The 42,585-nt window shown below is 58.9% G+C and carries 33 protein-coding genes and 4 tRNA genes; 24 read left to right on the plus strand and 13 right to left on the minus strand.

What is annotated here, in order from left to right; all coding sequences use genetic code 11:
- The first annotated feature begins 157 nt into the window (after nt 1-157).
- The 3 genes from F8N43_RS27385 to csrA all read left to right on the plus strand — a co-directional run bounded on the left by F8N43_RS27385 (nt 158) and on the right by csrA (nt 1,698).
- The gene (locus F8N43_RS27385; RefSeq protein ID WP_150631690.1) at nt 158-973 is read left to right on the plus strand and encodes an SDR family oxidoreductase; all 816 of its coding nucleotides are present in this window, start codon (nt 158-160) and stop codon (nt 971-973) included.
- Between the two features lie 64 nt (nt 974-1,037).
- Nucleotides 1,038-1,370: a YnfA family protein gene (locus tag F8N43_RS27390; protein ID WP_150631689.1), complete on the plus strand. Its 333-nt coding sequence runs from the start codon at nt 1,038-1,040 to the stop codon at nt 1,368-1,370.
- A gap of 142 nt (nt 1,371-1,512) precedes the next feature.
- Nucleotides 1,513-1,698, plus strand: a complete 186-nt coding sequence (gene csrA / locus F8N43_RS27395; RefSeq protein WP_150631688.1) for a carbon storage regulator CsrA — start codon at nt 1,513-1,515, stop codon at nt 1,696-1,698.
- 5 nt (nt 1,699-1,703) lie between these two features.
- On the opposite strand, the gene F8N43_RS27400 is transcribed toward csrA, so the two are convergent.
- The 4 genes from F8N43_RS27400 to F8N43_RS27415 form a co-directional block, all read right to left on the minus strand.
- Entirely contained in the window at nt 1,704-1,931 is a 228-nt protein-coding gene (locus F8N43_RS27400) for a YheU family protein (protein WP_003199186.1), read from the minus strand.
- 204 nt (nt 1,932-2,135) lie between these two features.
- Nucleotides 2,136-3,326: an osmoprotectant NAGGN system M42 family peptidase gene (locus tag F8N43_RS27405; RefSeq protein WP_150636010.1), complete on the minus strand. Its 1,191-nt coding sequence runs from the start codon at nt 3,324-3,326 to the stop codon at nt 2,136-2,138.
- A gap of 117 nt (nt 3,327-3,443) precedes the next feature.
- A complete protein-coding gene (ngg, locus tag F8N43_RS27410) occupies nt 3,444-5,192 on the minus strand; it encodes an N-acetylglutaminylglutamine synthetase (RefSeq protein WP_150654620.1) in 1,749 nt (582 codons plus the stop codon).
- Nucleotides 5,193-5,195: 3 nt separating this feature from the next.
- Nucleotides 5,196-6,968: an N-acetylglutaminylglutamine amidotransferase gene (locus tag F8N43_RS27415; RefSeq protein ID WP_150631685.1), complete on the minus strand. Its 1,773-nt coding sequence runs from the start codon at nt 6,966-6,968 to the stop codon at nt 5,196-5,198.
- A gap of 296 nt (nt 6,969-7,264) precedes the next feature.
- On the opposite strand from F8N43_RS27415, the gene F8N43_RS27420 reads away from it, so the two are divergent.
- Nucleotides 7,265-12,070: an NEL-type E3 ubiquitin ligase domain-containing protein gene (locus F8N43_RS27420; protein ID WP_150654621.1), complete on the plus strand. Its 4,806-nt coding sequence runs from the start codon at nt 7,265-7,267 to the stop codon at nt 12,068-12,070.
- Nucleotides 12,071-12,075: 5 nt separating this feature from the next.
- On the opposite strand, the gene mnmC is transcribed toward F8N43_RS27420, so the two are convergent.
- On the minus strand, nt 12,076-14,058 hold the full coding sequence (gene mnmC, locus F8N43_RS27425) for a bifunctional tRNA (5-methylaminomethyl-2-thiouridine)(34)-methyltransferase MnmD/FAD-dependent 5-carboxymethylaminomethyl-2-thiouridine(34) oxidoreductase MnmC (RefSeq protein ID WP_150654622.1): 1,983 nt from the start codon (nt 14,056-14,058) through the stop codon (nt 12,076-12,078).
- A 160-nt stretch (nt 14,059-14,218) separates the two neighbouring features.
- On the opposite strand from mnmC, the gene pap reads away from it, so the two are divergent.
- The gene (gene pap, locus F8N43_RS27430) at nt 14,219-15,742 is read left to right on the plus strand and encodes a polyphosphate:AMP phosphotransferase (RefSeq protein ID WP_150631682.1); all 1,524 of its coding nucleotides are present in this window, start codon (nt 14,219-14,221) and stop codon (nt 15,740-15,742) included.
- Nucleotides 15,743-15,843: 101 nt separating this feature from the next.
- Nucleotides 15,844-17,028, plus strand: a complete 1,185-nt coding sequence (locus tag F8N43_RS27435) for a thiolase family protein (protein ID WP_150654623.1) — start codon at nt 15,844-15,846, stop codon at nt 17,026-17,028.
- A gap of 138 nt (nt 17,029-17,166) precedes the next feature.
- Here the strand turns inward: F8N43_RS27435 and F8N43_RS27440 are convergent, their stop codons facing one another.
- Nucleotides 17,167-17,361: a DUF6316 family protein gene (locus F8N43_RS27440; RefSeq protein ID WP_150631680.1), complete on the minus strand. Its 195-nt coding sequence runs from the start codon at nt 17,359-17,361 to the stop codon at nt 17,167-17,169.
- A gap of 210 nt (nt 17,362-17,571) precedes the next feature.
- Here F8N43_RS27440 and F8N43_RS27445 point away from each other — a divergent pair, with 210 nt between their 5' ends.
- Complete coding sequence (locus F8N43_RS27445) at nt 17,572-18,531, plus strand: DMT family transporter (RefSeq protein ID WP_150631679.1); 960 nt, start codon at nt 17,572-17,574, stop codon at nt 18,529-18,531.
- 104 nt (nt 18,532-18,635) lie between these two features.
- On the opposite strand, the gene F8N43_RS27450 is transcribed toward F8N43_RS27445, so the two are convergent.
- Nucleotides 18,636-20,030, minus strand: a complete 1,395-nt coding sequence (locus F8N43_RS27450; RefSeq protein WP_150636000.1) for a class II fumarate hydratase — start codon at nt 20,028-20,030, stop codon at nt 18,636-18,638.
- A gap of 192 nt (nt 20,031-20,222) precedes the next feature.
- Between F8N43_RS27450 and F8N43_RS27455 the strand changes: the two genes are divergently transcribed.
- From F8N43_RS27455 to F8N43_RS27475, 5 genes are all read left to right on the plus strand, one after another.
- Nucleotides 20,223-20,744: a DUF2059 domain-containing protein gene (locus F8N43_RS27455; RefSeq protein WP_150631677.1), complete on the plus strand. Its 522-nt coding sequence runs from the start codon at nt 20,223-20,225 to the stop codon at nt 20,742-20,744.
- 12 nt (nt 20,745-20,756) lie between these two features.
- Complete coding sequence (locus tag F8N43_RS27460; RefSeq protein ID WP_150631676.1) at nt 20,757-21,056, plus strand: BolA family protein; 300 nt, start codon at nt 20,757-20,759, stop codon at nt 21,054-21,056.
- A 102-nt stretch (nt 21,057-21,158) separates the two neighbouring features.
- Nucleotides 21,159-22,100, plus strand: coding sequence for a rhodanese-related sulfurtransferase (locus tag F8N43_RS27465; RefSeq protein ID WP_008035679.1), 942 nt, complete (start codon nt 21,159-21,161; stop codon nt 22,098-22,100).
- A 3-nt stretch (nt 22,101-22,103) separates the two neighbouring features.
- Nucleotides 22,104-22,742, plus strand: coding sequence for a DsbA family protein (locus F8N43_RS27470; RefSeq protein ID WP_150654624.1), 639 nt, complete (start codon nt 22,104-22,106; stop codon nt 22,740-22,742).
- Nucleotides 22,735-24,552, plus strand: coding sequence for an ABC transporter ATP-binding protein (locus F8N43_RS27475; RefSeq protein ID WP_150654625.1), 1,818 nt, complete (start codon nt 22,735-22,737; stop codon nt 24,550-24,552). Before F8N43_RS27470 ends, F8N43_RS27475 begins: the two co-directional genes overlap by 8 nt.
- 1 nt (nt 24,553) lies before the next feature.
- Here F8N43_RS27475 and F8N43_RS27480 read toward each other — a convergent pair whose 3' ends face one another.
- Complete coding sequence (locus F8N43_RS27480; RefSeq protein ID WP_150654631.1) at nt 24,554-29,140, minus strand: deaminase domain-containing protein; 4,587 nt, start codon at nt 29,138-29,140, stop codon at nt 24,554-24,556.
- 344 nt (nt 29,141-29,484) lie between these two features.
- On the opposite strand from F8N43_RS27480, the gene F8N43_RS27485 reads away from it, so the two are divergent.
- Together F8N43_RS27485 and F8N43_RS27490 are read left to right on the plus strand one after the other, a co-directional pair.
- Nucleotides 29,485-31,944, plus strand: a complete 2,460-nt coding sequence (locus F8N43_RS27485; RefSeq protein ID WP_150654626.1) for an EAL domain-containing protein — start codon at nt 29,485-29,487, stop codon at nt 31,942-31,944.
- Between the two features lie 78 nt (nt 31,945-32,022).
- Nucleotides 32,023-32,784, plus strand: coding sequence for a TenA family transcriptional regulator (locus F8N43_RS27490; RefSeq protein WP_412071759.1), 762 nt, complete (start codon nt 32,023-32,025; stop codon nt 32,782-32,784).
- Nucleotides 32,785-32,857: 73 nt separating this feature from the next.
- On the opposite strand, the gene sugE is transcribed toward F8N43_RS27490, so the two are convergent.
- From sugE to rdgC, 3 genes are all read right to left on the minus strand, one after another.
- Complete coding sequence (gene sugE, locus F8N43_RS27495) at nt 32,858-33,172, minus strand: quaternary ammonium compound efflux SMR transporter SugE (RefSeq protein WP_010456757.1); 315 nt, start codon at nt 33,170-33,172, stop codon at nt 32,858-32,860.
- Nucleotides 33,173-33,291: 119 nt separating this feature from the next.
- Nucleotides 33,292-34,257: a bile acid:sodium symporter family protein gene (locus F8N43_RS27500; protein ID WP_150654627.1), complete on the minus strand. Its 966-nt coding sequence runs from the start codon at nt 34,255-34,257 to the stop codon at nt 33,292-33,294.
- 146 nt (nt 34,258-34,403) lie between these two features.
- Nucleotides 34,404-35,324, minus strand: coding sequence for a recombination-associated protein RdgC (rdgC, locus tag F8N43_RS27510; RefSeq protein ID WP_008035659.1), 921 nt, complete (start codon nt 35,322-35,324; stop codon nt 34,404-34,406).
- Between the two features lie 160 nt (nt 35,325-35,484).
- Between rdgC and F8N43_RS27515 the strand changes: the two genes are divergently transcribed.
- From F8N43_RS27515 to F8N43_RS27530, 4 genes are all read left to right on the plus strand, one after another.
- A tRNA-Val gene (locus F8N43_RS27515) sits at nt 35,485-35,560 on the plus strand.
- Between the two features lie 19 nt (nt 35,561-35,579).
- A tRNA-Asp gene (locus tag F8N43_RS27520) sits at nt 35,580-35,656 on the plus strand.
- 188 nt (nt 35,657-35,844) lie between these two features.
- Nucleotides 35,845-35,920, plus strand: a tRNA-Val gene (locus F8N43_RS27525).
- A gap of 19 nt (nt 35,921-35,939) precedes the next feature.
- Nucleotides 35,940-36,016 (plus strand) — tRNA-Asp (locus tag F8N43_RS27530).
- 144 nt (nt 36,017-36,160) lie between these two features.
- On the opposite strand, the gene F8N43_RS27535 is transcribed toward F8N43_RS27530, so the two are convergent.
- Together F8N43_RS27535 and F8N43_RS27540 are read right to left on the minus strand one after the other, a co-directional pair.
- On the minus strand, nt 36,161-37,330 hold the full coding sequence (locus tag F8N43_RS27535; RefSeq protein WP_150654629.1) for a catalase family protein: 1,170 nt from the start codon (nt 37,328-37,330) through the stop codon (nt 36,161-36,163).
- Entirely contained in the window at nt 37,327-39,144 is a 1,818-nt protein-coding gene (locus F8N43_RS27540; protein ID WP_412071007.1) for a di-heme-cytochrome C peroxidase, read from the minus strand. Before F8N43_RS27540 ends, F8N43_RS27535 begins: the two co-directional genes overlap by 4 nt.
- A 260-nt stretch (nt 39,145-39,404) precedes the next feature.
- Between F8N43_RS27540 and F8N43_RS27545 the strand changes: the two genes are divergently transcribed.
- The 6 genes from F8N43_RS27545 to F8N43_RS27570 all read left to right on the plus strand — a co-directional run.
- Nucleotides 39,405-40,121, plus strand: a complete 717-nt coding sequence (locus F8N43_RS27545) for an FKBP-type peptidyl-prolyl cis-trans isomerase (protein ID WP_150631668.1) — start codon at nt 39,405-39,407, stop codon at nt 40,119-40,121.
- A gap of 293 nt (nt 40,122-40,414) precedes the next feature.
- Nucleotides 40,415-40,870, plus strand: a complete 456-nt coding sequence (locus tag F8N43_RS27550; protein WP_150631667.1) for a YkvA family protein — start codon at nt 40,415-40,417, stop codon at nt 40,868-40,870.
- A gap of 113 nt (nt 40,871-40,983) precedes the next feature.
- Nucleotides 40,984-41,325 (plus strand): helix-turn-helix domain-containing protein, encoded by a 342-nt coding sequence (locus F8N43_RS27555; protein WP_150631666.1) that lies wholly within the window; start codon nt 40,984-40,986, stop codon nt 41,323-41,325.
- Complete coding sequence (locus tag F8N43_RS27560; protein WP_003223109.1) at nt 41,322-41,693, plus strand: hypothetical protein; 372 nt, start codon at nt 41,322-41,324, stop codon at nt 41,691-41,693. The genes F8N43_RS27555 and F8N43_RS27560 overlap by 4 nt, the downstream gene beginning before the upstream one ends.
- A complete protein-coding gene (locus F8N43_RS27565; RefSeq protein ID WP_150631665.1) occupies nt 41,694-42,098 on the plus strand; it encodes a sel1 repeat family protein in 405 nt (134 codons plus the stop codon). It begins immediately after the preceding gene.
- A gap of 241 nt (nt 42,099-42,339) precedes the next feature.
- Nucleotides 42,340-42,585, plus strand: a 246-nt coding sequence (locus F8N43_RS27570) for a hypothetical protein (protein ID WP_150654630.1), incomplete at its 3' end; no start/stop codon positions are given.

A 42,585-nucleotide genomic window follows, 5' to 3' on the forward strand; every position in this document is an offset into this window, starting at 1 on the left:
TTTTTCGAAGAAAGGCTTATTTCGTTTTCAGGGGGCTAGTGGGTTCGGGCGCGCTCGCGGTTTGCTCGCGCCATTCAGCAATCTGATGGAGCGTGGGTCGGGCAAGGTCCTTCGCTACACTCGACGCATCTTCCCCGGAACAACAAGGCTGTTTGCTATGCAAAATCGCATGATGATCACTGGCGCGGGCTCGGGCCTGGGTCGCGAAATCGCGCTGCGCTGGGCGCGTGAAGGCTGGCAACTGGCTTTGTCGGATGTCAGCGAACCCGGTCTGCAGGAAACCCTGAAACGGGTTCGCGAAGCCGGCGGCGATGGCTTTGTCCAGCGTTGCGATGTGCGCGATTACAGTCAGCTGACCGCGTTCGCCCAGGCCTGTGAAGTCAAACTCGGCGGCATCGATGTCATCGTCAACAACGCCGGTGTCGCCTCGGGCGGGTTCTTCAGCGAACTGTCCCTGGAAGACTGGGACTGGCAGATTGCGATCAACCTGATGGGCGTGGTCAAGGGGTGCAAGGCGTTCTTGCCGCTGCTGGAAAAAAGCAAAGGCAAGATCATCAACATCGCGTCGATGGCGGCCCTGATGCAAGGCCCGGCCATGAGCAACTACAACGTGGCCAAGGCGGGTGTGGTGGCGTTGTCCGAAAGCCTGCTGATCGAACTGGCGCACCAGGAAGTCGGTGTACATGTGGTGTGCCCGTCGTTCTTTCAGACCAACTTGCTGGATTCTTTCCGTGGGCCGACGCCCGCCATGAAAGCACAGGTCGGCAAGTTGCTGGAAAGTTCGCCGATTAGTGCAGCGGACATTGCCGACTACATCTATCAGCACGTCGCCGCCGGCGAATTCATGATCCTGCCCCACGAACAGGGCCGTATGGCCTGGGCGCTCAAGCAGAAGAACCCGCAACTGCTCTATAACGAAATGACGGTCATGGCCGATAAAATGCGCGCCAAGGCCAAACAAACCGCAGGCTGAACTTGCCCGCGCACAACGTCGTCGTTAGGGTGGCCGCAACCGGTCAGCCTAACGAGACGCTCGCATGCTCAATTACCTGTGGTTTTTTCTTGCCGCGCTGTTTGAAATCGCCGGCTGCTTCGCCTTCTGGATGTGGCTGCGCCAAGGCAAAAGCGTCTGGTGGGTGATGCCGGCGCTGCTCAGCCTGACCTTGTTCGCGCTGCTGCTGACGCGTGTCGAGGCGAGCTACGCAGGGCGTGCCTACGCCGCCTACGGTGGCATCTACATCATTGCGTCGATTGGCTGGCTGGCGGTGGTCGAACGGATTCGTCCGCTCGGCTCGGACTGGATCGGCGTGGCGTTGTGTGTAATCGGCGCGAGCATCATCCTGTTCGGTCCGCGTTTCTCTGCTGCCTGACGCAAAGTCACATTTTGTAAGACGTTTCCTTAAGAGGTGTTCGTCTTGCGCTGTAGGGCGGGACTGTTTTGCGTTCGTTGCATTGAAGGCCCGCCGCACGCCGGGCATCTTCTGGGTTCGATAACCCTGAAGGACGAATGCCATGCTTGTACTCAGCCGCGTTGTGGGCGAAATGATTTCCATCGGTGACGACATTTCGGTGCGTATTGTCGGCGTCAACGGCAACACGGTGCGCTTTGGCATCGAAGCGCCGCAGAGCGTCAATGTGCACCGTGCCGAAGTCTACAAGCGCATCCAGGTCAAACTGGCAAAAACCAAAGGGCGATGAAAACGTCAGTCGAACAGATGCTTGGGCACGTCGTGCTTGAGCATCAACTGGCATTGCTCGCTTTCCGGGTCGAAGACAATCAGCGCCTGACCTTTGGTCAAGGCCTGCCGAACACGCAATACGCGGGTTTCCAGCGGCGTGTCATCGCCGTTGTCGGTGCCGTCACGGGTCACGAAATCCTCGATCAGGCGGGTCAGGGTGTCGACTTCAAGTTGGTCGTGGGGAATCAGCATAGGCACCTCGGCTAAACAATGGCGCGATGCTACGGCGAATGATGGGTGGCGGCTAGTCTGGACTCGATGCGATGCCTGGGAGATCGCCATCGCTGGCAAGCCAGCTCCCACAAGGGTTGTGTCGTACATAATTTTGCATACGACACAAACCCTGTAGAGCTGGCTTGCCAGCGATAGCGATCACTCAGTCAACCCAAAACCTGATCAGCTATCAGACCGCTGCCCCACCAGGCTGTCCACCGACGGCACTCGCGTATCGCTTTCCATCTGCGTGTCATGTTCGATCTGATGACTGAACCGGTCCAATGAGCCCTTGGCCGGCTGCGCATCGCTGGCGAACACTGGCGGGCTGAGGATGTAGGCGCCGAGCAGGCGACTGAGTGCCGCGAGGCTGTCGATGTGGGTGCGTTCATAGCCGTGAGTCGCGTCGCAGCCGAAGGCGAGCAGGGCGGTGCGAATATCATGGCCGGCGGTGACCGCCGAATGCGCATCGCTGAAGTAATAGCGAAACAGGTCGCGGCGCACCGGCAACTCGTTGTCGCTGGCCAGCCGCAGAAGGTGTCGCGACAAGTGATAGTCGTAAGGCCCGCCGGAATCCTGCATCGCCACGCTGACCGCGTGTTCGCTGGAATGCTGGCCGGGCGCGACCGGCGCAATGTCGATGCCGACGAATTCGCTGACGTCCCACGGTAACGCCGCCGCGGCGCCGCTGCCGGTTTCCTCGGTGATGGTGAACAGCGGATGGCAGTCGATCATCAGCTCTTCGCCACTGTCGATGATCGCTTTAAGTGCCGCCAGCAACGCGGCAACACCGGCCTTGTCGTCGAGGTGCCGGGCGCTGATATGGCCGCTTTCGGTGAACTCCGGCAACGGGTCGAACGCGACGAAATCGCCAACGCTGATCCCCAGGGAGTCGCAATCGGCGCGAGTCGCGCAGTACGCGTCGAGGCGCAGTTCGATGTGATCCCAACTGATCGGCATCTCGTCCACGGCCGTGTTGAAGGCATGCCCGGACGCCATCAACGGCAACACGCTGCCACGGATCACGCCGTTGTCGGTAAACAGACTGACGCGGCTGCCCTCGGCAAAACGGCTGGACCAGCAGCCAACCGGCGCCAAGGTCAGGCGACCGTTGTCTTTCACCGCGCGAACGGCGGCGCCGATGGTGTCGAGGTGGGCGGAGACGGCGCGGTCGGGGCTGTTTTTCTTGCCTTTGAGCGTGGCGCGGATGGTGCCACGGCGGGTCATTTCGAAAGGAATGCCCAGCTCCTCAAGCCGCTCGGCGACGTAGCGCACGATGGTGTCGGTGAAGCCGGTGGGGCTGGGAATGGCGAGCATTTCCAGCAGGACTTTTTGCAGGTAGTTGAGGTCCGGTTCCGGGATTTTACGGGTCATGGAAACTCCTGATGAGTCACGAACATCGATGGTTTCGATGAGAGAAAGAAGGTGTGTTGCCTGTCAGGCCGCTATCGCTGGCTTGCCAGCGATGGCGGCCCGACAGGCACTGCATCACTAAGAAACCGCCGGCTGACTGTGCGGAAACAACAGATCCACAAACCGCTCGGCCGTTGGCTGCGGTTCATGGTTGGCCAGCCCGGCGCGTTCATTGGCTTCGATAAACACGTATTGCGCTTGATCCGCCGCGAGCACCATCAGGTCGAGCCCGACCATCGGAATGTCCAGCGCTCGCGCCGCGCGTACGGCTGCGTCCACCAGTGTCGGATGCAGGATCGCCGTGACATCTTCAAGCACACCGCCGGTATGAAGATTCGCCGTACGCCGTACGAACAAGTGTTCGCCCGCCGGCAGAATGCTGTTGTAGTCGTAACCGGCTGTCTGCACAGTGCGTTCGGTCTCGTGGTCCAGCGGGATTTTGCTTTCACCGCTGGTGGTCGCCTGACGTCGACGACTCTGGGCTTCGATCAGCGCGCCGATGGAATGCTGACCGTCGCCGACCACTTCGGCCGGCCGACGAATCGCCGCCGCCACCACCTCAAACCCGATCACCAGAATCCGCAGATCAAGGCCTTCATGAAAGCTTTCCAGCAGCACACGGCTGTCGAATTGGCGGGCTGATTCAATGGCTTGCTGGACGTCTTCGATGGTCCGCAAATCCACCGCCACCCCTTGTCCCTGTTCGCCATCCAGCGGTTTGACCACGACCCGCTCGTGCTCGTCGAGAAACGCCAGATTGTCATCGGCGTTGCCGGCCAGTTGCTGGGTCGGCAGATTCAGCCCGGCTGCCTTCAACACCTTGTGCGTCAGGCTTTTGTCCTGGCACAGGCTCATGCTGATGGCGCTGGTCAGGTCACTCAGTGACTCCCGGCAACGTACCCGCCGCCCGCCGTGGCTGAGGGTAAACATCCCGGCCTCGGCATCATCGACCTGCACATCGATGCCGCGACGATGGGCTTCCTCGACGATGATCCGCGCGTAGGGGTTGAACTCGGCTTCAGGGCCGGGGCCGAGAAACAACGGTTGATTGATGCCGTTCTTGCGTTTGATCGCAAAGGTCGACAGGTTGCGAAAGCCAAGCTTGGCGTAAAGACCTTTCGCCTGGCGATTGTCGTGCAGCACGGACAGGTCCAGGTAACTCAGCCCACGGCTCATGAAGTGTTCGATCAGATGCCGCACCAACACTTCGCCGACGCCGGGCCGCGAACAGTGCGGATCGACCGCCAGGCACCAGAGGCTGCTGCCGTTCTCCGGATCGTTGAACGCCTTGTGATGATTGAGGCCCATAACACTGCCGATGACCGCGCCGCTGTCCTCGTCCTCGGCCAGCCAATACACCGGGCCGCCCAGATGACGCGGGGTCAGCAGGCTGGCGTCGATCGGCAACATGCCGCGTGCCTGATACAACTGATTGATCGCCTGCCAGTCCGCATCGCTTTGCGCACGACGAATGCGAAAGCCGCGAAACACGCGGGTTGCCTGCCGGTAATCGCTGAACCACAACCGCAAGGTGTCCGACGGATCAAGAAACAACTGTGCCGGCTCCAGCCCCAGCACTTGCTGGGGCGCGGCGACATACAGGGCGATGTCGCGCTCGCCCGGCTGCTCATTGAGCAATTCCTGGGCGAGGCTCGCCGGATCGGGGAATGTATGGCCGATCAGCAACCGGCCCCAGCCGCAATGCACGGCAATCGGTGCGGCGCCCAGTTCACTGCCGTCTTCGGCCAGGCGCGCCTGCAAGCGTTCGTAAGAGGGCGCCTGACCGCGCAACAAGCGTTGGCTATACGCCGTGGCGTGAGGTTTCATCGATCAGATTCCTTGTTCACTGAGCCACAGGTTCAGTGCCGCCAATTGCCACAGCTTGGAGCCGCGCAACGGGGTCAATTGGCCTTGTGGATCGGTCAGCAAACGGTCGAGCATCGCCGGGTTGAACAGGCCGCGATCCTGGCTCGGGTCCAGCAGCAGTTCGCGCACCCAGTTCAGCGTGTTGCCCTGCAAATGCTTGAGGCCCGGCACCGGGAAGTAGCCTTTCTTGCGGTCGATGACTTCGCTCGGAATCACCAATCGCGCGGCTTCTTTCAGCACTTGCTTGCCGCCGTCCGGCAGTTTGAATTTGCCCGGCACCCGCGCTGACAATTCCACCAGGCGATAGTCGAGAAACGGCGTGCGCGCCTCCAGGCCCCAGGCCATGGTCATGTTGTCGACGCGTTTGACCGGGTCGTCCACCAGCATCACCGTGCTGTCCAGACGCAAGGCTTTATCCACCGCTGCATCGGCGCCGGGCTGTGCGAAATGTTCCTTCACGAAGTCGCCGGCGGCGTCATTCGCGGTCAGCCATTTCGGCTGTACGGTGGCGGCGTAATCCTCGTAGCTGCGGTCGAAAAACGCCTCGCGGTACGCCGCGTACGGATCGGCCGCGCCATCGACCTGTGGATACCAGTGATAACCGGCAAACAGTTCGTCGGCACCCTGGCCGCTTTGTACCACTTTGCAGTGCTTGGCCACTTCGCGGGACAACAGATAGAAAGCGATGCAGTCATGGCTGACCATCGGCTCGCTCATCGCGCGGAAAGCTGCGGGCAGTTGCTCGATGATCTCCTTTTCGTCGATGCGCAGTTGATGGTGTTGCGTGTTGTAGTGTTTGGCGATCAGGTCCGAGTACTGGAACTCGTCACCGCGTTCGCCGCCGGCGTCCTGGAAACCGATGGAGAAGGTCGACAGGTTTTCCACGCCAACCTCACGCAACAGACCGACGAGCAGGCTCGAATCGACACCGCCCGAGAGCAGCACGCCGACGTCCACGGCCGCCCGTTGACGGATCGCCACGGCATCGCGGGTGCTGTCGAGTACGCGGTCGCGCCAGTCTTCGAGGGTCAGATTGAGCTCGTCGGCGCGTGGACCGTAGGGCAGGGTCCACCAGGTTTTCTGCTCGGTGGTGCCATCCGCTTCGATGCGCATCCAGGTGGCGGGTGGCAGCTTTTCAATGCCGGCCAGCAAGGTGCGCGGCGCCGGGACCACCGCGTGGAAGTTCAGGTAATGATTGAGCGCCACCGGGTCGAGGATCGGGTTGATGTCGCCGCCCTTGAGCAACGCCGGCAGCGCCGAAGCAAAGCGCAGGCGCTGGCCGGTGCGCGACAGGTACAGCGGCTTCACGCCGAGACGGTCACGGGCGATGAACAGGCGCTTGGCGTCGCGCTCCCAGATGGCGAAGGCGAACATGCCATTGAGCTTGGGCAACAGCGCTTCGCCCCAGGCGTGATAGCCCTTGAGCAGCACTTCGGTGTCGCCGCCGGAATAGAAGGCGTAACCGAGGCTTTCGAGCTCGGTGCGCAGTTCCGGAAAGTTGTAGATCGCGCCGTTGAAGGCGAGGGACAGGCCCAGTTGATTGTCGACCATCGGCTGCGCCGAGCCGTCTGACAGGTCCATGATTTTCAGGCGACGATGGCCCAGGGCAATCGGCCCCTGGCTGTGAAAGCCCCACGCATCAGGGCCGCGAGGCGCCAGGTGATGGGTGATTCGTTCAACGGCTGCAAGGTCCGCAGGTTGATGATCAAAGCGTAACTCGCCAGCTAATCCGCACATAAAGTCCTTACCGGTTTTTCCGTTGGGGAGGGTCAATCGATACCCGGCTAAAACGACGGGTACTCAGAAACTGACCCGCTGGGATCGTGGGAGTTTTAGATCGATAAGTAATAAGCAGGCGTCGCGGGGGGAACGGCAGCCGAGGCAGAAATGCGTACTGCTGTGGTGGTAATTATTGATGTGATGCATAGGAGTAGCTGTTGGGATGCACGCTCATTCGACCCGGTATTCGAGTTATTAAATGCCTGTCGAGCTTCATAAACTGAGGTTCTCTCAACGCAATAAGGATATTGCTCATGCTGGCTACGACTTCCAAAACTGCTCCCGTGGTGGTGCCAATGACATTGGCCCAACTTCTCGAAGCGTTGTTGGAGCACACAGGTGACCTGGACAAGGCGCTCGTATTGCAAGCGTCTGTTCCGCAATGGTTGGCGACGGCGGACCTGAATGGGGTGCAGGCGCTGAAGGCTGGGTTCGAGCAGTCTTTTGCTGCCCAAGGCAAAGTCACGGAGGCGCTCAAAAAGCTCAAGCCGCTGGATGAGTTCTGCAAAGAGCAACTGACCGGGTTCCTCAAGGGCAAATGGACGATCGATTTCGACGTCGAGCGGGACACGCTGGACATCACCAAAAAAATCTACACCTCAACAGGTGTGCTTCCGGTCTTTGGAGCCAAGGAGAGAGAAACGACCACCTCACGCAGCCTGCTCCAGGCGGCCATGGAAAACTTCACCTCCGGGGAAGCGCGGAGCGGCGGTATTCCGGACTCGGTAGTTCGAATCAATAAACAGGCGCAATCAGGCGCTGAAACAACCCCTGAAAAATTCGCCGCACTCTGTCGTGAACTCGACCTCGGTGCCCGCTATCAGCGCCATATCGAGGAGGCCTTGGCATTGCCGGCCAGACCCGCAAGGGGTGCGCCTGCCGATGATCGGGCCAGCGTCGCGGACATCCGGCGGTTGAAGGTGCTGGACTTGCGAGTCGCCCTCCACATGGCCTCCCCGAAAAAGAACATCACGCCCGCGGTCTACACGATGCTGCTGAGTGTGATCGATCAGGATCTCCCGGCAGCTCAAACCCGGGGCGCGCTGTTTGATGGCGGGCCGGTGCATTGGCAGGGCTTGATGATTCAGGACTCCTGCATTTGTGGAGCGCTGGTATTTACCAAAGTCTCCATCGATACCGAGCCGAAGGCCCGGTGTGTGGTTTACATGCCGAACGAACCCCGACGACCGCTGTATGAATACGCCTCGCTGGATGAATTCAAGGTCTACCTGACCCTTCATTTGCAAAGCAAACGCTATCGAAAAACTTTCGCCGAGCAGTACCTGCACGGCCACGATAAAACCGGGTTTTTTACCCGGTTTGACAAGAGCAGGACCTTGGGCACGCTCGCTGCCGCTCCCGCCGACACGTGCCTTGGCGATTTTTTCTTCAGTACGTTTGTCCGTACGACTCAAAAAGACGCACGGGTGCTTGCCGTGCCGACTGAAGATGTCGATGAGCAACAACGGGAAAAAACCGTTCAGGCATTGCTCGACGGTGGTCTTCTATTGCTGAACGCCGCCGCTTTTTTTGTACCGGTGATTGGCCAATTCATGCTGGCTGCGGCGGTCGTCGACATCGTCAGTGAGGTTTATGAAGGTGTGGCTGACTGGACGCATGGCGAGCGGGCCCAGGCGCTGTCCCATTTACTGAGTGTCGTGGAAAACGTCGCTCAACTGGCAACGTTTGCCGTCGGCGGAAAAATCATCGCGACAGCTATCGGTAAGGGCGCGAAGACGCAGGAGGCATTTTTCGACGGTTTCGAAGCCATCACTCGCGTTGATGGCAAAGCAAGGTTATGGAAACCCGTCCTCGAACCCTATAAACAGGCCACCGCTCTGCCAGTCGACGTGCAACCTGATTCGCAAGGGCTTTACCGGCATGCCGGACAGACGTCGATCGTCATGGAGGGCGCGACCTATCGCGTCACCCGCAACGCCGCAGGATCGGCATGGACCCTCAATCATCCTGTGCGCACGGACGCCTTTGCGCCTGCCGTCGAGCGAAATGTGGACGGTGGCTGGCGGCATGCCTATGAGCATGCGCACGAGTGGCGCGACGGCGCTTATGCGTTGGGGCGCACGGATCCGCGTTTGAGCGATCTCGGCAGTGATCTGGACGCGATTGCCGACATCACTGGCATGACGCCTGACACGTTGCATCAGCTCCATGAAAGCCACCTCAAGCTACCGCAGCGGCTGAATGATTGTGTCGAGCGTTTCAGGATTGACCGGCGCATCACCGCAATGGTCGCGGCAATGGAACGGGGAGAGACCGCGAACAAGGACTTCATTCAGGAGCAACTGCATACACTGCCGAGGCTGCCCGGCTGGCCGGTCGAGCGCTTCATTGAAGTACGAAACGAGCAGGACCAGGTCGTTTCCCGCTTCCCCGACACCGCGTCCCACGATGATGACGTCAACAGCGTGCAGGTCTCTGAGTCGGCTCTGGATTCGGGGACACTGCTCGATGCCGTTATCAGTGGACTCTATCCGGCAGAAGTGGAGGGCATCGTGGGTCGCACGACCACTGAATCGAAATCGCAGCTGCTGGCAAAGAAGATCGCGACAACGCTCAAGCACAATCGCCAGCCGCTGTTTCAGTGGCGCTATAAAACCTGGGACGGCACCGCCAGCGGAGATGTGGCGATACTGCGCGAACACGCCGCAGACCTGCCCACACAGGTATGTCAGGAGTTGCTGGATAACGCCTCTGGCAGGGATCGCAGTTTTTTGCGTGACCGCAAAATCCTTGGAATGGATCTCGCCGGGCAGGTCAGTGAGGCTCAGGTGCAGATCAGGCAGGACCGTGCGCTCACCGGGTTGCATCTGCCGCAACTGGCCAATGCCGACACCGACAGACTGACCCTCGGGTTGATGGACAGGGTGCAAGGCTGGGATGACAGCTGTCGACTAGAAGTGCGACAGGGTTCAGCGACCGGCACCTTGCTGGACAGCGTGGGCGAAGCGGATGCGCAGTCGCCCGGGGTGATTGTCAAGACGCCCAGCGGGTATCAGGTCACCCAAACCAACGGCAATGTGTCTTCCACGCTGACCAGCGAGAGCCTGCTTCAGTCGATACTGGATGCATTGCCTGACAGCGCCCGCACACCTCTCACCGGCGACGATACGCTGGATGTCCCGACGTTACGATCACGGCTGTTGAGGGCCGCCGCTGGCGATCCGGCGCGGACCCGGCAAGTGCTACGGGGGGAGCGCAGTGATACACCCAGACACCTTTCTGTCTGTGTCCAGGCGGATCCTCCCGCAGCGGGCACTTATGCAAGGGGCTTGATTCGTAAAGTCAGAAAGCTCTATCCGCTGTTCACGGATGCTCAGGTTTCGTCGTTTCTCGACAACGCCGGCACCACCCGGATGCAACGAGTGAATCGAATCAAGGAGCTGCAGCAGCAACTGAAGAAACTGCTCGGCGTGTTGCACACCTGGCGTGACGATGAAGTGCAAATGAAGAAGCTGCCGGGGGCGCTCAACGATATCCGGGTCAGCCGTCGTCAGGTGGCCAATGCCATCGAAAACTGCTGGCGCCGGGTAACACGGCAAAATCCGCCTTCTACAACGCTCGCGCTGGAGCACAACCCTGTAGGCCCCTTGCCAACGCTGACCGAACCGGATGTCGCCCATGTGCGCAGGCTTTCAATCAGGGACATGCAGGCGGGCGATGAACTGGCGTATTTCCTTAGACCGTTCAAAGGGTTGGTCACTCTGGAACTGGACCGCAATCAACTCACACGATTGCCTGAGGCGCTGTCGCACATGCCCGACCTCCAGTACCTAAGCCTGCAGGGTAATCAGCTTCAACTGACTGAACACACCTTGCGCAAACTGGCCGACATGCGCAATTTGCGCACGTTGGGGCTGAGCGGCAATCGCTTGGGGGCCACGATTGATGTCAGCAAAATGCTCAATCTGAAAGAACTGCTCCTGCGCGATACGCACGCGACGGAACTGCCTGTCGGGCTTTCCCGCTTGCCGTATCTGGACTTCGTGGACCTGCGAGGAAACCAGATTCGGGAGTTGCCGCAATGGCTGTTCCAACTTCCTCAGCGATTCGCGCTGGCGATCAACCTGCGCCACAACCCCATCTCCGCGACGAGCCGAACATCGCTGGAGGCCTACCGGCGCCGTACGGGGATCGGGATGGGGCTGCTGCAGAGTGAAACGACGGTGTTCAATGATCAAAGGGCTCGAGACCTGTGGATGCCAAAACCGGTTGAAGAAACCTATGCCAGTCGTAATCGTGCATGGCTGGCGCTGAGGAACGAACCCCGAGCGAAAGAGTTCTTTGAACTGCTGGCAGAAGTCGGGAGCTCGGCGGATAGCCGCTTTGTGAACGAAGACATGACCCGGCGCGTCTGGAGTGTCATTGAGGCGACTCGGACGGACTCGGCGTTATGCACTCAATTGCTGTCGATGGCAGTGAAAGCCCATTGCGCTGATGACGCGGCGACGATCTTCAGTAACCTTGAGGTTGCCGTCGAGATCGACAGGGTGGTTCGACAGTCCGCCAATGCCCATGATCAGGCCGCTCGGCTGTTGAGACTTGGGCGAAGCCTGTTCCGTCTGGATTATCTTGGCAGAATTGCCGGGGAACAGGCCCAGGCCGATCCCGCGCTTGATGCGGTGGAAGTGGAGCTGGCTTATCGCACCGGCCTGGCCGACCGGCTCGAACTGGTCGGCCAGCCCCGGCATATGCGTTATGCAAAGCTGAGTGGCGTAAAGGCTAATGATTTGGAGGTTGCCTACAACAAGGTCATCGCCGCAGAAATCTCACCTGAACTATCGACTTACATCAGTGGCCGTACGTTCTGGAGCGACTTTTTGCGACAGCATCATGGCCAACAGTTCACCGACCTGACGGCACCCTTTCACGTGCGGATGGAAACTGCCTTCGAAAATGAGGCGACACTTGGCGCGGACTATCGTCCGCAGGTTGACGGCATCGCCGATGAGTTGAAGCAAGCCGAGACTGCTTTGTTAAAGCGTCTGACCGAGGCGGCCATGACGGCTGACGAGTCAAGGACTTGCTTTGCGCTGGATTGAGCGCCTCAGGCCTTGCCTCGAATTAATCGGCGCAAGGCAAATCGGTTCGGATGGCACGCCTCGGCCACGGCTCTGGGCAAGGGCAGCGGTTCGTTATCCAGCCACGCCGCCAGCAACTCGCCTGACAACGGAGCGGTGATCAAACCTCGGGAACCGTGGCCGCTGTTGACGTACAGGCCGTCCAGCCATGGACAAGAGATGTCCGGGGTTTGCCGGGCATCCTTGCTCAAGGCGCTGTAGGCGTCGGCGAACGCCAGACCGTCGGCCAATGGACCGACAATCGGCAAGTAATCCGGGCTGGTGCAGCGAAACGCTACGCGCCCTTCAAGTGCTTCAGGTTGCAATGCATTCGCGCCGAGCCGAGCGACCAGGTCTACCGAGATTTCTTCGAGCATCAGCAGATTGCCTGCATGTTCGGCAGCGGTAGGGGTCAGGTCATCGGAGTTGAAATCGAAACTGGCACCCAGCGTGTGTTCACCCAAACGCGCTGGCGCGACATAACCTTCGGCGCAGACGACGGTGCCCAGCGCCTGGCTTTCAGCGGTCTGTGGCAGGCGAGTGATCTGTCCCCGAATGCGTTTGAGCGGCAGTTCGCTGCTGTAGGAGAAACGTTTGATCTCGGCAGCGCCGGCCAGTATTACCACCGGGGCATCGGCCAGTACGGTATCGCCTTCCAGGGCTTGCCAGTGTCCGTTCGCTCGACGCAACTCCAGCACATCATGATGCGTCAGGACCTGTATGTTCGGGTGCGCAGCTTGCCATTGGCACAGGGCGGGCGGATGCACCCAGCCGCCTTCGGGGTAGAACAGGCCTCCCGATTGCAGCGCGATGCCGGCGCGGATTTCGGCCTGCGCTCGATCGAGCGTGTGCAGCAAGTCCTCGGGAAACGCCGCAGCCAATTGCGCCTGACGCTGCGCTTCCTTGGCATTGAACGCCAGTTGCAACACACCGCAATCGTCCCAGTCGAGACCTCGATGCAACTGCTCAAGCACCCGTCGGGTATGGCCGAAACCGCTGACGATCAATTGCGACAACGCCGTGCCATGTGCGGAAAGCTTGAGGTACAAAACCCCCTGAGGATTGCCCGAGGCTTCCTGTGCCAGTGCTGCGTGACGCTCCAGCAGACTGACTTGCCAACCCCGCGCCGCCAGGCTGGCGGCCGTCGCGCAACCGGCGAGGCCGGCGCCGATCACCAGGGCACGACGTTCGCCGTTTAGTGGCATCGGGCGCGCGAACCATGGTTTAGCCACGGCGGGCACCGGAACTTCCTCAGGCCAGCCGAGGAACACGCCGCGCAGGATTTCCCATTTGTGGCCAATGCCGGGCGTGCGTTTCATCTTGAAGCCTGCGCCATTCAACAGACGACGTACCCACCCGGTGCTGGTGAAGGTGCTGATGGTCGAGCCGGGCGCCGCCAGTCGGGCCAGTTCGGCAAACAGTTCGGCGGTCCACATGTCGGGGTTTTTCGCCGGGGCGAAACCGTCGAGAAACCAGGCATCGATCTGCGCGTCCAGTTGTGGCAATTGCTCCAGCGCATCGCCGATCAGCAGCGTCAGGGTGATGCGCCCGTGGTCCAGAACCAGGCGCTGAAAGCCTTGATGGATTGCCACGTATTGCGCCAACAGTTGATCGGCAAACGGCTTGAGCTCCGGCCACAAGGCCAGCGCCCGCTGCAAGTCGGGCAGGCTCAGCGGGTACTTTTCGACACTGACAAAATGCAATCGCGCACCGGCCACCGCGTGCTGCTCGAACAACTGCCAGGCGCACAGGAAATTCAACCCGGTGCCAAAACCGGTCTCGCCAATCACCAGCCTCCCGCCCACCGGCAACGCTGCAAAACGTTCACGCAGCGCGTTTTGTTCGAGGAAGACGTAGCGGGTTTCATCCAGCCCGGACAGGTCGGAAAAATACACATCATCGAACACCCGCGAGCGCGGGAGCCCTTGGTCGTCCCAGTCGAGCTGGGCGTGGGGCAATACAGGTTTCATGGCAGGCTCGGCAACGGCAAGGCGGCCATTCTAGCCGATCGACGAGTCGCTGCTTGATCCATGGCAACGTGCGGATCGGGCCGGGCAGTGAAAATGGGATTTCTCCCACACAGGAGAGGTCAATCCGCTAGTCTTGTTCAATCCTGGAAGGAGACGTTCAATGTTCGAATCTGCCGAAATCGGTCACGTCATCGACAAAGAAACCTATGAAGCCGAAGTGCCGGCGCTGCGTGAAGCGTTGCTCGAGGCGCAGTTCGAACTGCAGCAGCAAAAACGCTTTCCGGTGATTATTTTGATCAACGGCATCGAAGGCGCCGGCAAGGGCGAGACGGTGAAGCTGCTCAACGAATGGATGGACCCGCGCCTGATCGAGGTGCGCACGTTCGATCAGCAGACCGACGAAGAACTGGCGCGACCACCGGCCTGGCGCTACTGGCGGATGCTGCCGGCCACGGGGCGCATGGGAATTTTTTTCGGTAACTGGTACAGCCAGATGTTGCAGGGTCGGGTTCATGGCGTGATCAAGGATCCCCGGCTCGATCAAAGCATCAACGGTGCCGAACGCCTGGAAAAGATGTTGTGCGATGAAGGTGCGCTGATCTTCAAGTTCTGGTTCCACCTCTCCAAGAAGCAAATGAAGGACCGCCTCAAGGCCCTGGCCGATGACCCGCTGCACAGCTGGCGCATCAGCCCGCTGGACTGGCAGCAATCGGAGACTTACGACAAGTTCGTCAAGTACGGCGAACGCATTCTGCGCCGCACCAGCCGCGACTATGCGCCGTGGCATGTCATCGCCGGGATGGACCCGCGCTATCGCAGCCTGGCGGTCGGCAGGATTCTGCTTGACGGCCTGCAAGAAGCCTTGAAAAGACCGAAGATTCACCCGGACAAAGTCAGCGCCGCGCCATTGGCCAGCAGTGTCGATCGGGTGACCTTGCTCGACAGCCTCGACCTGAGCCAACACTTGGAGAAGGAAGACTACGAAGAGCAACTGATCACTGAGCAGGCGCGTTTTTCCGGGTTGATGCGCGACAAGCGCATGCGCCAGTACGCCTTGATCGCCGTGTTTGAAGGCAACGATGCGGCAGGCAAAGGCGGGGCGATCCGGCGGGTGGCCGCTGCGCTCGATCCTCGGCAATACAGCATCGTGCCGATCGCCGCGCCCACCGAAGAAGAGAGGGCGCATCCTTACCTGTGGCGATTCTGGCGGCATATTCCGGCACGGTCCAAATTCACCGTGTTCGACCGTTCCTGGTATGGCCGGGTGCTGGTGGAGCGTATCGAAGGCTTTTGCAGCCCGGCTGACTGGCTGCGCGCTTACAGTGAAATCAACGATTTCGAAGAGCAGATCGCCGATGCCGGTGTAATCGTGGTCAAGTTCTGGCTAGCCATCGATAAAGAAACGCAAATGGAGCGCTTCGAAGAGCGCGAGCAGATCCCCTTCAAGCGCTTCAAGATTACCGAAGATGACTGGCGCAATCGCGAAAAGTGGGACGCCTATCGGGCTGCAGTTGGCGACATGGTTGACCGTACCAGCACCGAAATCTCACCCTGGACGCTGGTGGAAGCCAACGACAAGCGCTGGGCGCGGGTCAAGGTTTTGCGCACGCTTAACCAGGCGCTGGAAGCGGCGTTCGAGAAATCCGACAAGCACGAGAAAAAGCTGAAAAAGTTGAAGAAGTGAACCGATGGTGACGCATACGCGGGGTGAATGATTGTCGCGACCGGTCACGGGTGGACTTATGCTCGATCCACTCTCAACCGACAACAATAATGAGGTATGCCATGCGTGAAGTGGTGATCGTCGACAGCGTTCGGACCGGCCTGGCCAAGTCCTTTCGCGGCAAGTTCAACCAGACCCGTCCGGACGACATGGCGGCTCACTGCGTCAATGCGCTGCTGGCGCGCTCGGGCATCGACCCGGCCAGCGTCGAGGATTGCATCGTCGGCGCCGGCTCCAATGAAGGCGCCCAGGGCTACAACATTGGTCGCAACGTCGCGGTGCTTTCGCGTCTGGGTACCGGCACCGCCGGCATGACCCTCAACCGTTTCTGCTCATCGGGCTTGCAGGCCATCGCCATCGCCGCCAACCAGATTGCTTCGGGTTGCAGCGACATCATCGTCGCCGGTGGCGTCGAATCCATCAGCCTGACCATGAAAAGCGTCAACACCGACAACCTGATCAACCCGCTGCTGAAAGAGCAGGTGCCGGGCATCTACTTCCCCATGGGCCAGACCGCCGAAATCGTCGCCCGACGTTACAGCGTCAGCCGCGAAGAACAGGACCTGTACGCCCTGCAAAGTCAGCAACGTACTGCACACGCGCAGGCCGCCGGTTTGTTCGACGACGAAATCGTGCCGATGGCGGTGAAGTATCGGGTTGAAGACAAGGCCACCGGGCAGGTGCAGGTTCTCGACGGCGTTGTCGATCGCGACGACTGCAATCGTCCGGACACTACGCTTGAGAGTCTGGTAGGGTTGAAACCGGTGTTTGCCGAAGACGGTTCAGTGACGGCGGGCAACTCGTCGCAGCTGTCCGATGGCGCGTCGATGACGCTGGTGATGAGCCTGGAGAAAGCACTGGAACTGGGATTGAAGCCGAAGGCGTTCTTCCGTGGTTTCACCGTGGCGGGCTGCGAGCCGGACGAAATGGGCATCGGCCCGGTGTTCTCGGTACCGAAGCTGCTCAAGGCCAAGGGGTTGCAGGTCGCCGACATCGACCTGTGGGAACTCAACGAGGCCTTTGCCTCGCAATGCCTGTACAGCCGCAATCGGCTGGGGATCGATAACGACAAGTACAACGTCAATGGCGGCTCGATTTCCATTGGTCACCCGTTCGGCATGACCGGTTCGCGTCAGGTCGGGCATCTTGTGCGGGAATTGCAGCGGCGGAATTTGCGTTACGGCATCGTCACTATGTGCGTGGGTGGCGGGATGGGCGCGACCGGGTTGTTTGAAGCGGTGCGCTAAAAGCCTTGAGATTTTTGGTGAATCTCAAATTGCTATCGCGGGCAAGCCCGCTCCCACAGGTTTTTTGATGGGCACAAAATTTGTGAACACCGAAGATCACTGTGGGAGCGGGCTTGCCCGCGATGCAGGTGCCTCGGTCTATCGACTGGCGCTTAAAAGCTGCATCCGCGCAACATAAGCCTCAATCCCCCGCTCAGCCGCCTCCGGGTTTTCAAACGGCCCCTCCAGGGTGTTTTCCCGGGTGCTGAAATACAACTCCCCGTTTACCCGACAAATCCGGTCACAGCGAAAGTGCGTGGCGGGGGCGTTGTCCTGGGCGCGCATGCCGTACATGGCGGTCTCCTGAAAGGTGTTCCTGTTGGCGGATCAAATGAGCTTATGCATGAACCGCTTATAGCGCCTGGCCAACCGATCGACGGCATATCGCCAATTTGTTGCTGCGACCCGCACAGTTTCATTTGCGTCCGGTAGCCAACTGTCCCTGTGTGCCAGGCCGCGCTGAGCCTAGAATGACGGCTCTTGCCATCGGGCTTTGAGGTACGCATGCACATTTCATCGGGTCGCTGGGTTTACGGCCTGTTCCTGGCCTTGTTGACCGCGTTGTTGTGGGGAATCCTGCCGATCAAACTCAAGCAAGTGCTGCTGGTGATGGACCCGGTCACGGTGACCTGGTTTCGGCTGATGGTGTCCGGCGGGTGCCTGTTCATTTACCTGGCAGCCACCAAACGCCTGCCGAGCCGCAAAGTGCTCGGGCCGCGCGGTGGCTGGCTGGTGTTGATGGCGGTGCTCGGTCTGGTGGGCAACTACGTCCTGTATTTGATGGGCCTGAACCTGCTCAGCCCCGGCACCGCGCAACTGGTGGTGCAGATGGGCCCGATCATGTTGCTGATCGCCAGCCTGTTTGTGTTCAAGGAGCGCTTCAGCGTGGGGCAGGGGATTGGCCTGCTGGTGTTGCTGATTGGTTTCGGACTGTTTTTCAACCAGCGTCTGGCTGAGTTGCTCACTTCGCTGACCGACTACACGGCGGGCGTGCTCCTGGTGTTGTTGGCGTCCACGGTCTGGACCTTCTACGCCCTTGGGCAGAAGCAATTGCTGACGGTGTGGAATTCGTTGCAGGTAATGATGGTGATTTACCTGTTCTGCGGGTTGCTGCTGACGCCGTGGGTGCATCCGCTGGAAGCGCTGCAACTGAGTCCGCTGCAAGGCTGGCTGTTGCTGGCGTGCTGCATGAACACCCTGATTGCGTATGGCGCGTTTGCCGAAGCGCTGGCGCACTGGGAAGCCTCGCGGGTGAGTGCGACGCTGGCGATCACGCCGTTGGTGACGTTCGCGGCGGTGGCCATGGCCGCCTGGTTGTGGCCTGAGTATGTGCATGCCGAGACGATCAATGGTCTGGGGTATGGCGGGGCGGTACTGGTGGTATTGGGGTCGGCGCTGGTGGCGTTGGGGCCGTCGTTGATTGCGGGGCTCAAGGCGCGCAAGGTTCGGATGGCGGCCAGTTAGACCGCGTTATCGCTCATCGCGAGCAGGCTCGCTCCCACAGGAGTACTCGGTCAACTGTGGGAGCGAGCCTGCTCGCGATGACTGACTAAAGGCCGCCCAAAATCTTAACCCTTGGCCCCGGCCTCCAGCATATTCTCCGGCCTCACCCACGCATCAAACTGTTCATCGGTCAGATACCCCAACTGCAACGCCGCCTCCCGCAAGGTCAGCCCCTCGGCATAGGCTTTCTTGGCAATCTCCGCCGACTTGTCATACCCGATATGCGGGTTCAGCGCGGTCACCAGCATCAATCCACGTTCCAGATGCTCAGCCATTTTCTCCGCGTCCGGCTCCAGGCCGGCGATGCAATGCTGCTGGAAGTTGCTGCAGCCATCGCCCAGCAAGCGTATCGATTGCAGCAGGTTGTGGATGATCACCGGTTTGAACACGTTCAGTTGCAGATGGCCCTGACTCGCGGCGAAGCCGATGGCCACGTCGTTGCCCAGCACCTGACACGCCAGCATCGACAGCGCTTCGCACTGGGTCGGGTTGACCTTGCCGGGCATGATCGAGCTGCCGGGTTCGTTGGCCGGCAGTTTCACTTCGGCAAAACCGGCACGCGGCCCGGAGCCCAGCAGGCGCAGGTCGTTGGCGATTTTCATCAGGGTCACGGCCAGGGTTTTCAGCGCGCCGGACAACGTGGTCAGCGGCTCGTGGCCCGCCAGTGCGGCGAACTTGTTGGGTGCGGTGACAAACGGCAGACCGGAGAGCGCGGCCAGCTCGGAGGCGATCGCTTCGCCAAAACCGTGCGGTGAGTTCAGTCCGGTGCCGACCGCGGTGCCGCCCTGAGCCAGTTCACACACGGCGGGCAGGGCGCTGCGGATCGCCCGCTCGGCGTAGTCCAGTTGCGCGATGAACGCCGAGAGTTCCTGGCCGAAGGTGATCGGTGTCGCATCCATCATGTGGGTGCGGCCGGTCTTCACCAGTTTCATGTGCCGCGCGGACAACTCGGCCAAACCTCCCGACAGCTCGTTGATCGCCGGCAGCAAATGCTGTTGCACAGCCTGGACCGCAGCGATGTGCATCGCGGTGGGGAAGCAGTCGTTGGAGCTCTGGGAGCGGTTGACGTGATCGTTGGGGTGCACCGGCGACTTGCCGCCTCGCAGGTTGCCAGCCAGTTCGTTGGCCCGCCCGGCAATCACTTCGTTGACGTTCATGTTGCTCTGGGTGCCGCTGCCGGTCTGCCACACCACCAGCGGAAACTGGTCGTCGTGGCTGCCGTCGAGCACTTCGTCGGCGGCCTGTTCGATCAACCGGGCGATGTCGGCGGGCAGGTCGCCGTTGCGGTCATTGACCCGCGCCGCGGCTTTCTTGATCAGCGCCAGCCCATGCAGCACCGCCAGCGGCATACGCTCGTTGCCGATAGCGAAGTTAATCAGCGAGCGTTGCGTCTGAGCACCCCAGTAGGCCTCATCCGGCACTTCCACCTCGCCAAGGCTGTCGGTCTCTATACGGCTCATCATGCACACTCCTGTCAGTCTGATAGCGCAGTTTAGGCCGTGATCGCCGGCCGTGGTTCCATCGGTCAGTATTTTGACCATTCAACCCCTCTAATTCAGGCCCGACAAGGCTTGGGGTTGAGCGACACACTTTTTTAGGCGCAGAATGGTCGCCCTTGGGGTTTTACCTCGCCTGCTAGAAAAGGAAACTCGATGACTCGTCTTCGTGCCATCTGTACCGCGGTTGCACTGGTTTGCGCCAGCGGCCCTGTTTTTGCCGATACCGCCAGCCACAACGCCAGTGCCGAAGCTTTCCTGACCCTGGCGCACGCTGACAAATTGGGTACTCCGGTGTACATGCAAGTGCAGCAAATGTTCGCTCAGCGCTTTGAACAAACCAAAGCCCCTGAATCGAAAAAAGCCTTGCTGGAAACCTACCAGGCCAAAGCCAACGCTGCTCTGGACCAAGCCATTGGCTGGAACAAGCTCAAGCCGGACATGGTCAAGCTGTACACCACCAACTTCAGCGAATCCGAGCTCAAGGACCTGGTTGCGTTCTACCAGTCGCCACTGGGCAAGAAAGTCCTGGAAAAAATGCCGCAGCTGACTCAGCAATCGGCCCAGATGACTCAAGCCAAGCTGGAAAGCGCCGTGCCTGTGGTCAACAAACTGCTGGCTGACATGACAGCCGAGCTGGAGCCTAAAGGCGCCGCTCCTGCCAAGAAAAAGCCTTAAGCGGAGCCGGGTATGACCATGCAACAACGCATCGAATCGACACTGGGCCTGTTACAACCCGAGTATCTTCAAGTGCTGGACGAAAGCCACATGCACAGCCGTGGGGTGCAGACCCATTACAAGGCCGTGGTGGTCAGCCAGCAATTCGAAGGGCTCAATCGCGTCAAGCGTCACCAGAAAGTCTACGGCACGCTCGGCGAGCTGATGGGCGAGTTTCATGCGTTGGCGCTGCATACCTACACGCCTGAGGAATGGGCACAGATTGACGCGGCTCCGGCCTCGCCGACCTGTGCTGGCGGCAGCAAGCATTAACCCTCGGTTTTTTGCTAGAATCCGCAACGCGCCGCTTACCCGGCGCGTTTTTTTTCGCATCCGGTTCACCCCTTACGAGGGTAGCCACCTGGAGAATCACCCATGACACAACAGATTGTCGTGGCGGCACTGTATAAGTTCGTCACCCTGGAAAACTACGTCGACCTGCGAGAGCCCCTGCTGCAGGCGATGGTCGACAACGGCATCAAAGGCACGCTGCTGATCGCCGAAGAAGGCATCAACGGCACCGTCTCCGGCAGCCGCGAAGGCATCGACGGGCTGATGGCCTGGCTCAAGAACGACCCGCGCATGGACGACATCGACCACAAAGAGTCGTACTGCGACGACCAGCCGTTCTATCGCACCAAAGTCAAACTCAAGAAAGAAATCGTCACCCTCGGCGTCGAAGGGGTGGACCCGAACAAAAAGGTCGGCACCTACGTTGATCCAGAGAACTGGAACGCGCTGATCAGCGATCCGGAAGTGCTGTTGATCGACACCCGTAACGACTACGAAGTCTCGATCGGCACTTTCGAAGGCGCCATCGATCCGAAGACCACCAGTTTTCGTGAATTCCCCGATTACATCAAAGCCAACTTCGACCCGGCCGTGCACAAGAAAGTCGCGATGTTCTGCACCGGCGGCATTCGTTGTGAAAAGGCCTCGAGCTACATGCTCAGCCAGGGTTTCGACGAGGTCTATCACCTCAAGGGCGGCATTCTGAAGTACCTCGAAGAGGTGCCGCAGGAAGAAACCAAATGGCAGGGTGACTGCTTCGTCTTCGATAACCGCGTGACGGTGCGTCATGACCTCAGCGAAGGTGACTACGATCAATGTCATGCCTGTCGTACACCGGTTAGTGTCGAAGACCGTGCGTCCGAGCACTACGTGGCGGGCATCAGCTGTCCGCATTGCTGGGATAAGCTGAGCGAGAAAACCCGTCGCAGCGCCATCGATCGGCAAAAGCAGATCGAACTGGCCAAGGCTCGCAACATGCCTCACCCGATCGGCTACAACTACAAGCAAACCCCTTCCGAGGCTTGAACCATGTCTGTACGCCGCCTGCTCTATGTGATGGATCCGATGTGTTCCTGGTGCTGGGGCTTTGCGCCGGTGGCCAATGCGCTGGTCGAACAGGCGAAGGCGGTGGGTGTGGACGTGCATCTGGTAGTGGGCGGCTTGCGCACCGGCAGTGGTTCGGCGCTGGAGCCGACCACCCGGCGCTACATTCTTGAACATTGGCAAGCGGTCACCGAGGCCACCGGCCAGCCGTTCAAGCAAGAGGGTGCGTTGCCTGACGGTTTTGTCTACGACACCGAGCCCGCCTGTCGGGCGTTGGTGACGGCGCGCGGCCTGGCGCCGGATTGCGCATGGAAACTGCTCGGTCTGATCCAGCATGCGTTTTACGCAGAAGGTCGTGATGTCACCCACGCCAGTGTGCTGGTGGAACTGGCAGAGCAGGCCGGTCTGCCGCGCATCGAGTTCGCGGCCGCGTTCGACCGCGCCGATCAACATGTTGCGACAGCGGCTGATTTCACCTGGGTACAGGACCTCGGCATCGCCGGTTTCCCCACCTTGCTGGCTGAACGTGAGGGTCAATTGGCGTTGCTGACCAACGGCTATCAGCCTCTCAGCGTACTGTCACCGCTGCTCGGCCGCTGGCTGGAGCGCGCTGCCTGTGCATGATCTGCCCGACGACGCTCCAACCGCTGCACGTGTCGACCGTCTGAGCTGGGCGGAAATCCGCCGCCTGGCCCTGCATCACAAGAAAGCCCTGTGGATCGCCAACGGCGTGGCTGTGCTGGCGACCTTGTGCAGCGTGCCGATTCCCTTGCTGCTGCCGTTGCTGGTGGACGAGGTGCTGCTGGGCCATGGCGACGCCGCGCTGAAAGTCATGAACCACGCACTGCCCGAAGGCTGGCAGAAAGCGGCGGGGTACATCGGCCTGATGCTGCTGGTGACCTTGTTGCTGCGCTGCGGTGCCTTGCTGTTCAACGTGGTGCAGGCAAAGTTGTTCGCGGCATTGGCCAAAGACATCGTCTACCGCATCCGCATACGGTTGATCGAACGTCTCAAGCGCATCTCGCTGGGCGAATACGAAAGCCTGGGCAGCGGCACGGTCACCACGCACCTGGTCACCGACCTGGATACCGTGGACAAATTCGTCGGCGAAACCCTTAGCCGTTTCCTCGTCGCCATGCTGACCCTGGTCGGTACGGCGAGCATTCTGATCTGGATGCACTGGAAGCTGGCGCTGTTGATCATGCTGTTCAATCCGCTGGTGATCTATGCCACGGTGCTGCTGGGCAAGCGGGTCAAACACCTGAAGAAACTCGAGAACGACAGCACCTCGCGCTTCACCCAGGCACTCACCGAAACCCTCGATTCCATCCAGGAGGTGCGCGCCGGCAACCGCCAGGGCTTTTTCCTCGGGCGACTCGGCCAGCGGGCGCGGGAAGTACGCGATTACGCGGTGACTTCGCAGTGGAAAACCGATGCCTCGAACCGGGCCAGCGGTTTGCTGTTCCAGTTCGGCATCGATATTTTTCGTGCCGCCGCCATGCTCACGGTGTTGTTCTCCGACCTGTCCATCGGCCAGATGCTCGCGGTGTTCAGCTACCTGTGGTTCATGATCGGTCCGGTGGAACAGCTGCTGAATCTGCAATACGCCTACTACGCGGCGGGTGGCGCGCTGTCGCGGATCAACGAACTGTTGGCCCGTGCCGATGAGCCGGAATACCCGGGCGGGGTCGACCCGTTCAACGGTCGCGAAACCGTAGGTATTGAAGTCCAGGGATTAAGTTTCGGTTACGGCGACGAGCTGGTGTTGAACCAGATGAACCTGTCGATCGCTCCCGGTGAAAAAGTCGCGATTGTCGGCTCCAGCGGCGGTGGCAAAAGTACCTTGGTGCAGTTGCTGCTGGGCCTGTATACACCGCTGGCCGGGACGATCCGCTTCGGCGGTTCGACCCAACAGGATATCGGTCTGGAAACGGTGCGGGAAAACGTCGCCGTGGTCCTGCAACACCCGGCGCTGTTCAACGACACCATCCGCGCCAACCTCACCATGGGCCGTGAGCGCAGCGACGAAGCCTGCTGGCAGGCACTGGAAATTGCGCAACTGCACAACACGGTTCGGGAATTGCCCAACGGCCTGGACAGTATCGTCGGGCGGTCCGGCGTGCGCTTGTCCGGCGGTCAGCGCCAACGTCTGGCAATCGCCCGAATGGTGCTGGCCGAACCGAAAGTGGTAATCCTCGACGAGGCCACTTCAGCACTGGATGCCGCCACCGAATACAACCTGCACCAGGCATTGGCGCGGTTCCTGAGTCACCGCACCACCCTGATCATTGCGCACCGTTTGTCGGCGGTGAAGCAGGCGGATCGGGTGCTGGTGTTCGATGGCGGGCAGATTGCCGAGGATGGCGACCATCAGCAACTGATTGCTGACGGTGGTTTATACGCCAAGCTTTATGGGCATTTTCAGCAGTTGTAAGTCACTGCCACAGAACCTCCAGAGTACCCGCCGTACCGTCATAGCCGAACTCTTTCATCACGACAGAACAGCTGTTGCAGGGCGGCATGGTCGTGGCCACGTTGATCGAGGTGATCATTTCGCGATCCGGGTATTTTTGTCGGAGTGCGTTGATCAGCTTGGACTCGCTGTCCAAAGAGGTCGGGCGGCTGGTCATCGTCGGGTTGTAGGTGTCAATGTCCTTTATCGTGTGCGGAATGGCCAGTACCTTTCCTTCGTTTGTGACGTTCAACGCCGTCCTGGTAAATGTCTGGCCTACGTCGATATTGAAGTAGGTGGTCCCGTTGATGATGACTTCATCCGGGGCGAACGGAGGCTTGAACAGCGGTAGTTCTCCGGTAAGTCCTTGCGCACCTGAAACGCTGACATAAACCTCCCGCTTCCCCGCAGCAGTGGTTACTTCGGCGTACGCGATGTTTCTCGCGTTATGAGTGCGCTCGCTTTCAGGGATCAAGTTCTGAAGCTTTTTCATCGTTCTGTCGATCCGCAGGGCGCTGTCCACATTCTTCGGTTTGATGATCGATTCAACGAACAACGTATCGAAAATTTCCACCGTCTTCTGGCGGAACACTTCCGGTGCCTCCTTGCTGCGTGACCAGTTTTTCGCACTGTCTGGCAGACGGGTGACGATCATTCGAGTCGAGTGATCGAACAGGACCGCTTCGCCTGGGCTGGTATCGACCTTGATCAATCTGAGCGTATCGGGTGGGTTGGCATGGCCACCTATCCGTATGGCGATCTCTTCCATCGTTTTTAGCGCGCGTTCAACCACATCCACACCATAAATCCTCGCCATGTTGTTGGCATTCAACGAACCGGTGTACACCACCATCAATTCGCGCCGCAGTTCGGTGGGCAAGGTTGACGCTTGCTTGAAGACCAGTGAGTCACGCAGGCTTTGTCCTTTCGCCAGCTCGGCAACGTAAAAATCCCCTGCATCAAGACGTGTGAAAACATACCGTTTCGATCCGTCGATCGAATCGGCGATGATGGCTCCGGCGTGGAAGGTATCGGTTACACCCTTTTCCGTGACGCTGACTTTGACCCGCCCGTACATGCCCTTACGGAACTCCATCGTCGCGTCGAGTGTTGTGTGAGTGGCCAACGAAGCCCTTTTCAGGGGGACGCCGGCAGCGCCTGGTGTATAGATGCTGTCGCCGAACCAGGTGGCCCAGCCCTTGGTTTCATCGAACGTGCCCACCGCGGGTGTCGGGGCCGGGTCTCGCATCACATAGCGGGTCGTGCACACGTCTCCCGGGGCGCGTCGCGGTCGGCAAGGTATAGACTTCAACGAATCGCTCGGGTCAATCAAGTCCGCACGGTGCAGTGTGTCGCCCTTCAATCGGTACGGCACGTCATCGATGAACAGCGTGGTGCGGCCGTCCACTTCAAGCACTTCGTGTACGTGGCGAGTCTTGGATACCTCCACAACCGATTGCTGGTTGCGGCTTTCCAGGGTGCTGTAGTGCGATTGCCCAGGCGAGAAATCACTGGCGCGGGTGTTTAACGAAGGGCCGTACGGCTTTGAGGATAAAGGATCGACCAAGCGCAAGTCCGTCTTGCCAGTGGTGCCGATGTTGCGTATTGGCACATCGTGCAGGCCTTTAATGCTGGCTAACTGATCAAACTGCGTTGCAGGCTTCCAGCGTCCGGCGTCGCTCAACTGAGGCAAGCTGCGCACGTACTCGTAGTAGCGGACTTTCCCCACGAGTTCGTTGAATCTGAACGTGACGGCTTTATAAATGTATCGCACCGATTTGCCCAATCCCTTGAGCAGCGCGGGAATAATCTCAAGCGGGTTCAACTCTCGCAACGTCGATACCAGCAGCGTTTTTGTCAGTGTGGTGAATGAAGGAAGCGTTGCGCGCGTGGCCAGCCGGCCTGCGTTGTTGATCAGTCTTATCGAACCCGTGGCGAATTTGCCAATGGGGATCACGAACGAAATCACGTCGAAAAACAGGCCGGCTATCCCCAACGCGATGCGGTTCTTATCGCCTGACATCACGTCTTCGACAGGACCCCAGAACGGTACAAACATCTTTGCGATCATCAATGTCTTTCTGCGTTGAGCTTCTTCGAGTTCAAACTTGGTCTGACCCTTCGCAAAGGTGCGCAACTCTTGCGGGTCAACGAACAGGAGTTCGGTGGCTATGTGTCGACTGATAGCCACTGAACGGCTGGAAGACAGGGTCAACGGGGCGCGTTGATGATTTTCGGTGACTTCGGAAACTGCGTTGAGCGCCGGTGGCAGTTGATCGATGATGGCCTCACAGAAAGCCGTAGCCTTGGGCGGGGTGCCGTTTGAGTGCGCGTCCCAATCGAAGGGTAAATGCCTGTCGCGGATGACATTTACATAGGCACCATTGGAAGCGGTTGCCATTGCCCCGATCCGGGGAGTCAACAACGCCGCATCAAAGTTTTCGAGACGACGTATCACACCGGCTCTGGGGAGAAGCTCGTAAAAGGTGGTCACGGAAACCGCGGCTTCATCCCCGATGGCTACTTTTGTTTGAATCGCTTGCAGTATCACGCCGTTGCGCGCTCTGAGCGGCAAGGTTATTTCGGGCGTCTCGTCCTTGGCCGCGACTTTCTTGGTTTCCTTGCGCAGGCTGTAAATCTTCACTTCGCCCACCTCCAGCGCCAGGCGGTCGGCGTACGGAAGTGAGGTCAATAGCGTGACAATCAATGTTTGATAGGCCGCCGTAATTGTTTCCAGATGCTGCTTGAAGGCATCGTCAAACAGCGCAGGGGCATCGGGGATTTTGGTCCACGGCGACAGGACTAGCTGACGGCCTTCCCAGTTGAATCCGGGAGCTGGCCACGGTCTTTCGGTTTTTACATGCCGGTCCTCGTCCATCCTGATCCATTGTTTGCTTAAGGTCACGCCGTCGGCCTCAGTCACAAACCATCGTTGCTGATCGTCGAACATGCCGGACGCCAACACATCGGCGAACGAGTAATACTTGTATTCCTTGCCCCGCAGTGGCGGTGGGTCGCGAAAGCCGATCGAAGCCAACTCGTCATACCTGGCCAGTTTGCGTCCATCGGTAGTGAAGGCTTCATTTCCGAACAGCGTTTTTATTTTAGCCTTGGCAATGGACAGGCGTTTGGGGGGCTCTTCATTGATGTGCAGAACCGCTTGATTGACCTCTTTCGAGTGTTTTTCCAGTTCGGAGCAGGCGCGTTCGATGTCGGCTTGCGTGTAGTCCTTGAGGTTTTTTTGCGCAAGGAAACCAAGTGTGACGGCCCAATCCAGCGTTGGAAGCAGCCTGGTGAGATTGATGAGGTTCAATTCTTCCGTCGTTGCCACTTCGGCCCGGTGCATGGGCACGTTGACCAACTGCTGGAAACTCAGCCTGTACAGCAATTCAGGTGAGACGGCGTTTACGAAATTGACGCCATTGACGAAATTGACCCAGACGACCGAACTCCGATAGGCGAGATCTTCCGGAATATCCCTGATGCGAAACTCGATCGGAAACCGGGGCAAAAAAAGCTGGGCCATGACGATTGCTTCTTTCACCGTGGCTGCCAATTTTGCAGTGCGCAAATGGGTTTCAAATTCGTTGCGGATAGCCTTGTATCCCTTTCCCCAATTGGAGCGGGACTGCAGGTCATAACCGGCGATCAGGTCGGGGTTGTCCAAAGTCTGTGCAGAAAGCCAATACTGCAGCGCGTTGGCGACCAGTCTGGTCCGGATGAAAGGAGAGGTCTCCTCGTCCGCATTCCCGCCGTACCACTTCATTGTGCTCAGTAAAATGTCGGCCAGCTTTTCGGCCTCAGGGCTTTGCAGGATTTTTTCCAGATAAACAGCCGGTGTCGCGCGGACTTGCCCGATCGTTTCCGAGGAAAGAATGCTTTTGGCGAGATAGTGCAGTAGTAACGGTTCGTCCTCAGGCAAAAACAGATTGACCGCATCGATTATTTCGGCGCGAACCTGGTCGTTATGGAGTAATTGCGCATCGAGTGGAGTGTCAGGAAATGCGTGTTGGAGAAGCTGAAATTTTTCCCGCTCCCGTTCTGTGGGCGGGCGCTTCAGATCGAGCGCTTCGAAATCGTCTTCCAGCCTCAAGCGATGGCTGGCGATTTTTTCTTGAAGGGCTGCAATAGCGCCCGGATGTTCCTGCGGATGTAGGCGCCTCCACGGGGCAAGCCCGTAAAACTGGCATATCCTCTCCATGCTGATGTAGCGGTTAGAGTGTATCGCTCCTCCCAGTAACGTCGCGGCCTGTTCGATCCGGGTCTTCAGCACCTGCCATTTTGAAAACTCCGTCAATGCCAAAGAAACTCGGTTGCCGTCGGTATCCCAGGCTTGATAGATAAAGTTGCCTTCATTGAAGCTAACGTAAAGATCAAAGTGCTGAAGTTTGAGCTTTGTACACATCGCTATGTAGTCGTTATCGCGCAGTAATTGCCACAGCGCGTTGTACCCGTCCTCGCTCACTCTATGTAGCGGTGAAAAAGGTCGAATCGGTATTGAGTTATGCAGATTGACGTCGCGCATTGCCGTCAGCATGAGTTCGTAATCTTCTAACTGGCCTCTGTACATCTGAGCATGTGAGAGTGTGGAGGGCGGTGTCGCGCTTAAAGTGTCTGTTGGCATTAGGGAGCTTCTCTTGAGTGTCAGTGGATTGGCGCATCGCTCAACGCAATGCAGCCGTGGTCCGATTTCAAGAGAAAATGAGCAAGAAGGAGCGGTACATAGTTATGGGGTGGCGTTTTTTTCGGGGAACTGTCGTGCGTGGTGTGTCCACATCTCTCTCTGAAAACAGTTATTTACCTGCACTTGCCCATAGAAAGGGCTTCTCGCTTGCCGGGATCGAAAACGCACCCTAGTCTAGCTGTAGCGATCACGTTGGATGATGATCGGGCAGTGCTAAAACAAGGGACCTCATGAATCGAACGCGGACTCTCGGAACGCCACGGTTGTTGGGCATTGTCTGGCCATTTATCGCCGTCGTGCTGTTTCAGGCCTTGCTGGGCGGCGTCAGCCTTTATGTACTTTCGGCAGTGCGCGGCTATGTCGCCGGTGAAAGCCTCTGGTCCAAAGGCCAGAAAGACGCCATCTATTACCTCAATCTCTACGCCGACAGTCACGACGAGACGATATTCAACAAATACCGGAACGCGATTGCCGTGCCTCAGGGGGGGCATGAGTTGCGGGTGGCGCTGGATGGTCAGCCGCCGAATATCGAAGCCGCGCGCGTGGCGGTCCTCAAGGGCGGCAACCACCCGGATGACGTCAATAGTGTGATCTGGCTGTACCTGAATTTCAGGCACTTCAGTTACCACCAGAAGGCCATTGACCTCTGGAGGGTGGGCGACGCGTATATGGTGCAACTCGATGACATTGCGCGGGAGATGCATCAGCGCATCGCCACCGGCCAGGCCACCGATGCCGATATCAAGCGCTGGAAAGATCAGATATTCGTCATCAACGAAAGTGTGACACCGGCAGCGAAGGCCTTCAGCGATGCCTTGGGTGAAGGCTCGCGGAGGATCCTGCGGCTGTTGCTGGTGATCAACCTCGCCACCGCTCTGGGCTTGATTGTCCTGGCCCTGATGCGCACGCACAAACTGCTCAAACAGCGTCATGCGTTCGCTGACGCGTTGCAGTTGGAGAAGGAGCGAGCACAGATCACCCTGCAATCGATTGGCGATGGTGTGATTACCACCAATGTCGACGGCGCAATTGCCTACATGAACCCGGCCGCCGAGGCGTTGACGCACTGGAAGGCCGAGCAGGCGACAGGTTTGCCCCTGGCTGCGCTGTTCAATCTGCTGGACGAGAACGCCCAGGCCGACGGCTTTACGCTGATCGAGCACATCCTGAGCGGTCAGCTCAGCGGTGGCAGCGAGCATTCCAAGTTGATTCAACGGCTGGATGGCAGCACGGTTTCGGTCACGCTGGTCGGTGCACCTATCCGCAATGCCGGCAAGGTCAGCGGCACCGTGCTGGTGTTGCACGACATGACCCAGGAGCGGCAATACATTGCCAATTTGTCCTGGCAGGCCACCCATGACGCCTTGACCGGGCTCGCCAATCGCCGCGAATTCGAATATCGCCTGGAACAGGCGCTGCACAACCTGACGCGGCATCCGGGGCGTCATGCCCTGATGTTTCTCGACCTGGACCAGTTCAAGCTCGTCAACGATACCTGCGGCCACGCGGCGGGAGACGAGTTGTTGCGGCATATCTGCGCGTTGCTGCAATCGGGCTTGCGCGAAAGCGATACCCTAGCCCGTCTGGGCGGCGACGAATTTGGCATCCTGCTGGAGAACTGTGCGCCGGAAGCCGCGGAGAAAATCGCCGAGGGTCTGCGCCTGACCGTGCAGAACCTGCACTTCGTTTGGAAAGGCCGGCCGTTCGTGACCACTGTGAGCATCGGGCTGGTGCATATCAATCAGCACCCGACCACCCTCGAAACATCGCTGCGCGCCGCCGACATGGCCTGCTACATGGCCAAGGAAAAGGGCCGCAACCGGGTTCAGGTCTATCACGCCGATGACTCGGAACTGTCCCTGCGCTTTGGCGAAATGGCGTGGGTGCAGCGCTTGCACATGGCGCTGGAAGAGGACCGCTTTTGTCTGTATGCCCAGGAAATCGCAGCATTGGGTCATGTCGAACAGGGGGGCGGGCATATAGAAATCCTGCTGCGCCTGCATGACGAAGCCGGGCGCATGATATTGCCCGACAGTTTTATTCCGGCGGCGGAACGTTATGGGTTGATGACTTCGCTTGATCGCTGGGTTGTGCAGAATGTTTTCAAGATCATTGCCCAATGTATATCGGAGAAACACAAAGAGCCGTTGGCGATGTGTGCGATTAATCTGTCAGGCACAACTATCGGAGATGAGGCGTTCCTGGACTTCCTGCGTCAACAGTTCGTTACTTATTCCATACCTCCTGAAATGATTTGTTTTGAAATCACTGAAACCAGTGCTATTTCCAATCTTGGAAGTGCAATTAGATTTATTAATGAACTCAAAGGCTTAGGTTGTCACTTTTCGTTGGACGACTTTTGCGCCGGTATGTCCTCATTCGCCTATTTGAAACATTTGCCTGTAGACTTCCTGAAGATCGACGGGAGTTTCGTAAAGGATATGCTGGACGACCCGATTAACCGCGCCATGGTCGAAGTGATCAATCACATCGGTCATGTAATGGGTAAGCGTACGATTGCCGAGTTTGTTGAAACACCCCAGATTGAGCAGGCATTGCTGGAGATCGGGGTGGATTACGCTCAAGGGTATGTGATTGAGCGCCCGCATCTGTTTACCTGCGATAGTTTACAAAGTCGTCCTGCCAGGCCTCAGCCGTTGTTGTTCAAGGCGCCTGGCACGTTCCGTTGAAATCTCTTGCTGATCCTTACAATCACAATCAAAAGGAACCCGACAGTGATCGACACATTCAACCGAACCGGCCCCCTCATGGAAGCTGCAAGTTATCCCGCCTGGGCTCAGCAATTGATCCAGGACTGCAGCGAGAGTAAACGCCGGGTTGTCGAACACGAATTGTACAGGCGCATGCGAGACAACAAACTCAGCGCAAAGACCATGCGCAACTACCTCATTGGTGGTTGGCCCGTGGTTGAACAATTCGCGTTATATATGGCACAGAACCTCACCAAGACCCGTTTTGCCCGCCATCCCGGCGAGGACATGGCGCGACGATGGTTGATGCGCAACATTCGTGTGGAATTGAACCATGCCGATTACTGGGTGCACTGGAGCCGTGCGCATGGCGTCAGCCTGGAAGATCTGCAGGCGCAAAAGGTGGCCCCTGAACTTCACGCCTTGAGCCATTGGTGCTGGCACACCAGTTCGGCGGATTCGCTGATCGTGGCCATTGCTGCCACCAACTACGCCATTGAAGGCGCGACAGGTGAATGGTCGGCGCTGGTCTGTTCCAATGGCCTCTACGCGGCATCGTTCCCCGAAGAAGATCGCAAGCGAGCCATGAAGTGGCTGAAGATGCATGCCCAGTATGATGACGCCCATCCATGGGAAGCGCTGGAAATCATCTGCACGTTGGCGGGGCTGAACCCGAGCACGTCACTGCAGGCTGAATTGCGCGCGGCCGTGTGCAAAAGCTACGACTACATGTTCCTGTTCCTGGAGCGTTGCATCCAGCTTGAGCATTCGGCAAAGGCTCCGGTCGCGCGTGAGCGCAGGGCATTGGCCGAAAGCTGATCTGTCGTACAACCATTGAAAAAGCCCGCGCCCTCTGTCGAGGGGCGGGCTTTGTCGTATTGGTCGCAAGCCCTCAGGCGCTGACTTTCAGTCCAATCAGTCCGGCAATGATCAATGCCACGCTGGCCAGCCTGAACAGTGCCATGGACTCACCAAACAGGATGATCCCGGCGATGACCGTGCCGACGGCACCGACGCCGGTCCAGATCGCATAGGCCGTGCCCAAGGGCAATTCCTTCATCGCCAGGCCGAGCAGGCCAAGGCTGATGGCCATCGCGGCAACCGTCAACGCAGTAGGGAGAGGACGGCTGAAACCATCGGTGTATTTCAGCCCGACAGCCCAGCCCACTTCGAACAGGCCGGCGAAAAACAGAATGATCCAGGACATGAGAGACCTCCATCGATTGACGGGGTCGTCCCCAGATTAATGACTCGATCGAGCCGCGAGGTCGTCCTCACGTTGCGCCGTATGGTGCCCATCATTAACCCGGGGATCAAGTTTGGCGCTTATTCAGTCACTTGCCGAGCCGCCGTTTCCCGATCTTCTTTCTCACTCATCCGGCGGAAATACGTCGAGAGCAGCGCTCCGGAAATGTTGTGCCACACACTGAACAACGCGCTCGGCACCGCCGCCAGCGGCGAGAAGTGAGCACTGGCCAGCGCGGCGCCCAAACCGGAGTTTTGCATGCCGACTTCCAGCGCCAGGGATTTACGCTGAGCCAGGGGCAGCTTGAACAGCCGTCCGGTGAAGTACCCGAGCAAGTAGCCAAAGCTGTTGTGCAGCATCACCACGGCCATGATCAGCAGGCCGGACTCGGCTATTTTCGCCTGGCTGGCAGCGACGACAGCGGTGACGATGATCACGATGCTGACCACGGAAACCAGCGGCAACACGTCCACCGCGTGGCGAACCCGGTCGCCTAGCAGGCGCTGAGCGACCACGCCGAGCACGATGGGCAGCAGCACCACCTGCAGGATCGACCAGAACAGCTCCATGAATGACACCGGCAACCAGGCCGAAGCCAGCAACCAGATCAACGCCGGGGTCAGCAGCGGAGCGAGGAGGGTGGTGACGGCGGCGATGGCCACCGACAGCGCCAGATCCCCGCGGGCGAGCCAGGTCATCACGTTCGAGGAGGTGCCGCTCGGGCAGCAGCCGACAAGAATGACGCCGACGGCAATTTCCGGCGGCAAGTGGAACACCTGGCAGAGCAGCCACGCCACACCGGGCATGATCACAAAATGCGCAACGACGCCCAGCGCCACGCGCCACGGATGGCGGGCGACTTCAGCGAAATCTTCGAGTTTGAGGGTCAGGCCCATGCCGAACATCACCAGCCCCAGCAAGGGGACGATGGCGCCTTTCAGGCCGATGAACCACGCCGGTTGCATGAAGGCCACGACGGCGAAAATCAGAACCCAGTAAGCGAAGGTGTTGCCGACAAAGCGGCTCAATGCAGCCAGTGCACGCATGGCCTGATCCTTATTATTAAGTAGCACTGCAAAAACCACTGTGGGAGCGAGCCTGCTCGTGAAGGCGGTTCATCATTCAACACTTATGTCGTCTGACACTCCGCTTTCGCGAGCAGGCTCGCTCCCACAATGGGTATCACCTGTTGTTAGATCCCTTGCGGAGTCTCTTCACCGCCCAGCGCTTCAACCAGCGCCGGGAGGAAGTCGCCGAAAGTCAGCATCATCAGGGTGAAACTGGCATCCAGCTGGCCGAGGGCCTCTTCGCCGCCGTCCTGTTCCGCCTGATCCTGCAGCAGGTCTTCGAACTTCAGGCGTTTGACCACCATCTTGTCATCGAGGACGAAGGACAGCTTGTCCTGCCAGGCCAGCGACAGCTGAGTGACCACTTTGCCGGTGCTCAGGTGCAACTGGATTTCTTCGCTGGTCAGGTCCTGACGCTTGCAACGCACGATACCGCCGTCTTCGTGGGTGTCGCGCAGCTCGCACTCGTCCAGCACAAAGAAGTCATCCGCGGCTTTCTGGGTGGTGACCCATTCCGTCATGGTGGCGGTCGGGGACATTTTCACGGTCAACGGACGTACCGGCAGGGTGCCGATCACTTCACGCAGGGTCGACAGCAGGTCTTCGGCACGTTTCGGGCTGGCCGAGTTGACCAGAATCAGACCTTGTTTCGGCGCGATGGCAGCGAAGGTCGACGAACGACGGATAAAGGCGCGCGGCAGGAAGGCCTGGATGATTTCATCCTTGATCTGGTCGCGTTCCTTTTTGTAGACCTTGCGCATTTGTTCGGCTTCGATCTCTTCGACCTTTTCCTTCACGGCGTCGCGCACGACGCTGCCGGGCAGAATGCGTTCTTCTTTACGCGCGGAGATCAGCAGGAAGTCGCCGCTGACGTGCACCAGTGGTGCATCTTCGCCCTTGCCGAAGGGCGCGACGAAACCGTAGGTGGTCAACTCCTGGCTTGCACATGAACGCGCCAGTTTGGTGGCCAGTGCAGTTTCCAACGCCTCGGCATCAAAAGGCAGATCTTGGGTCAGGCGATAGATAAGCAGGTTTTTGAACCACATGGGGCGAGTCTCTCCTTTATACAAAGTGGGGCATTATTCTCTTCGTGGCGCCATAGGCCAACCCTTCTCTAAGCCTTTGGAAGGCCTGAAAAAATTATTTAAAAAAGTGCTTGCCAGAGGTGAGGTCGCTCCGTAGAATGCGCGCCACACCGAAAGTGAAGGGTGATTAGCTCAGCTGGGAGAGCGTCTGCCTTACAAGCAGAATGTCGGCGGTTCGATCCCGTCATCACCCACCATTCGCTTCAAGTGTTACGCGCAGCGGTAGTTCAGTCGGTTAGAATACCGGCCTGTCACGCCGGGGGTCGCGGGTTCGAGTCCCGTCCGCTGCGCCATATTCGGTAACCTGGAACGCTGAACGCCAGGTCACCACGGAAAAGCCCGCTAACGCGGGTTTTTTTCTGCCTGAAGTTCCTGCAGGATGCGTCGTTTCACTGGTTTTCAGATTTTTTTGAATTATTTATCAATTAAATCAACACTTTATGAAAATCTGTGGCACAATGCGCCCCGCAACGAAGGTAAAGGGTGATTAGCTCAGCTGGGAGAGCGTCTGCCTTACAAGCAGAATGTCGGCGGTTCGATCCCGTCATCACCCACCATTTACTTTCAACGCTACGCGCAGCGGTAGTTCAGTCGGTTAGAATACCGGCCTGTCACGCCGGGGGTCGCGGGTTCGAGTCCCGTCCGCTGCGCCATATTCGGTAACCTGGAACGCTGAACGCCAGGTCACCACGGAAAAAGCCCGCTTTAAGCGGGCTTTTTGCTGTCTGGGGTTTGGCTTTTTTGCTGGCTCCTACTGAAAAAGCGACCTTCGGGTCGCTTTTTTCGTTTGTGCCTGCTTACTGTTCGGCGTTTCTGCTGTGCCGGTAATCGCTGACTGCCTCGTAAACAGCTTTGCGCAAGCGGTTGATGCCGCCAATCGGGCGATGGGCCTCCACTCCGAACCATGGATTGAATGACTGGTTGTCGCATTGCAGGTTCAGCGCTGGCGTGTCGAAGTCCTGAGCGGGTACGTTGATCCGCGCCACTGTCTGGAAAGGCGCGTCGCTTTCCCTCCATTCAACACTGGTGTCTTCGATCGGCATGTACTTGTCTGCATCTTGCTGCTGGATTTGCAGTACAAAACAGGCGGGCGCACGGTCGGTCGACAGCTGCTGGTTCAGCGCATTGCGCAGAAAGTTCGGTAACTTCTGGTTTTGCGCGGGCAGGGCGTAGGCCGGGCAATTGGCCGGGGCGGGCATGACCCGAAACTTGGCATTGGCCTCACCGAATTTGTAGGGCGAAACCGAAAAGTACGTCGTTTGGGTCGGGCTCGGTGGTGGCGGAGAAAGCGTCGCCAAGGCGATAAACAGATGACGAACCTGCCAGGTGCGTGGATCCCAGCCCGGAAAGAACGCCATTACCTTTTTTCCGTCAGCCTGAGCGGCGACATTCTGACGATACTCGGCGACATCGCTGACAAAGAAGTTTGGATGGCTGAACATCACGAAGTCCTGCTCGCCGCGACGCTGTTGATCGCTGAGCAGTTGTTTGCCTGGCACATCGAGCAGTTTGATCGCCATGCCCCGTGCATCGCGGATGCTGTCGAATTGCGGGTAAGCATTGCCGTTGGACAGGCGCAACGTCGCTTGCCAGGTCTTGCCCGGCTCACTGAACACACCTTGACGCAACTCTGCCGCGAGATCCGGCAACACCTGCACCTCGGCCTTCACGCAGCCATGGGCCTTGGCATGGGCATCACGTAGATAACGGGTGCTTTCGCGGTGTTGATCGACAATCCGCACGGCGGTCTGGATCACATCCTGGGTCATGGCGGCCTCGCCATCCGGAATCTGCTCCAGTGCCGAGACCGGTCCACGGTGCTGCCAGGCAAACCAGGCAGTGGCCAGTGCCCAGCCGAGCAAACCGATGCACAGCAGAATCAGCAGGGTTTTGCCAAGCAGGCGGCCCAGCCACAACCAGAACCGGGCGAGCATCGGCAAATCCTTCTTGAAGGTGGTCATGATCATGGTAATTGCGCCTCCAGCGGGCCGCCCAGCACTTTCAGGTACTCCAGCAACGCCCAGCGTTCCTCGGGTTGCAGGAGTCGGCCAATCACCCCGTTGCCGTGTTTACCGGCGCGGAACTCATGGCCACTGTTGTGGTTGCCGGTAAGGCGTGTATCGAACAGGAAGCCGTTGGTGAAGGCTTCGGTGCGATAGCCCAGATGTTTTGGGTCGTACTCGAATGTGCCTTTATAGAAGGTGGCCGCGCGTTCGTATTGGGGCGAGAGCAATTGATAAATGCTCGGCACCGATCCGTTGTGCAGGAACGGCGCTGTCGCCCAAACGCCGGCCAACGGCCGAGCCTTGTAGGCGACCTTTTCACGAACGCCGATCGGCAGGCCGAAGCCGTCGAGCCGGGGTTTCTCCACTGCTGTGACCTTGGCCTCCCGGTAAGCCCTGTCCTCGACGAAAGCCGTGACGTAGGCCAGCCCCTTGGCCACCGAAAGCTGACTCAGGTCCAGCGGTTCTTCCGGTGTCGGGTGCAGCTTCACGTCCATCTGTGCCAACTCCGTCGGGTCCCATTGCAGCGCGGTCAGGTCGAAACGGTGGCTGGCAATGTTGTTCGCTGCAGTTGGATCGGTGCCGATGACGTCGACGGGCAGCATGTGTAACTGCTGCACCCAACGCTCGCCTTCCTGGGTTGTCCGTGGGACGTGGCAGCCCGCGCAGTTTTCCGTAAACAGCGCTCGGCCCTTGGCCGCGAGCGGTTTGTCGATGGCTCCGAGCAGATCTTCCGGCCAGGCCGGCGGTTTGAGTCGCTGCAGGGTTTCTTCGATCTGGTGTAAGTCGCGCACCCGGACGCTGGACGGGTAGCGATAGTCGCCCTTGAGTGGCTGCCCATTGCTGTCGAAGAAACTCAGCGTGGCGCCTACCCCCAGGGCCTCGCCGATGTTGCGAGCCATCGGCTGCTGTGCCGAACCGTTCCACTGCACCCAATCGAAGGTCCACATGTCCCACAGTTGTGGATAATCGACAGGCGCGTTGGCTACCCGATAGTTGGTGGGTGATATCGCGTCACCAAAACTGGCGTTGGCAATACGCCCGAACGCATCGGTACGGCCAGGGCCTTCCTCGGTAGGGTAGAGCCCACGGTGAGTGTCGTTCCAGGCGACTTTCAGGAAGGTGTCGAGAGAGGTCTTGAAGTCTTTGCGCAGTTGTTGATGCCGGGCGTCGTAGTCCTGGCCCAGCACGTTGCGAGCGAAACGCTCGAATTTCCATGGGTTGTAGTAAGTCGAAGCGAGACTGGCGACCAGTGCCTGTCCGAAACTGCCACCGCGCAGTGTAGGAACGCTGGAAGGCAAGACATGCTGCGCCGAACCGCCATCGATGCGGATAGCCTGGCCGTTGAAACGCAACTCGCCGGTGTGGCAGGCGGCACAGGTGATGTCCAGAAACTGGTCCGGGTTGCCTGGGTTTTGATGGCGGGCAAAGCCCACGGGCAGGTTGCCGGGGTTATTGGGCGTGGCTTTCTGCGCGGGATCGACCAGAAAACCGAAGCGCGCGAGGTATTCCGGAGCGGCGAACCGCTGTTGCGAAAAAGGCAGTTCGAGCGCGGTGAACCAGTCGTAGCGCAAGCCTTTGACTTGAGTGCCTTGGGGCGTGAAGTAATAGGTCTGGCGGTCCGTTGCGCTCCACTGCTCCAGGTAATGCACCTGCTGCGCGGGCGTCCAGGTCGGCAGTTTCGGGTTGGCGACGTAATACAGAATCACGGCCAGGCACAGGCCCAGCAACGCAACGATCAGAACCAGCAAGCGATAAAAGAGGCCCAAGATAAACATCCTTGTCGATTTGTCGCTCTCTTATGCCTGAGCTGCAAACGTGCGGCAAGTAGCCATTACGCCAAGTATTGTGGGACAGGTCAGTTGTGTCGGTGAGGCGAAGATGACAGAAGCTTCATCACCCGATTCCGGAAATGCGTTAAAACACCTGAACTTATCAGAAGTTTCCTGCTCTCATGCCGGTAGCCATTGGTCGTGGCCGCCTGATAAGCTCGCGGCTTTACTCGATTGCCCTTTAGGCGCATGAACAAGGAAATAGCATGAAACAGCATCGGTTGGCGGCGGCGGTGGCCCTGGTTAGCCTGGTACTTGCGGGTTGTGACTCGCAGACCAGCGTAGAGCTGAAAACCCCGGCGCAAAAAGCTTCCTACGGGATTGGCCTGAACATGGGCAAGAGCCTGGCTCAGGAAGGCATGGATGATCTGGACTCCAAAGCCGTTGCCCAGGGCATTGAAGATGCCGTCGGCAAGAAAGAACAGAAGCTGAAGGATGACGAATTGGTCGAAGCCTTCGCGGCACTGCAGAAACGTGCTGAAGAACGTATGGCCAAAATGAGTGAAGAGTCGGCAGCCGCCGGCAAGAAGTTCCTCGAAGACAACGCCAAGAAAGCCGGTGTTACCACCACTGCTTCGGGCCTGCAGTATGAAGTGGTCAAGAAAGCCGACGGCGCACAGCCCAAGCCGACTGACGTAGTGACTGTTCACTACACCGGCACCCTGACAAACGGCACCGTCTTCGACAGCTCCGTCGAGCGCGGCAGCCCGATCGATCTGCCGGTCAGCGGCGTGATCCCGGGTTGGGTCGAAGGCCTGCAACTGATGCACGTTGGCGAGAAGTACAAACTGTACATCCCTAGCGAACTGGCTTACGGCGCCCAAAGCCCAAGCCCGGCGATTCCAGCCAACTCGGTGCTGGTTTTCGAGCTGGAGTTGCTGGCAATCAAGGATCCGGCAAAACAAGACGACGCTGCCAAGTAATTAGCGCCTGTCCTGACAACAACGCCTCGCCTATGCGGGGCGTTGTTGCATCTGGCGTCCGGCAAGGGTAAACAAAGCGAACGGATGTTGCAGGCAGGAGTCATAGCCATTGAGAGCGCCTGCGCTAGCGGCGCCGGAGCGCCAAGTCAATGAAATCTTGGGTTTTTTTATGTGAGTAAAAAACGCCCGATCTGAGTTGAGCCCTTATGAAACGGGGCTTTCAGCGGTGAAATGCAGGTCTGTTCACAAGGTTATCCACAATTTGTGTGGATAACATTTCAGCGGGAGGAAAGATGAAAACGCCTTGGAATTTTGCTCGTTTCCTGCCATTGGCCGGACGCCTGCTCGCCCGTGGACGATTGCCGACGCTGCTGTTCGCGGTGGCCAGCAAAGGTGCCAGCCAGGGTAACCGTTTGGGCAAGCTCAAAGATGACCTGCGTTTGTTGCAGGCGCTGTGCCTGGCTTACTGGCGCGGTGAATATCGGGCCATCAGCCCTAAAGCGCTGATCTCGGTGGTGGCAGGTCTGATGTACTTCCTGAGCCCGGTGGATGCTATTCCTGATTTCATTCCGGTGTTCGGCATGCTCGATGACATCGCCGTGCTGGCCTGGCTGATGAAGGTCCTCGACGACGAACTCAACGCCTTCCGGGCCTGGCGCAACCGCCAGTTGCCGGAGAAGCTCGCGGTGGTCGAGCGTTTGCCCGCTACCCCGGAGCAACTTCAGCTGCAGGGTCCGAAAAATAGCTGAGTCGATTCAGGATCATCCCTATATTCATGCCCCCGCGACCTTGGCCGCTGTTAGGATTACACTTCTAAGGAAAAGCGCCGACTCGCTAAGTGTCGTTGTCCTACGGGGAAGTCATGGATATTCAGATAATCACACGCGAAGGCGAGCCCGAGTATGCGGTTGTTCCGTGGGCTCAGTATCAGGCTCTACTCAAAGCAGCAGGTATCGATCAACAACCGTCGCGGGTCGCCCCGGAGCGTCACGCGGCAACACCAGACCAGATTCTTCCGGGTCTGGATCAACTACGCAGTTTGCGCGAAGGGAAGGGCATCGCCATCGAGGCGCTGGCCCGCACGGTAGGCATCAGCCCGTCTTATCTGGCCTTGATCGAAAGTGGCGAGCGTCAACCCGACGCAGCGATTCGCCGCAGCCTGGCCTGGGAATTGACGGTGCCAGGGTGGAGGGATGAATCGTGAGCGTACGCATCAGTCGTCAACATTGGGATGGGTTGCTGGGTGAGCTGGATCAGGCGCGCCGCCAGCGTCATCTGCTGACTTACCGCGCGTTGCTGGAGCGTCTGCAATTGCCGACGCCGGCCATGCAGACCCTGACCGCGGCCCTTGAACACTTGGCCGCACTGGACGCCAAGGCCGAGCAGCCACTGCGCAGCTCGCTGGTGATCAGCCAGGGCGCGAGTCGCCTGCCGCGCACCGGTTTCTTTGAATGTGTCGAGCGCCTGGGGCGTTTCTCCGGTCCGTCCGATGGCGTCGCCGCCGCCTCGTGGCATGCCTCGGAAGTGGTGCGAGTCTTCGAATACGAATACCCCGAATCGGCGGAAGCCTGAGTGTTTTTACGACTCAAGGCACGGGCCTCTTACTGGTTGGCCCGCAGGCTGTTTCACTGGTCATGGTTTGTGCGCCAGCCCCGTGGCTGGAAATGGCTCGAGGGCCAGTTCGCGCGCATGGCTAACCTGGGTGATGTTGGTGCCCAGAGCTTCTATGGCCATATCCTGACCTTTCGCGGCGTTGGCCTTGGGGCACGTGAGGAAGGTGTCCGATTGTTGCGTCTGGCGGCGTTGGCGGGCGATGGCAAGGCGGCGTATCAGGTGGGCGTGATCTGCCTGGCAGGGACGGCGAGCAAAGCGCCGGATCCGGATGAGGCGGCTCGGTTTTGGGCGATGGCTGCAGAAGCAGGACATCCGTTGGCCGAGATCAAACTCAAAGAGTTGGTGTCTCGCGGGTCTGAGTAATAACCCCACAGTTGTCCGATAAACGAACGTGGCGTGAGGGAAACCTCTCGCCACGTTTGCGTTTTTGCCTGCGTGTTTTTCGGTGATCAATATTTAGAGATTTGCCCTACAGCCACACCCTACTTTCCTGACTTCTTTCTGGACTGATCCCCCGCAAAGTCTCGCGCGCCCATTTTCTGCGCGAGGGATTGCTCATGATCGACCCGATTTTTCGCTTCACTTCATGCCGCGCGGTGGGTTGATGGAGCACATCGACCGTATCGAGCGGGAACTCGACAGCTTTCCGGACACCTTGTCCCTGTACCGCGAACAGCTGAAGCGTTGGTTCAACCGAGCGGCGGACACGGTCAGTCGCGCCACGGACATGCCTTCGCTGTTGGACATGGAGCGGCTGATAAAGCTTGGCGATTCGACGACCGCGGTGAGTAGTCGCGACGATGATTTTTTCTCGGGTTTTGCGCGGTGTCCTGCGAACGGAACTCTGGAG

The sequence above is a fragment of the Pseudomonas fluorescens genome, assembly GCF_902498065.1.
GTDB lineage: Bacteria > Pseudomonadota > Gammaproteobacteria > Pseudomonadales > Pseudomonadaceae > Aquipseudomonas > Aquipseudomonas fluorescens_BJ.

Coding starts and splice junctions, on each gene's coding strand:
- F8N43_RS27540 (WP_412071007.1), bottom strand. CDS start 39,144: ATGTTTATCTTGGGCCTCTTTTATCGCTTGCTGGTTCTGATCGTTGCG.
- F8N43_RS27445 (WP_150631679.1), top strand. CDS start 17,572: ATGCACATTTCATCGGGTCGCTGGGTTTACGGCCTGTTCCTGGCCTTG.
- F8N43_RS27390 (WP_150631689.1), top strand. CDS start 1,038: ATGCTCAATTACCTGTGGTTTTTTCTTGCCGCGCTGTTTGAAATCGCC.
- mnmC (WP_150654622.1), bottom strand. CDS start 14,058: ATGAAACCTGTATTGCCCCACGCCCAGCTCGACTGGGACGACCAAGGG.
- F8N43_RS27500 (WP_150654627.1), bottom strand. CDS start 34,257: ATGCGTGCACTGGCTGCATTGAGCCGCTTTGTCGGCAACACCTTCGCT.
- csrA (WP_150631688.1), top strand. CDS start 1,513: ATGCTTGTACTCAGCCGCGTTGTGGGCGAAATGATTTCCATCGGTGAC.
- sugE (WP_010456757.1), bottom strand. CDS start 33,172: ATGTCCTGGATCATTCTGTTTTTCGCCGGCCTGTTCGAAGTGGGCTGG.
- F8N43_RS27460 (WP_150631676.1), top strand. CDS start 20,757: ATGACCATGCAACAACGCATCGAATCGACACTGGGCCTGTTACAACCC.
- F8N43_RS27385 (WP_150631690.1), top strand. CDS start 158: ATGCAAAATCGCATGATGATCACTGGCGCGGGCTCGGGCCTGGGTCGC.
- F8N43_RS27490 (WP_412071759.1), top strand. CDS start 32,023: ATGGAAGCTGCAAGTTATCCCGCCTGGGCTCAGCAATTGATCCAGGAC.
- F8N43_RS27455 (WP_150631677.1), top strand. CDS start 20,223: ATGACTCGTCTTCGTGCCATCTGTACCGCGGTTGCACTGGTTTGCGCC.
- F8N43_RS27470 (WP_150654624.1), top strand. CDS start 22,104: ATGTCTGTACGCCGCCTGCTCTATGTGATGGATCCGATGTGTTCCTGG.
- F8N43_RS27465 (WP_008035679.1), top strand. CDS start 21,159: ATGACACAACAGATTGTCGTGGCGGCACTGTATAAGTTCGTCACCCTG.
- F8N43_RS27480 (WP_150654631.1), bottom strand. CDS start 29,140: ATGTACAGAGGCCAGTTAGAAGATTACGAACTCATGCTGACGGCAATG.
- F8N43_RS27545 (WP_150631668.1), top strand. CDS start 39,405: ATGAAACAGCATCGGTTGGCGGCGGCGGTGGCCCTGGTTAGCCTGGTA.
- pap (WP_150631682.1), top strand. CDS start 14,219: ATGTTCGAATCTGCCGAAATCGGTCACGTCATCGACAAAGAAACCTAT.
- F8N43_RS27450 (WP_150636000.1), bottom strand. CDS start 20,030: ATGAGCCGTATAGAGACCGACAGCCTTGGCGAGGTGGAAGTGCCGGAT.
- rdgC (WP_008035659.1), bottom strand. CDS start 35,324: ATGTGGTTCAAAAACCTGCTTATCTATCGCCTGACCCAAGATCTGCCT.
- F8N43_RS27550 (WP_150631667.1), top strand. CDS start 40,415: ATGAAAACGCCTTGGAATTTTGCTCGTTTCCTGCCATTGGCCGGACGC.
- F8N43_RS27435 (WP_150654623.1), top strand. CDS start 15,844: ATGCGTGAAGTGGTGATCGTCGACAGCGTTCGGACCGGCCTGGCCAAG.
- F8N43_RS27420 (WP_150654621.1), top strand. CDS start 7,265: ATGCTGGCTACGACTTCCAAAACTGCTCCCGTGGTGGTGCCAATGACA.
- F8N43_RS27400 (WP_003199186.1), bottom strand. CDS start 1,931: ATGCTGATTCCCCACGACCAACTTGAAGTCGACACCCTGACCCGCCTG.
- F8N43_RS27415 (WP_150631685.1), bottom strand. CDS start 6,968: ATGTGCGGATTAGCTGGCGAGTTACGCTTTGATCATCAACCTGCGGAC.
- ngg (WP_150654620.1), bottom strand. CDS start 5,192: ATGAAACCTCACGCCACGGCGTATAGCCAACGCTTGTTGCGCGGTCAG.
- F8N43_RS27485 (WP_150654626.1), top strand. CDS start 29,485: ATGAATCGAACGCGGACTCTCGGAACGCCACGGTTGTTGGGCATTGTC.
- F8N43_RS27440 (WP_150631680.1), bottom strand. CDS start 17,361: ATGTACGGCATGCGCGCCCAGGACAACGCCCCCGCCACGCACTTTCGC.
- F8N43_RS27535 (WP_150654629.1), bottom strand. CDS start 37,330: ATGATCATGACCACCTTCAAGAAGGATTTGCCGATGCTCGCCCGGTTC.
- F8N43_RS27555 (WP_150631666.1), top strand. CDS start 40,984: ATGGATATTCAGATAATCACACGCGAAGGCGAGCCCGAGTATGCGGTT.
- F8N43_RS27405 (WP_150636010.1), bottom strand. CDS start 3,326: ATGACCCGTAAAATCCCGGAACCGGACCTCAACTACCTGCAAAAAGTC.